The 57240-nt window shown below is 70.9% G+C and carries 52 protein-coding genes and 1 tRNA gene (1 of these 53 running past the window's edge); 33 read left to right on the top strand and 20 right to left on the bottom strand.

All coding sequences use genetic code 11. From position 1 onward, the window contains the following. Window positions 1-185 precede the first annotated feature (185 nt). Window positions 186-440 (top strand): hypothetical protein, encoded by a 255-nt coding sequence (locus tag OVA21_RS13975; RefSeq protein WP_069389498.1) that lies wholly within the window; start codon window positions 186-188, stop codon window positions 438-440. A 61-nt stretch (window positions 441-501) separates the two neighbouring features. Beyond that, window positions 502-572: transfer RNA gene (locus OVA21_RS13980), tRNA-Gly, on the top strand. A 53-nt stretch (window positions 573-625) separates the two neighbouring features. On the opposite strand, the gene OVA21_RS13985 is transcribed toward OVA21_RS13980, so the two are convergent. Beyond that, a complete protein-coding gene (locus OVA21_RS13985; RefSeq protein ID WP_268092671.1) occupies window positions 626-1642 on the bottom strand; it encodes a methyl-accepting chemotaxis protein in 1017 nt (338 codons plus the stop codon). A gap of 103 nt (window positions 1643-1745) precedes the next feature. Here OVA21_RS13985 and ppsA point away from each other — a divergent pair, with 103 nt between their 5' ends. Together ppsA and OVA21_RS13995 are read left to right on the top strand one after the other, a co-directional pair. Continuing rightward, window positions 1746-4076, top strand: a complete 2331-nt coding sequence (gene ppsA, locus OVA21_RS13990) for a phosphoenolpyruvate synthase (RefSeq protein ID WP_268092672.1) — start codon at window positions 1746-1748, stop codon at window positions 4074-4076. Between the two features lie 191 nt (window positions 4077-4267). Beyond that, the gene (locus OVA21_RS13995; RefSeq protein WP_268092673.1) at window positions 4268-6106 is read left to right on the top strand and encodes an acyl-CoA dehydrogenase; all 1839 of its coding nucleotides are present in this window, start codon (window positions 4268-4270) and stop codon (window positions 6104-6106) included. A gap of 180 nt (window positions 6107-6286) precedes the next feature. On the opposite strand, the gene OVA21_RS14000 is transcribed toward OVA21_RS13995, so the two are convergent. Continuing rightward, window positions 6287-8227: a VanW family protein gene (locus OVA21_RS14000; RefSeq protein ID WP_268092674.1), complete on the bottom strand. Its 1941-nt coding sequence runs from the start codon at window positions 8225-8227 to the stop codon at window positions 6287-6289. A gap of 195 nt (window positions 8228-8422) precedes the next feature. Continuing rightward, window positions 8423-9736: an acetyl-CoA C-acetyltransferase gene (locus OVA21_RS14005; protein ID WP_120286449.1), complete on the bottom strand. Its 1314-nt coding sequence runs from the start codon at window positions 9734-9736 to the stop codon at window positions 8423-8425. Window positions 9737-9859: 123 nt separating this feature from the next. Between OVA21_RS14005 and OVA21_RS14010 the strand changes: the two genes are divergently transcribed. The 4 genes from OVA21_RS14010 to OVA21_RS14025 all read left to right on the top strand — a co-directional run bounded on the left by OVA21_RS14010 (window position 9860) and on the right by OVA21_RS14025 (window position 14960). Further along, window positions 9860-11209 (top strand): 3-oxoacyl-ACP reductase, encoded by a 1350-nt coding sequence (locus OVA21_RS14010; RefSeq protein ID WP_442778956.1) that lies wholly within the window; start codon window positions 9860-9862, stop codon window positions 11207-11209. 6 nt (window positions 11210-11215) lie between these two features. After that, window positions 11216-12121 (top strand): MaoC family dehydratase, encoded by a 906-nt coding sequence (locus OVA21_RS14015; RefSeq protein ID WP_268092675.1) that lies wholly within the window; start codon window positions 11216-11218, stop codon window positions 12119-12121. A gap of 237 nt (window positions 12122-12358) precedes the next feature. Further along, complete coding sequence (locus tag OVA21_RS14020) at window positions 12359-13603, top strand: PQQ-dependent sugar dehydrogenase (RefSeq protein WP_268092676.1); 1245 nt, start codon at window positions 12359-12361, stop codon at window positions 13601-13603. A 100-nt stretch (window positions 13604-13703) separates the two neighbouring features. Beyond that, on the top strand, window positions 13704-14960 hold the full coding sequence (locus tag OVA21_RS14025; RefSeq protein WP_268092677.1) for a PQQ-dependent sugar dehydrogenase: 1257 nt from the start codon (window positions 13704-13706) through the stop codon (window positions 14958-14960). Window positions 14961-14965: 5 nt separating this feature from the next. Here the strand turns inward: OVA21_RS14025 and OVA21_RS14030 are convergent, their stop codons facing one another. Both OVA21_RS14030 and OVA21_RS14035 read right to left on the bottom strand, forming a co-directional pair. Next, window positions 14966-15772 (bottom strand): fructosamine kinase family protein, encoded by an 807-nt coding sequence (locus tag OVA21_RS14030; protein ID WP_268092678.1) that lies wholly within the window; start codon window positions 15770-15772, stop codon window positions 14966-14968. Further along, window positions 15765-17027 (bottom strand): MFS transporter, encoded by a 1263-nt coding sequence (locus OVA21_RS14035; RefSeq protein ID WP_268092679.1) that lies wholly within the window; start codon window positions 17025-17027, stop codon window positions 15765-15767. Before OVA21_RS14035 ends, OVA21_RS14030 begins: the two co-directional genes overlap by 8 nt. 78 nt (window positions 17028-17105) lie before the next feature. On the opposite strand from OVA21_RS14035, the gene OVA21_RS14040 reads away from it, so the two are divergent. The 4 genes from OVA21_RS14040 to OVA21_RS14055 all read left to right on the top strand — a co-directional run bounded on the left by OVA21_RS14040 (window position 17106) and on the right by OVA21_RS14055 (window position 21511). Continuing rightward, window positions 17106-18047 (top strand): SRPBCC family protein, encoded by a 942-nt coding sequence (locus tag OVA21_RS14040; RefSeq protein WP_206472993.1) that lies wholly within the window; start codon window positions 17106-17108, stop codon window positions 18045-18047. Window positions 18048-18207: 160 nt separating this feature from the next. Further along, on the top strand, window positions 18208-19260 hold the full coding sequence (locus tag OVA21_RS14045) for a beta-ketoacyl-ACP synthase III (protein ID WP_268092680.1): 1053 nt from the start codon (window positions 18208-18210) through the stop codon (window positions 19258-19260). A 431-nt stretch (window positions 19261-19691) separates the two neighbouring features. Further along, a complete protein-coding gene (locus OVA21_RS14050; protein WP_268092681.1) occupies window positions 19692-20441 on the top strand; it encodes an SGNH/GDSL hydrolase family protein in 750 nt (249 codons plus the stop codon). An 80-nt stretch (window positions 20442-20521) separates the two neighbouring features. Continuing rightward, window positions 20522-21511 carry an SGNH/GDSL hydrolase family protein gene (locus OVA21_RS14055; RefSeq protein WP_253002533.1) on the top strand — a complete coding sequence of 330 codons (990 nt, stop codon included), beginning with the start codon at window positions 20522-20524 and terminating at the stop codon, window positions 21509-21511. Window positions 21512-21622: 111 nt separating this feature from the next. On the opposite strand, the gene OVA21_RS14060 is transcribed toward OVA21_RS14055, so the two are convergent. The 5 genes from OVA21_RS14060 to OVA21_RS14080 form a co-directional block, all read right to left on the bottom strand. Further along, window positions 21623-22909, bottom strand: coding sequence for a Dyp-type peroxidase (locus tag OVA21_RS14060; RefSeq protein ID WP_268092682.1), 1287 nt, complete (start codon window positions 22907-22909; stop codon window positions 21623-21625). Then, on the bottom strand, window positions 22902-23564 hold the full coding sequence (locus tag OVA21_RS14065) for a copper chaperone PCu(A)C (RefSeq protein WP_268092683.1): 663 nt from the start codon (window positions 23562-23564) through the stop codon (window positions 22902-22904). The genes OVA21_RS14060 and OVA21_RS14065 overlap by 8 nt, the downstream gene beginning before the upstream one ends. Then, the gene (locus OVA21_RS14070; RefSeq protein WP_268092684.1) at window positions 23561-24196 is read right to left on the bottom strand and encodes a hypothetical protein; all 636 of its coding nucleotides are present in this window, start codon (window positions 24194-24196) and stop codon (window positions 23561-23563) included. Before OVA21_RS14070 ends, OVA21_RS14065 begins: the two co-directional genes overlap by 4 nt. Window positions 24197-24271: 75 nt before the next feature. After that, window positions 24272-24781 (bottom strand): NUDIX hydrolase, encoded by a 510-nt coding sequence (locus OVA21_RS14075; protein WP_268092685.1) that lies wholly within the window; start codon window positions 24779-24781, stop codon window positions 24272-24274. A gap of 118 nt (window positions 24782-24899) precedes the next feature. Continuing rightward, complete coding sequence (locus OVA21_RS14080) at window positions 24900-26288, bottom strand: hypothetical protein (RefSeq protein ID WP_268092686.1); 1389 nt, start codon at window positions 26286-26288, stop codon at window positions 24900-24902. A 424-nt stretch (window positions 26289-26712) separates the two neighbouring features. Here OVA21_RS14080 and OVA21_RS14085 point away from each other — a divergent pair, with 424 nt between their 5' ends. The 5 genes from OVA21_RS14085 (at window position 26713) to OVA21_RS14105 (ending at window position 32744) form a co-directional block, all read left to right on the top strand. Beyond that, complete coding sequence (locus tag OVA21_RS14085; protein WP_268092687.1) at window positions 26713-28164, top strand: hypothetical protein; 1452 nt, start codon at window positions 26713-26715, stop codon at window positions 28162-28164. Window positions 28165-28235: 71 nt separating this feature from the next. Then, on the top strand, window positions 28236-29174 hold the full coding sequence (locus OVA21_RS14090; RefSeq protein WP_119193528.1) for a PspA/IM30 family protein: 939 nt from the start codon (window positions 28236-28238) through the stop codon (window positions 29172-29174). Window positions 29175-29211: 37 nt separating this feature from the next. Then, on the top strand, window positions 29212-30423 hold the full coding sequence (locus OVA21_RS14095) for an alpha/beta hydrolase (RefSeq protein WP_268092688.1): 1212 nt from the start codon (window positions 29212-29214) through the stop codon (window positions 30421-30423). Window positions 30424-30455: 32 nt separating this feature from the next. Next, window positions 30456-30950: an SRPBCC domain-containing protein gene (locus tag OVA21_RS14100; protein WP_096906677.1), complete on the top strand. Its 495-nt coding sequence runs from the start codon at window positions 30456-30458 to the stop codon at window positions 30948-30950. Between the two features lie 153 nt (window positions 30951-31103). Next, window positions 31104-32744, top strand: a complete 1641-nt coding sequence (locus tag OVA21_RS14105) for an HNH endonuclease signature motif containing protein (RefSeq protein WP_268092689.1) — start codon at window positions 31104-31106, stop codon at window positions 32742-32744. Between the two features lie 25 nt (window positions 32745-32769). Here the strand turns inward: OVA21_RS14105 and OVA21_RS14110 are convergent, their stop codons facing one another. Beyond that, window positions 32770-34227: an NYN domain-containing protein gene (locus OVA21_RS14110; protein ID WP_268092690.1), complete on the bottom strand. Its 1458-nt coding sequence runs from the start codon at window positions 34225-34227 to the stop codon at window positions 32770-32772. Window positions 34228-34326: 99 nt separating this feature from the next. Here OVA21_RS14110 and OVA21_RS14115 point away from each other — a divergent pair, with 99 nt between their 5' ends. Further along, entirely contained in the window at window positions 34327-35187 is an 861-nt protein-coding gene (locus OVA21_RS14115; protein WP_268092691.1) for a mycofactocin-coupled SDR family oxidoreductase, read from the top strand. Window positions 35188-35317: 130 nt separating this feature from the next. Here the strand turns inward: OVA21_RS14115 and OVA21_RS14120 are convergent, their stop codons facing one another. Beyond that, window positions 35318-35458, bottom strand: coding sequence for a hypothetical protein (locus OVA21_RS14120; RefSeq protein ID WP_167457944.1), 141 nt, complete (start codon window positions 35456-35458; stop codon window positions 35318-35320). Between the two features lie 296 nt (window positions 35459-35754). On the opposite strand from OVA21_RS14120, the gene OVA21_RS14125 reads away from it, so the two are divergent. Next, complete coding sequence (locus OVA21_RS14125; protein ID WP_120286467.1) at window positions 35755-36996, top strand: fatty acid desaturase family protein; 1242 nt, start codon at window positions 35755-35757, stop codon at window positions 36994-36996. A gap of 185 nt (window positions 36997-37181) precedes the next feature. Next, window positions 37182-37781, top strand: coding sequence for a TetR/AcrR family transcriptional regulator (locus tag OVA21_RS14130; RefSeq protein WP_069390120.1), 600 nt, complete (start codon window positions 37182-37184; stop codon window positions 37779-37781). Between the two features lie 59 nt (window positions 37782-37840). Here OVA21_RS14130 and OVA21_RS14135 read toward each other — a convergent pair whose 3' ends face one another. Genes OVA21_RS14135 through OVA21_RS14145 form a run of 3 tightly spaced genes read right to left on the bottom strand, consistent with a single transcriptional unit; the run spans window position 37841 to window position 42246 of the window. Further along, window positions 37841-40450: an ABC transporter permease gene (locus OVA21_RS14135; protein WP_268092692.1), complete on the bottom strand. Its 2610-nt coding sequence runs from the start codon at window positions 40448-40450 to the stop codon at window positions 37841-37843. After that, complete coding sequence (locus tag OVA21_RS14140) at window positions 40450-41220, bottom strand: ABC transporter ATP-binding protein (RefSeq protein ID WP_067717202.1); 771 nt, start codon at window positions 41218-41220, stop codon at window positions 40450-40452. The genes OVA21_RS14135 and OVA21_RS14140 overlap by 1 nt, the downstream gene beginning before the upstream one ends. A 27-nt stretch (window positions 41221-41247) precedes the next feature. Beyond that, the gene (locus OVA21_RS14145) at window positions 41248-42246 is read right to left on the bottom strand and encodes a pseudouridine synthase (RefSeq protein WP_268092693.1); all 999 of its coding nucleotides are present in this window, start codon (window positions 42244-42246) and stop codon (window positions 41248-41250) included. A 256-nt stretch (window positions 42247-42502) separates the two neighbouring features. Between OVA21_RS14145 and OVA21_RS14150 the strand changes: the two genes are divergently transcribed. The 5 genes from OVA21_RS14150 to OVA21_RS14170 all read left to right on the top strand — a co-directional run bounded on the left by OVA21_RS14150 (window position 42503) and on the right by OVA21_RS14170 (window position 45202). Beyond that, window positions 42503-43399: a universal stress protein gene (locus OVA21_RS14150; RefSeq protein WP_256821530.1), complete on the top strand. Its 897-nt coding sequence runs from the start codon at window positions 42503-42505 to the stop codon at window positions 43397-43399. Then, window positions 43396-43686, top strand: a complete 291-nt coding sequence (locus OVA21_RS14155) for a GNAT family N-acetyltransferase (RefSeq protein WP_067717198.1) — start codon at window positions 43396-43398, stop codon at window positions 43684-43686. Before OVA21_RS14150 ends, OVA21_RS14155 begins: the two co-directional genes overlap by 4 nt. A gap of 159 nt (window positions 43687-43845) precedes the next feature. Next, on the top strand, window positions 43846-44127 hold the full coding sequence (locus OVA21_RS14160) for a GlsB/YeaQ/YmgE family stress response membrane protein (protein ID WP_206473030.1): 282 nt from the start codon (window positions 43846-43848) through the stop codon (window positions 44125-44127). A gap of 102 nt (window positions 44128-44229) precedes the next feature. After that, window positions 44230-44502 (top strand): antitoxin, encoded by a 273-nt coding sequence (locus tag OVA21_RS14165; RefSeq protein ID WP_069390123.1) that lies wholly within the window; start codon window positions 44230-44232, stop codon window positions 44500-44502. A gap of 97 nt (window positions 44503-44599) precedes the next feature. Continuing rightward, window positions 44600-45202 carry a TetR/AcrR family transcriptional regulator gene (locus OVA21_RS14170; protein ID WP_067717217.1) on the top strand — a complete coding sequence of 201 codons (603 nt, stop codon included), beginning with the start codon at window positions 44600-44602 and terminating at the stop codon, window positions 45200-45202. A gap of 47 nt (window positions 45203-45249) precedes the next feature. On the opposite strand, the gene OVA21_RS14175 is transcribed toward OVA21_RS14170, so the two are convergent. Further along, window positions 45250-45795: a DUF2020 domain-containing protein gene (locus OVA21_RS14175; protein ID WP_069390130.1), complete on the bottom strand. Its 546-nt coding sequence runs from the start codon at window positions 45793-45795 to the stop codon at window positions 45250-45252. A gap of 90 nt (window positions 45796-45885) precedes the next feature. Here OVA21_RS14175 and OVA21_RS14180 point away from each other — a divergent pair, with 90 nt between their 5' ends. Beyond that, a complete protein-coding gene (locus OVA21_RS14180; protein WP_182635642.1) occupies window positions 45886-46545 on the top strand; it encodes a TetR family transcriptional regulator in 660 nt (219 codons plus the stop codon). Here the strand turns inward: OVA21_RS14180 and OVA21_RS14185 are convergent. Further along, window positions 46542-47069: a DUF1990 family protein gene (locus tag OVA21_RS14185; RefSeq protein WP_268092694.1), complete on the bottom strand. Its 528-nt coding sequence runs from the start codon at window positions 47067-47069 to the stop codon at window positions 46542-46544. The genes OVA21_RS14180 and OVA21_RS14185 overlap by 4 nt on opposite strands. Window positions 47070-47168: 99 nt before the next feature. Between OVA21_RS14185 and OVA21_RS14190 the strand changes: the two genes are divergently transcribed. The 7 genes from OVA21_RS14190 to OVA21_RS14220 all read left to right on the top strand — a co-directional run bounded on the left by OVA21_RS14190 (window position 47169) and on the right by OVA21_RS14220 (window position 55158). Next, window positions 47169-48077: a hypothetical protein gene (locus tag OVA21_RS14190; RefSeq protein ID WP_268092695.1), complete on the top strand. Its 909-nt coding sequence runs from the start codon at window positions 47169-47171 to the stop codon at window positions 48075-48077. A gap of 553 nt (window positions 48078-48630) precedes the next feature. Further along, entirely contained in the window at window positions 48631-49548 is a 918-nt protein-coding gene (locus OVA21_RS14195) for a L,D-transpeptidase (protein WP_268092696.1), read from the top strand. 107 nt (window positions 49549-49655) lie between these two features. After that, on the top strand, window positions 49656-50597 hold the full coding sequence (locus tag OVA21_RS14200) for a L,D-transpeptidase (RefSeq protein WP_268092697.1): 942 nt from the start codon (window positions 49656-49658) through the stop codon (window positions 50595-50597). A 151-nt stretch (window positions 50598-50748) separates the two neighbouring features. Further along, window positions 50749-51705, top strand: coding sequence for a carbohydrate ABC transporter permease (locus OVA21_RS14205; RefSeq protein ID WP_442778957.1), 957 nt, complete (start codon window positions 50749-50751; stop codon window positions 51703-51705). After that, window positions 51702-52544, top strand: a complete 843-nt coding sequence (locus OVA21_RS14210; RefSeq protein ID WP_067717172.1) for a carbohydrate ABC transporter permease — start codon at window positions 51702-51704, stop codon at window positions 52542-52544. Before OVA21_RS14205 ends, OVA21_RS14210 begins: the two co-directional genes overlap by 4 nt. A gap of 73 nt (window positions 52545-52617) precedes the next feature. Beyond that, the gene (locus OVA21_RS14215; RefSeq protein ID WP_268092698.1) at window positions 52618-53943 is read left to right on the top strand and encodes an ABC transporter substrate-binding protein; all 1326 of its coding nucleotides are present in this window, start codon (window positions 52618-52620) and stop codon (window positions 53941-53943) included. 150 nt (window positions 53944-54093) lie between these two features. Beyond that, window positions 54094-55158 (top strand): ABC transporter ATP-binding protein, encoded by a 1065-nt coding sequence (locus OVA21_RS14220; protein WP_119193078.1) that lies wholly within the window; start codon window positions 54094-54096, stop codon window positions 55156-55158. Window positions 55159-55172: 14 nt separating this feature from the next. Here the strand turns inward: OVA21_RS14220 and OVA21_RS14225 are convergent, their stop codons facing one another. The 3 genes in view from OVA21_RS14225 to OVA21_RS14235 are tightly spaced (each overlapping or abutting the next) and all read right to left on the bottom strand, a layout consistent with a single transcriptional unit that may run on beyond the window. Continuing rightward, window positions 55173-56153 (bottom strand): esterase/lipase family protein, encoded by a 981-nt coding sequence (locus tag OVA21_RS14225; protein ID WP_268092699.1) that lies wholly within the window; start codon window positions 56151-56153, stop codon window positions 55173-55175. Continuing rightward, window positions 56150-57121, bottom strand: a complete 972-nt coding sequence (locus OVA21_RS14230) for an esterase/lipase family protein (RefSeq protein ID WP_268092700.1) — start codon at window positions 57119-57121, stop codon at window positions 56150-56152. The genes OVA21_RS14225 and OVA21_RS14230 overlap by 4 nt, the downstream gene beginning before the upstream one ends. Then, window positions 57118-57240 carry the 3' portion of an NAD(P)H-dependent amine dehydrogenase family protein gene (locus OVA21_RS14235; RefSeq protein ID WP_268092701.1) on the bottom strand. Its footprint extends 954 nt past the window's final position, so 123 of the gene's 1077 nt are visible here — the last part of the coding sequence; the start codon falls outside the window, past its right edge; its stop codon occupies window positions 57118-57120. Before OVA21_RS14235 ends, OVA21_RS14230 begins: the two co-directional genes overlap by 4 nt.

A 57240-nucleotide genomic window follows, 5' to 3' on the forward strand; every position in this document is an offset into this window, starting at 1 on the left:
CCGGCCACCCGGTCGCACAAATCGGACTGTCCTCCAGTTCAGCGCATGGCGCGCCCCTTTCGTTCCCGAACCGACCCGGAAACGACGTGAGACCTGCCACATCGCGGCGCCCTCCCGGCCCGGCGACCCCCCGGGAGCGCCTGGCGGATATGCACCGACCCCCGCTGACGTGGTGAAATGGGCGCATGGACGAGATCAGGGACGAGCCCTCGAAGTACTTCTGGCGCTGGACCCAGTGGTCGTGGGTGTGCGTCGGCGTCGCCGTACTCATCGTGCTGATGGGGATCACCGGCGGCGGGTCGGTCACGCCGTGGATCATCGGCGCGATCGCGGTGGCGGTGATCGGGGGCGTGGCGTTCGGATTCGTCCCCCGCGCGTCGCTCAACCAGCCCAAGCGGCCGATGACCACGGGCGCGAAGCGCAAGTCCGCCCGGAAGTGACCCCACCGCGCCTGCGGCCACCGGGGCTCGTGCTAATCTGAAGCCGCCTCCAGCAGGCACTGCCGATGTAGTTCAATGGTAGAACTTCTGCTTCCCAAGCAGACAGCGCGGGTTCGATTCCCGTCATCGGCTCCGCAAGACGAGAGGCCTTCCCAGATCGGGAGGGCCTCTCGTCATTCAGGAGATCACTCGGTCTTGCCGTTGTCCCCGCCGCGGCGGCGCAGGAGTTGGAATCCGGGGATGCCGGCGACCGCCTCGAGGCACTGTTGCGCCACCTCGAGGATCTGGTGGACCTCGGGCGCGACGGTGTCCAGGGAGGCCAGGACCGGCATGACATCGTTCTCGAGGGTGTCGCCCAGCGCCGGCAGGTGGTCGATGAACTGGATGACCGCCTTGACCTCGTCGGGGTCGACCGACTCGAGGACGTCGTCGGCGATCGGTTCGAGCAACCGGATCGTCTTGTCCGCCCACGCCAGGACCTCGGTCATCCGGGTCGCCACGACCCGGGCGGTCTCCACGTCCAGGTCGGCGTCCACGAGCAGTGCCTCGACGACCGGCTTGACCTGAGCGAAGGTGGAGTCCGCGAAGTCGACGAGGGGGACGACCCGTTCGATGAGCCCGCCTGCGTCGAGGACCAGATCGTCGGCGGTGTCCACCGTCGTCCGGACTCGAGCCACCACGCCCTCGGCGGACTCGACGGTGCTCCCCACCCGTACGACCACGCCCTCGGCGGAATCGATCGTGCCGTCCACGCGACGCACCACGCCCTCGGCGGAGTCGATCGTGCCGCCCACGCGACGCACCACCCCCTCGGCGGAGTCGATCGTGCCGTCCACGCGACGCACCACCCCCTCGGCCGAGTCGACGGTCGAGCCCACCCGCCCGACGATCCCCTCGGCGGCGGACACCGTGACGGCGACCTCGTCGACGACCCGGTTGGCCCTGGCCACCGTGGTGCGGACACCGTCGACCGTGTCGACGGCGGTGGCCACGATCCCGTCGATCTGGCGCACGGTGCGGCTGACCTCGTCGAGCAGGTCCTGGATCCGGACGACCACGTCCTCCACGTCCGCGAGCAGCACGAGGACGCGGGCGGGCAGCATCAGCAGTTCCCTGGCCATTCTCAACTCCCACTCCACGACACGGAACGCCGTTCCCACCACGGAGGAAGCGGAGGGAACGCGGAGCTGGATGTCTGCCATGCGCTGATTGTGCCTGAACCACCCACACCGGGCAGCCGGACTGCGCACCATGGAGACAGCGACGGTTCCGACCGGTCGGGCCGCGATCTCGAAGGAGCGAGCGATGGACGCACGATGGGTCGCCGATTTCGCCGAGCTACGGCTCGCGGACGCACCGGAGTACGGCGGGAAGTCCGCGAATCTCGGGGAGATGACGGGCGCGGGGTTCCCGGTGCCGCCGGGATTCTCGGTGGGCCAGTCCGCCTACCTCGCCGCGATGGAATCGGCCGGTGTCCGATCCCTTCTCCACGACGGGCGGGTCCCGGAGGAGGGAATGAGCGAGGCGGAACTGATGTCTCGCGCGGCGGAGTTGAGCAGCACCGTCGCCGGGGTGGAGATGCCGTCCCGACTGCGCGAGGAGGTCGTGGCGCACTACCGGTCGCTGGGGCCGGACGTCCCGGTGGCGGTCCGCAGCTCCGCGCCCGCGGAGGACGCCGGTGACACCTCCTTCGCGGGGATCCACGAGTCCTACACGGACGTCGTCGGCGAGGAGGCCGTGCTCGAGGCGATTCAGGACTGCTGGTGTTCGTTGTGGACGCCGCGCGCCATGACCTACCGGGCCGTGTCGGGGTACGACGACGAACCGTCGATCGCGGTCGTGGTGCAGAAGATGGTCCGTTCCGACACGTCGGGCGTGGCCTTCACCGCCGACCCTCGCACCTCCCAGGTCGACAGGGTGGTGATCGAGGCGGCGTTCGGGCTCGGCGAGGTGGTGGTGGGCGGCAAGGTCGAGCCGGACACCTACGTCGTCTCCAAGTCCGACCTCCGCCTCCTCACCGTGCACGTCGGCCGGAAGGTCGCACGGATCATCGCGGGCCGGACGGCGGACGGGCTCGTCCCCGTCCCGGAGGCCGAGCAGTTGGACCGGGTGCTCGATGACGACCAGGTGCGGCGGGTCGCCCGCCTCGCAGTGATGTCCGAGCAGCACTACGGCGTACCACAGGACACCGAGTTCGCGTTCGAGGACGGTGAGCTGTACATCGTGCAGACCCGCCCGATCACCACGCTGGACGCCGACGCCGGGCGTACGGGCGGTCCCGGGGCTGGGGAGGCAGGCGGGGCTGCCGGGGCCACGGGGGATGAGGTGGAGCCGATCGTCTCCGGCCTCGGCGCCGGGCCCGGCACCGCGATCGGGACCGCACGCGTCCTGACAGAGCTGTCGGACGGAGTGAACCTGGCGGCCGGCGAGATCCTGGTGGCCACGATGACCGACCCCGACTGGCTGCCGATCCTCCAGCGCGCCGCCGCGATCGTCACCGACGAGGGGGGCGTGACCTGTCACGCCGCCATCGTGGGGCGCGAACTGGGGCGTCCCGTGATCGTGGGCACGCGGTCGGCGACCGCCGACATCGCCGACGGGCAGACCATCACCGTCGACGGCACCGCCGGCGTCGTCTACCCGGGAGAGGTCCGCGCGGCCACGGCACCGCAGGCTCCCGCCGATGCCGGTGCGGCTCCCGAGGTGCGCACACGCGAGGTCACCGCCACAGCCGTCTACGTCAACCTCGCGACGCCCGACGCAGCGGCGCGGGTCGCGGCGATGGACGTCGACGGCGTCGGCCTGCTGCGGGCGGAGTTCCTCATCACCAGCGCTCTGCAGGGGTTGCACCCGCGCCGGCTCATCGCGGAGGGCAGGACGGAAGAGTACGTGGAGCGGATGGCCTCGGGGATCAGCACCATCGCCGCCGCCTTCGATCCGAGGCCCGTGGTGTACCGCGCCACCGACCTGCGGTCCAACGAGTTCCGGGGGCTGCTCGGAGGGGAGGTGGAGGCCGAGGAGCGCAATCCGATGATCGGCTACCGGGGCTGCTTCCGCTACACCCGGGAACCTGACCTGTTCCGGTTGGAACTGGACGCGCTCGAGCGGGTGCGGCGGCGGCACCGGAACCTGCACCTGATGATCCCGTTCGTCCGGACCGGGTGGGAACTGCGTGCCTGTCTGGACATCATCGACGCCCATCCGATCGGTCGGGACACGGGGCTCAAGCGCTGGATAATGGCCGAGGTGCCCTCGGTGGTGCACTGGATCCCCGAGTACGCCGCCATGGGAATAGACGGCGTCTCGATCGGTTCCAACGATCTCACCCAGTTGACGTTGGGGGTCGACCGCGACTCGGAGGTGTGTGCGGACCTGTTCGACTCGATGGACCCGGCGGTGCTCGCGTTCATCGACCAGATCATCGACCGCTGCCACGAGTCCGGCCTCACCGTGTCCCTGTGCGGACAGGCGGCGTCGACCGATCCCCGGATGGCCGAGCACCTCGTCCGGAAGGGGGTCACGTCGGTCTCCGTCACGCCGGACTACGCGGAGATGACCCGGCGGACCGTCGCCCGGGCCGAGCGGACGATCCTGCTCGACGCCGCCCGGGCCGCCGCCCGTCCCGGGCGTGACTGACCGCGCGGCGCGCCCTTGCAGGTCCGCGCCGAAATCAGAGCCTTCCCTCACCTTGGACTGTTTGCTGACAACGCACTAGCATCAGTTTTGTTACCGGTGAGTAGGTTCCGGTGTGCCCGCGGCACCCCGCACCGACCCTTCCGGGCACCACCATTGCCACGGCACCGCACTGTCGATCGGAGAAGACCGTCATGGGTCACTACAAGAGCAACGTCCGCGACCTCGAGTTCAACATGTTCGAGGTCTTGCGCATGAACGAGGCACTCGACGCCGGCGAGTTCGGCGACATGGACACCGAGACCGCCAAGGGAATCCTCTCCGAGGTCGCGACCCTGACCGAGGGCCCGGTCGCGGAGTCCTTCGCCTCCGCCGACCGCAACCCGCCGGTGTTCGACCCCGAGACCCACTCGGTCTCCATCCCGGAGGACTTCAAGAAGTCCTTCAAGGCCTGGTACGACGCCGGCTACTGGTCGATGGGACTGCCGGAGGAGCTCGGCGGGATGCCGGCCCCCCGCGCGTTGGTGTGGGCCACCGGCGAGATGATGCTCGGGGCCAACCCGGCGGCGTTCATGTACGGCGCCGGCCCCGCCTTCGCCGCCGTCCTCTACGAGAACGGCACCGAGGAGCAGAAGCAGTGGGCCGCCACCTGCGTCGAGCGCGGCTGGGGAGCGACCATGGTCCTCACCGAGCCCGACGCCGGCTCCGATGTCGGTTCCGGCCGCACGAAGGCGATCAAGCAGGACGACGGCTCCTGGCACATCGAGGGCGTCAAGCGCTTCATCACCTCGGCCGACTCCGACGACATGTTCGAGAACATCTTCCACCTGGTCCTGGCGCGCCCCGAGGGCGCCGGCCCCGGCACCAAGGGCCTGTCGCTGTTCTTCGTGCCGAAGTTCCACTTCGACTTCGAGAAGAACGAGATGGGCGAGCGCAACGGGGTGTTCGTCACCGGCGTCGAGCACAAGATGGGCCTCAAGGTCTCCACGACCTGCGAACTGACCTTCGGCGGTCACGGCGTGCCCGCCAAGGGCTGGATGGTCGGCGGCGACGAGCTCAACCAGGGCATCCGTCAGATGTTCGATGTCATCGAGCACGCGCGCATGATGGTCGGCACCAAGGCCATCTCCACCCTGTCGACCGGCTACCTCAACGCGCTCGAATTCGCCAAGGAGCGTGTCCAGGGCGGCGACATGACCGAGATGGCCGACAAGACCGCCCCGCGCGTCACCATCACCCACCACCCGGACGTGCGGCGTGCGCTGATCCGCCAGAAGGCGTTCGCCGAGGGTCTGCGCGCGGTGTACATGTACACGGCGGCCCACCAGGACGTCGAGACCGCTGCGCGCGTCTCCGGCGCCGACGGCGAGCTGGCCCATCGGGTCAACGATCTGCTGCTGCCGATCGTCAAGGGCGTCGGTTCCGAGCGCGCCTACGAGCTGCTCACCGAGTCGCTTCAGACGTTCGGCGGGTCGGGCTTCCTGCAGGACTACCCGATCGAGCAGTACATCCGCGACGCCAAGATCGACTCCCTCTACGAGGGCACCACCGCGATCCAGGCACAGGACTTCTTCTTCCGCAAGATCGCCCGTGACCGCGGCACCGCCGTGGGCCACGTGTCGGCGCAGATCAAGCAGTTCCTGGACAGCGACGCGTGCGGCGGCCGACTGGCGGCCGAGCGGGAGCTGCTCGCGACCGCTCTCGCGGACGTCGAGGCCATGATCGGCACGTGCTTCGATCACCTCATGGGTTCGCAGGACGACCCCAAGCGCCTGTACACGGTCGGGTTCGCCTCGGTGCGCGTCCTCATGGCGTTCGGTGACCTCATGATGGGCTGGCGTCTCCTGGTCGGCGCGGAGGTCGCCCTCGGCGCGCTGGACGGGGCGTCCGACGACGACAAGGACTTCTACAACGGCAAGATCGCCGCCGCCCGGTGGTTCGCCAAGAACGAGCTGCCCCTGATCAGCGCCACCCGCGCGATCGTCGCAGACCTCGACAACGAGCTGATGGCGCTGGACGAGTCCGCGTTCTGATCCCCACCTGACGGGCCCTTCCGGGTCCCCACCGTCGATCCGCCGCCCCTGCCCGGGCGGCGGATCGACTCGTTTCGCCGGATGCGGGCAGCCCACCCCCACGAATCGGCTACCCGGATTCCCGATCCGCTATGCCGATGGGAATAGCGGATCCGGAATCCGGGTAGCGGATTCGGCGCTCTAGTTGCCGGGTACGCCGGGAATGCGGAACTCCGGTAGGCCCGGGATCCGGATCGGGTCACCGGGTCCGGGGAGCGCGGGCGGCGGTGGTGGCGGTGACGAGGTGGGATCGTCGTCCTCGGGAGTCTCGGCCCGGCACACGATCCGGTCTCGCGGCGCGTAGCTCGACGAGACGGTGTCGGTGCTCACGGTGTCGCCGCCGCGCAGGACGACCCGGGTCACGCGGGCGGTGTACCCGTCCGCGCCCGGACTCGGGGTACACCCGGCCGTGCTGACGACCCGGGTCTGGGCCCGCCGGATGTCGGTCCGGGGGGCCGTCGAGACCCTCACCGTGTACTCGGGCGTCCCCCACAGCCGGACCGTCACCGAGTTGCCGCTACCCGAGGCATCGATCACCAGGCCGGTGTCCTGGGCGTTTCGGAATCCGACGTCGGCCGAGGCGGTGGCATCGCGGCCCGCCGGGAACGCGTCGCCGTCGACACCGCGGGAGCTGCGGACGAGGTCCTGTGCGCCGGATTCGAACGCCGCGTTGAACAGGGCAGTGGCGACGGCGTCGGCGGACACGTCTCCGGAGACCGTGCCGGCGACCTCCGCCATGGAGAAGCTCCCGCCCGCCGGGATGAAGTGCCCGGCCAGCGAGGCGATCATCGACTGGGCCTGTCCGCTCGCGCCGACGGCCACGGTGAACTGGCCGACGGGCTCGCGGATGCCGGCCCGCTCGGCCTCCGCGGTGGTCAGCTCGGGGTCGCGGCCCACGTAGCCGACGGGGAGCACGCGCGGGCCGTCGACGTCGGTGAGTTGCCCGGGCAGCCGACCGAGCAGCGGGCCCCATTCGACGGTGCGTCCCTGGACCGCGGGAACGATGGTGGCGCTCGACCCGCTGAACTCGAAACTCGCGTCCCTGCCCACCTGCTCGGTCTCCTCCAGGAGCGGGTCCAGGATCCCCTTGGCGGCGTCGGCGTCGAAGCGGGGCTCGAGCACGTCGCCCTCGCGGACGAAGCTGAGGTACTCCCCTATCCGGTCGCGGGGGAACAGCACCGGCACCGCGCCCGGGTCGTCCGGGTCGACCATCTCGATCTCCCGCTCGGCGGGCTCGGGCCGCTCGCGCCCGGGGGCCGGTGGCGGGGCGGGGAGCCTGGTGGTGACGGTGGTGGTCGCCGGCTCGGTGCCGTCGTCGCGCATCCGCGAGGCCAGCAGCGTCAGGTCCCGGGAGGCGGCGGGCTCGGCCACGTCCCGGATCAGCGCCCGCACCTGCTCGGCGTCGGTCTCGGTGGGCGTGTAGTCGACGGGCAGGTCCACGCCGTCGTCGTCGAGCCAGTGCTCGAGCACCGCGTCGCGGGAGTTCTCGATCTGTAGGCGCTGCCCGTCGAGCGGGATGGCCGAGCGGACCTGATCCCGGTCGAACCAGATGGCGCCCTCGCGGGGTTCGAAGTCCGCCTGGAGGGCGAGTCGCTCGAGGAAATCGGTCAGCCGTGCGTCCGGGATGACGCTGGCGATACCGACCTCGGTCGACCACACCACGCTGATCAGCCGCTTCAGCGGGTTCAGAGGCTGTTCACCGCCCCGGTCGAGCGTGCCCTGCCAGTCCACCGACAGGCCGACCGAGTCGGGGTCCAGCGTGGTCGACACGGCCCCGGCGCGCAGATCCACCTCGTCGTCGACCCGCGGTCCGAGCTCGGCGATCAGTCGCTGTTCGGCGTCGGCGGTCCGCATCCCGCCCACCTGGATGCCGGCGACCTCCGTCCCGCGCGGGACCCGGCCGATGCTGTGCACGAGATCGAAGCCGTACAGGACCGCGAGTGCCATGAACAGGCCCACACCGGTGTAGATCCACCGCGACCGCACCCGGTACCGATGTCGGTCGGACGCAGCCGGGTGCGGGCCCGCGCCCTCGATCGCGACGGGGCGTGCCGGGGTGTCGTCATCGTGGGACTCGACCACGCGCTATCCACCTCCTCCCGAGCGGGGGACGGCGGAACCCCGCGGGCCGCCGGCCGGGGACGTCCCCGCCCGAACCACTGTGAACACCACTATGACGGACCGATACCGATGAGTGCAGCCCCCGCGCCGGACGCGGGGGCTGCACTCATCGGACTCACGAGACGAGCCCGCGTCGAGTTTGACGCCGAGCGGGGGTCAGCGCTCCACGATCGCGGTGACGCCCTGGCCGCCGGCGGCGCAGACGGAGATGAGCGCCCGGCCGGAGCCCTTCTGCTCGAGCAGCTTGGCCGCGGCGGCCAGGATGCGGCCGCCGGTGGCGGCGAACGGGTGACCGGCCGCGAGCGACGAGCCGTTGACGTTGAGTTTGGAGCGGTCGATCGACCCCAGCGCCTTGTCCAGGCCCAGGCGCTCGGTGCAGTACTCCTCGGACTCCCACGCGGCCAGGGTGGCCAGCACCTGCGAGGCGAACGCCTCGTGGATCTCGTAGTAGTCGAAGTCCTGCAGGGTCAGGCCGTTGCGGGCCAGCAGCCGCGGCACCGCGTAGGTGGGGGCCATGAGCAGCCCGTCGGGCGTGCGACCGTCGTGGCCGTGCACGAAGTCCACCGAGGCGGTCTCGGAGTCCACCAGGTAGGCGCGGACCGGCAGCTTGTTCTCCTTCGCCCACTCCTCGCTGGCCAGCAGCACGGTGGACGCGCCGTCGGTCAGCGGGGTGGAGTTGCCGGCCGTCATGGTGGCCTCGGTGCCGTGGGCCTCGGCGTCGCGCTTGCCGAAGACCGGCTTGAGCTTGCCCAGCTTCTCCTCGGAGGAGTCGGGCCGCATGTTGTCGTCGCGGGCCACGCCGAGGTACGGCGTCACCAGGTCGTCCTGGAACCCGGAGTCGTAGGAGGCGGCGAGGTTGTGGTGGCTGGCGACGGCCAGCGCGTCCTGGTCTGCGCGCGTCACCCCCATCTCGCGGGCGGTGATGGCGGCGTGCTCACCCATCGACAGCCCGGTACGCGGCTCGGCGTTCTGCGGCTGCTCGGGCACGAGGCCCTGCGGGCGGATCTCACCGAGGAGCTTCAGGCGGTCGACGGTGGACTTGGCGGAGCTGACCTTGATGAGGGTCTTGCGCAGGTCGTCGTTCACCGAGAGCGGCGCATCCGAGGTGGTGTCGGTGCCTCCGGCGATGCCGGACTCGATACGCCCGAGGGCGATCGCGTCGGCCACCTGGATCGCGGCGGCCAGGCCGGTGCCGCAGGCCTGCTGGACGTCGTAGGCCGGGCTGGCCGAGTCGAGCACCGAGCCGATCACCGACTCGCGGGTGAGATTGAAGTCGCGGGAGTGCTTGAGCACGGCGCCGGCGACGACCGACCCGACGCGCTTGCCCTGGAGGTTGTAGCGGCTGGCCAGTCCGTCGATCGCGGCGGTGAGCATGTCCTGGTTGGAGGCGTCCGCGTACTTGCCGTTCGAGCGGGCGAAGGGAATTCGGTTGCCGCCGACGATGGCGACCTTGCGGGGGCTGGTGGTCACGTGTGTCACTCCCGTTGTGTTCTCGGTGTCCGGTGGCCCGAAACGCGGCCCTGCACGTATTGTTACTCAGCAGTAAGTTATTTGTCGACCCGTAGTACCGCACCTCTCCAGGAGATGATCGCCATGGCACAGGGCAACCTCGACCTCTACTCGCAGTTCGTGACCTCGGCCCCGGGGTCGTTCATCGCCGGCAAGGTCGGCCTCCCGCAGCCGGAGCAGCTGCGCCGGTACGAGGCCGGGCAGCCCGCCCTGCACGGTCCCGTCCTCATCGGCGGCGAGGGCCGCCTGGCCGAGCCCGTCCGGGAGATGCTGGCCGGCGACTACGAGCTGGCCGCCGCGGGCGCCGAGGGCAAGTTCGCCGGTCTCGTCTTCGACGCCACCTCGCTGCGTCGCCCGGAGGACCTCAAGGCCCTGTTCGAGTTCTTCAACCCGGTCGTCCGCAACGTCGCCGCCAGCGGCCGCATCGTCGTACTGGGCACCACCCCGGAGGAGACGGGCTCGGTCGAGGAGCGCATCGCCCAGCGCGCGCTCGAGGGCTTTACCCGCTCGCTCGGCAAGGAGATGAAGCGCGGCTCCACCGTCCAGCTCGTGTACGTCTCCCCCGACGCCGACGCGGGAGCCTCCGGACTCGAGTCCACCCTGCGGTTCATCCTGTCCGGCAAGTCGGCGTACGTCGACGCGCAGGTGTTCCGCGTGGGGGCCGGTTCGGCCGCCGCCCCGGCATCGTGGGACCGTCCGCTCGAGGGCAAGCTCGCCGTCGTCACCGGCGCCGCCCGCGGTATCGGCGCCGAGATCGCGGCCGTGCTCTCCCGCGACGGCGCGCACGTGATCTGTTGTGACATCCCGGCTGCCGGCGAGTCGCTGTCCGCCACCGCCAACAAGGTCGGCGGCACCTCGCTGCCGCTGGACGTCACCGCCGCCGACGCCGCCGAGGTCCTGGCCAAGCACGTGACAGAGCGTCACGACGGCCGCGTCGACGTGCTCGTCCACAACGCCGGCATCACCCGAGACAAGACGCTGGCCGGCATGGACAGCGCCCGCTGGGACTCCGTCATGGCCGTCAACCTCATCGCCCCCGAGCGCATCACCGCCGAGCTCGCCGAGAAGGGCGTGCTGGGCGAGGGCTCGCGCGTCGTGGGTGTGTCCTCGATGGCCGGCATCGCCGGTAACCGCGGCCAGACCAACTACGCGGCCTCGAAGGCCGGTGTCATCGGGTTCGTCAACGGCGCCTCGGCCGAGCTGGCCTCGAAGAACGTCACCGTCAACGCCGTGGCGCCGGGCTTCATCGAGACGCAGATGACGGCCGCCATCCCGTTCGCCACCCGCGAGGCCGGCCGTCGCATGAACTCCATGCAGCAGGGCGGTCTGCCGGTCGACGTGGCCGAGACGATCGCCTACTTCGCCAACCCCGCCTCGTCCACGGTCACCAACAACGTGATCCGCGTGTGCGGCCAGTCCCTGCTGGGTGCGTGATCTGACGTGGAGTACACCCGCCTTCCCGCCATCCCCAATCTGCTCGCCCAGTACGGCAAGGCCGCGGTGGGAGCCATGCCCGTCGTGGGCGGCTCCCGCGACGGTAAGTCCATGCCGTCGAGGGGCGTCGAGGTCGCCGGCGTGCGCGTGGACGTGGCCAACCTGGCCGCCTACGCCCGCGTCTGTGGCCTGCGGCTGACCGACGAACTGCCGCTGACCTACCCGTTCACCCTCGCGTTCCCGCTGAGCATGCAGCTCATGCTGGATCCGGACTACCCGGTGCCGGCGATGGGGTCGGTGCACCTGACCAATGAGATCTCCTCGCGCCGCGCGTTGCGCGTCGGCGACGAGCTGAACATCCGCGCGCACGCGGAGAACCTGCGGGAGCACCCCGCCGGGTTGCTGTTGGACGTGGTCACCGAGATCAGGACAGGCGACGACGACGAGCCCGCCTGGGTGCAACGGTCGGCCCTGCTCTCGAAGCGGCGGACCTCGCTGAGCCCCGCCAAGGACGCCCCGCGCCCGCCGAAGCCCGCGCCGCCGACCGCCGCCGAGATCGGCGACCCCACCGTGGTGAAGTCGGTGTCCGAGGCGCAGATCGCCGAGTACGCGGCCGTGTCCGGGGACCGCAACCCCATCCACGTGTCCAAGGTGGGTGCCAAGGCGTTCGGCTTCCCGAACGTCATCGCCCACGGCATGTGGACGGCCGCGACGCTGCTCGGCACGGTCGAGGGCGGCATCCCGGAGCGGGCCCGCTACTCGGTGGAGTTCGGCAAGCCCGTGATCCTGCCGGCCAAGCTGGGCATCTACGCCCGTCGCGGCGGCGCGGGTGATCCCGCCTGGTCGTTGACCGTGCGCAATCCCAAGAAGCTGGGCACCGTGCACGCGACCGCGAGCATCGAGGAGCTCTAGGCCCCACCCGGCGCGCGGCCCGACCGGGCCCCGGCGTCGAGAAGAGCGTCCCGCACACTTCGCCCGAGAGGCAGGTGTGCGGGACGCTCTTCTCGTTGGCTGGCCGGAGCCTCCGGGCCGGAGCCTCCGGGCCGGTACCGCCGGGACGAGATCCGGTGTCGCGCGGGCCGCGCGTCGAATAGGTTCGGCCGCACGGGGAGCCCTACCGCATCCCCTGATCCCGGCCCAGGAGTAGCCGTGCACCGCACCGAGTTCCCCCGTCCCCTCTCCCGGCTGGCCGCCCTCGTGGCAGTGGCCGTGGTCGTCACCCTCACCGGCTGCTCGACGACCGGCGATCCGGACGGCGGCGGTTCCGGTGGCGTGGGCTCCGGTGGCGTCGGCTCCGGTGGCGCCCCGGGCGCCGACCGACCCGGGTCGCAGCCGCCCGGGCGAGCGCTCCCGGCAGGCCCTGCCGTCGAGGTGGAGACGGTCGCCGACGGGCTGACGATCCCCTGGGACGTGGTCCGGGACCCCGAGGGCGTCATCGTCACCGGCGAGCGGGGTTCGGGCACCCTGTACGCGATCCGCGGGAACGGTGAGCGGACCGTTGTCGAGGCGGGCGTCGGCGATCTGTACGACCGGGGCGAGAGTGGCCTGATGGGAATGGCGCTGGCGGCCGACTTCGCCACCAGCCGCGAGGTGTACACCTGCCACTCCGACGCCGCGGAGAGTGACAACCGGGTCACCGCGTGGACCGCCGCCGAGGACTGGTCGGCCCTCGAGGCGCCTCGCGTCCTGGTGGACGGCATCCTCCTGGCCGAGCGGGGGTTGCACTCGGGCTGCCGCATCCTGGTCCACCCGGACGGCACTCTGTACATCGGCACCGGCGATGCGTTCACCGGCCCGGCGTCCCAGGACCTCGATAGGTTCTCGGGCAAGATCCTGCACATCACCCGCGACGGCGAGCCGGCCGGCGACACCATCGGCGACTCCCCCGTCCTGACGTACGGCCACCGCAACGTGCAGGGGCTGGCCCTGCGGCCGGACTCGGACCAGATCGTCGCCGCCGAGCACGGGCCGGACGTCGACGACGAGGTGAACCTCGTGATCCCCGGGTCCAATTACGGGTGGGACCCGGACTCCGGCGGCCGATACGACCAGGACGTGCCGATGACCGACACCCGCGACTTCCCCGACGCGGTGGAGGCGTCGTGGCGATCCGGGGACCCGACCCTCGCGCCGGGCGGGATCGCGTTCCTCGACGACCCCGCGTGGGGCGAGTGGGACGGCGCCCTGGCGGTCGCAATGCTCAAGACCAGCCAGATCGTCCTCATGACGCTGTCCGAGGAGGGCACCTCCGTCACCGCGACCGCAGCGATCCTGCGAGGAGAACACGGCCGCCTGCGCTCGATCACCGCGGAGCCCGGCGGGTCGCTGCTCGTCACCACCTCCAACGGTGGCGGCACGGACAAGGTCCTGCGCGTCCGGCCCGCAGCGGGCTGACACCCCGCCCTGGCCCCGGTCGCGGACCGGTACCGCTGCCCGCTCGTGGCCCCTAGCCTGTGGCTCGCATCACTTCTCACGCCACAGCAGGGAGCTCTCCGTGCACGACCGCCCCACGTCCCGTTCGTCCCGCACCCGCACCCGCTCCCTCGCAGGGGCCGCCGCCGCTGCCGCCGTCGTCGTCGCCATGCCCGCCGTGGCGTTCGCTCAGAGCAGCCTCCCCGGTGGCTCCTCGGGGTCGCTCGACACCAGTCTGATCCCGCCGGGCATCCTTTTCCCGCCCGAGGTGGGCAACGGTGCGGGGGACGGCGTCGAGGTGGTCGAGGGTCCGGCGGTCCGCGCCACCCCCGTCATGGAGGGGCTCAACATCCCCTGGGACGTGGTCCGCACACCGGACGGCACCCTCCTCACCGGCGAGCGCAGCGGCCGTATGGTCGTGCAGGAGCCCGGCGAGGAGCAGCGCACCGTGTCGATCGACCTGCCCGGCCTCGTCCGCCAGTCCGAGAGCGGCCTCATGGGCATGGCCGTGGACGCCGGTTTCGAGCAGAACCGTCAGATCCACGTCTGCTGGTCGCGATCGGTGGACGGTGAGAGCGACAACCGGATCACCACCTTCGAGGCCGCCGGGGACTGGTCCGCGCTGACCAAGGTCCGCGACACCCTGACCGGCATCCCGCTGGGCGAGGAGGGCATCCACAGCGGGTGCCGGCTGCTCACCGCCCCGGACGGCACGATCTATGTCGGCACCGGCGACACGTACACGGCCTCGGCCCCGCAGTCGCCCGACTCGCTGGCCGGGAAGACCCTGCACATCAATCCGGACGGTTCACCCGCGTCGGGCGATTCGGTTGTCCACACGATCGGTCACCGCAATGTCCAGGGGCTGGCCATCGACCCCGACAGCGACCGTCTCTACTCCGCGGAGCACGGGCCGGACGCCCACGACGAGGTCAACCTCCTCCGGCCGGGCGCGAACTACGGCTGGAACCCGAACGTCGACGGACGCTACAACCAGAACGTCCCCATGACCGACACCGAGGAGTTCCCGGACGCGGTCGAGGCCGTCTGGTCGTCCGGGGAGCAGACCCTGGCCCCGTCGGACATCGAGTTCCTGCGAGGATCCGAGTGGGGCGAGTGGGAGGGGGCGCTCGCGATGGCCAACCTCAGGAGCCAGAAGCTCGTCCTCCTCCGACTCAGTGAGGACGGGCGGTCCGTCGTCGACTCCGCGGTGCTCCTCGAGGGCGAGTTCGGTCGCCTGCGGTCCCTGGCGCCCGAGCCCGACGGCTCGCTGCTGGTGACGACCTCCGACGCCGACAATCGCGACTCCGTGTTCCGCATCAGCCCGGCGGCGGGCTGACCGGCCTAGAGCCGTAGGACCTGCCGGGCGGCGTCGGCCAGCACGATCGCGTAGCCGGCGCCGTGCCCGGCGGAGTGGGTGGCCAGCGGGTGCAGCTGATGCAGCGGGACCCTGTCGCGCCATCCCTCACGAAGCGGGTGCGCCTCGTCGTACCCGCGGAGGATCTCGTCCAGATGCGGGGCGCCGAAGAGGGCCAACATGGCCAGATCGGTCTCGCGGTGGCCGCCGTGCGCGGCGGGGTCGATGAGCACGGCCCCGACGTCGTTCTCTCCGCCGCCCTCCCCTCCGGCCCGCGCCGGGGTCCACAGCACGTTGCCGGTCCACAGGTCGCCGTGGATGCGGGCGGGGACGTCGCCGGGGTCGTCGAGTTCGCCGGACGCGACGCGGTCGCAGGCCCGCTCGACCACGGCGAGGTCGGCGCCGCCGAGGACACCGAGGTCCACCGCTATCCGGACGAACGGGCGGACCCGCTGCTCGGCGTAGAACTCGCCCCACGACGCGGTGGGCGCACACTCCTGGGGCCGGTTGCCGATGAAGCACCGGCCCGCCCAGCCGTCCGCGGGTGCGCCCCAGGCGGCCGCGCCCGCATCGTGCATCGCCGCCAGCGACCGACCGAACCGCAGAGCCGCCCGCGTCGTCGCGCGACCCGCGGGAATTCTCTCGAGGGTGATCTCGTCGTCGTCGACCTCCTCCACCCGGACCACCCTCGGCCCGCCGGGGGCCGCGGCGAGCCAGGCCAGACCCGCGGCCTCGTGGCGGAAGAAGTCGGGGCCGTGGCGGGAGCCCCTCTTGACGAACACCCGGTCATCCACGTCGATCTCCCCTCGTGTCGCGGCCGAGCAGCGGCCCGGCGAGCGCGGCGATGAGCACGCCGCCCACCAGCATCGGCACGACCGTCCAGCGCATCCCGACATGCTGCGCGACGAGACCGACGAGCGGCGGGGAGGCCAGGAAGCCCAGTCGCAGGACCCAGTTGAGCACCGCCAGGCCCGCGCCGGGAGCCAGGCCGGGCACGGAGTCGGCGGCGACCATCGCACCCGGGATCACGGTGGCGATGCCCCACCCGGCCAGCGCGAATCCCGCGAGCAGGACCATCAGCAGGGCGGGGCCGTCGAGCAGCGACGACGCGACCAGCGCAGCACCCGAGCCCAGCACCACGCACGCCCCGCCCATCCGGCCGACGTGCGCCGCGCCGAACCCCTCGACCAGGCGGTCACCGGTGACGCGTCCGACGAGCTGCGTGCCCTGCACCGCGACGAACCCGAGACCCGCCAGGCCGGCGCCCGCTGCCGCGACCTCGCGCAGGTAGAGCGCGGACCACGTCTGGGCGAAGTCCTCGACGAGGGTGGCGCATCCGGCGAGCACCCCCAGCGCGAGCAGGAGCAGCAGCGCGCGACCGACCGGTACGCGGCGGGAGACGTCCCGGTCGGCGGGAGACGGCGCGGCGGACGGGGGCATGGTGTCGAGGTCGCGCCCGGAGTCGTCCTCGGCGACCGGCGGACCCAGCCGGAGGGGAAGTGCGGCCAGCGCGGCGAGCGCACAGACGACTCCCGCCCCGATCATCTGCCCCACCACCGGCGTGCCGACGCCCGCGGCCACCGATCCCCCGACCGCGCCGAGCGCCGCACCGAGCGACCACACCGCGTGGAACCGGTTGATCAGCGACCTGCCGTGACGCGACTGCACGCGGATCCCGTGGGCGTTCATCGCCACGTCGGTGATCGCGTCGGTCAGCCCGAACAGCAGCAGCAATCCCGCGAACACGGCCACGACGGGCGAGAAGCCGACGAGTGCCGCGATACCCGACGCCACGACCATCGCCGCGACCGCGACCGCCCCGTCCGAACGCCGCCGCATCAACGCGGGGGTGAGCAGGCCACCGACGAGCGCGCCGGCCGGATAGCAGGCCATGGCCAGGCCGAATCCGGCCGGGCCCAGGTCGAGCGCGTTCTTCAGGTCGGGCAGGCGGGGCACGATGGCGCCGAAGATCGCACCGTTGGCGGCGAAGAGCAGGGCGGTCGCGGCGATCGGTCCGCGGGTGGTACCGGTCCGGGTCGTCGCACTCACGACCGCCACACTACGTCCGGCCGGCGCGCCGGTAGCGTTACGCGGCAAGAGCAGCGGACCGGTGAGGGGAGTACGCCCGTGTACGACGTGACGGCGGGGATCGAGACCGAGGACGGCGGTCGGCGCGTGGCGTGCCGGGTGCCGCTGCCCGTGGCGCCCGCGGTGGTGTGGGACGCGGTCGCCACCGGCGAGGGGATCTCCTCCTGGTTCGTGCCGTGCGCGATGGAACCGCAGGTCGGGGGCCGGATCGTGCAGTTCGCCGACCCCGGCGCCCCCGATCCCACGACCGGCCCGGAGGCCGCGGCCGAGGCGATGCTCACCGCGACGGTCGGCGAGATCACCGTCTACACGCCGCCCGCCGGGAGTGTGCCCGGACTGTTCTCCTACGCCGAGCGGGACTGGATGGGCGAGGGCGTCCCGGTTCCGCCGTGGGAGACGTCGTGTGAGGTGGTCGACGACGGCGAGGGCGGCAGCGTGCTCACCCTGCGGTCGGGGTTCGGCTCCGGCGGGCAACTGGCGGAGGAGTCTGTGGATGGCAGTCTCGACGGGTGGGTGCAGGCGCTGACGGTGCTGGCCCACCGGCTGACCCATCGCCCGGCCGACGGGGTGGTGACCGTGGACGCGGCCACCGATCCGGTCGAGGCCACGGTGCCGGAGCTGTGGGCCCGGGTCACGGCGGCGCTCATCGCCCCGGCGTCCGGTGTGGGCGGGAACCCGGGTGACGGCGGCGTGGTCGCCAGGTCCGGTGAGGTGGGCGGCATCGTGGCGACCGGGTCCGAGGCCTCGCGGACGCTCATCCTCTCGGCGCCGGCTGACGGCATGCTCGAGCTGTTCGCCTTCCCCGCCGGCGAGACCCACGAGGACGCCGTCGGCCGGGCCGCGCTGGCGGTGCGGGTGTTCGAGTACGTCGACGCCCCCGGTGGCGACGGCCGACCGCTCGGGGCCGCCGCGGTGGACGTCCCGCCTACCTGGGACGCGCCGCGCTGGCGGGAGTGGCTCGAGGGGCTCGCCCGCGGGTGAGCCGCGCACCGGAGGGGGTGGCCGCTGTCGGGGGCGAAACGTCACGGTCGTATGTGCCGATGTTCTCACCGACCGCAGTACTGTTGCGGAGAAGTATCGTGACGGGCCGCGCCAGCGGGACCCGATCGCGAACCGCACACCGACGAGGAGCTACATCCGTATGGCGGATTCCAACGAGACCGTGACCATCGCGACCGGCGAGGGCGCGCCCGGCTCCACCCTGCTGGGTATCGGCGCGTACCGCCCGGAGCGCGTCGTCAGCAACGAGGAGATCTGCGAGACGATCGACTCGACCAGCGAGTGGATCTACGAGCGGTCCGGGATTCTCAACCGTCGTTTCGCGAGCCCCGGCGAGTCGGTTGTCATGATGTCGACCGAGGCGGCCAGGAAGGCCGTGGCCTCGGCGGGGATCGACCCCGAGCTCGTCGACGCGGTCATCCTGTGCACGTCGACCAACTGGACGCAGGTGCCCCACGCCGCGCCCCAGGTCGCCACGAACCTCGGCCGCAACGGCATCGCCGCGTTCGACCTCACCGCGGGCTGCGCCGGGTTCGGCTACGGCCTGGCGGTCGCGACGAACATGATCCGCGGCGGTGCCTCCCGGTACGTCGTGGTGATCGGTGTGGAGAAGATGAGCGACGGCATCGACTTCACCGACCGCAACACCTCGTTCATCTTCGGCGACGGCGCCGGCGCGGTCGTGGTGGGCCCGGCAGAGACCAACGACATCAGCCCGGTGGTCTGGGGCTCCGACGGCGAGCAGGGCAGCGCCATCAGCCAGACCAAGGACTTCAAGGCGTACGTCGACGAGGTCGACTCCGGCGCCGAGGACGTCCGTCAGCCCTTCCTCACCATGAACGGGTCCAAGGTGTTCCGCTGGGCCGCCGTGCAGGTGTCGAAGGTGTGCGCCGAGACGCTGGAGACGGCCGGGGTGACCGCGGAGCAGATTCAGGCATTCGTCCCGCACCAGGCCAACGGCCGTATCAACTCGGCGATGGCCAAGCACCTCGGTCTGCCCGACACCGTGGCGATCGCGAACGACATCGAGCAGACCGGCAACACCTCGGCCGCCTCGATCCCGCTGGCCATGGAGACCATGCTGCGCGAGGGCCAGTCCAAGCAGGGCGACGTCGCACTGTGCATCGGGTTCGGCGCCGGCCTCTCCTACGCCGGCCAGGTCGTCCGACTCCCCGCGGCCCCGCCCGTCGACTGACGGCCCGGGCGTCCCTCCCGGGGCCTCCCCGCGTGCCCCGGAAGGCCTCGGGAGGGACGCCAACTAGACATGTGTTCATGAGACAGTGATCCCATGCACACGTCTCTTTCCCGGCGCGTCACGCGCCGCCTGGTCTCCGGTGCCGTCGCGGCCACCGCCGCCCTGCTGTCCCCGCTGCTGGCGGCCCCCGCCGGGGCCGCGCCCGCCATCCCCGGACCCGTCGCGCCGCAGGCCTCCCCACTCGAGCTCGTCAGCGGATCCGCGCAGACGCTGGGCGGCACCATCGCCGGACAGGTCACCGGCACCGGGATGGGCCCGACCGTCCTGTCGGGGGCGGGCACCGGCCCGTCCAAGTACGTGGCGCTGGGCGACTCCTACGCCGCCGTCGGCAGGATCGCGCCCGGCGCGTGGGGGCCGGTCCCGTCGCGTGCGTGCGCACCGACGACGCCTACCCCACCGTGGTGGCCCGCGAGCTGGGGGTGGGCACGTTCGTCAACGCCAGCTGCGGCGGCGCGGTGGCCGACGACTTCCTCGCGGTCGGCCGGACCGGGGCCCCGCCCCAGTTCGACGCCCTCGACGCCGATACCGACCTGGTGACCATGACGATCGGCGGTAATGACGTGGGCTTCGCCGCCGTGATCGTGGCATGCGCCCTGCGGCCCAACACCGCACCCGAGCTGTTGCCGATCGTCGACGGCGCGACGGCGAGCCTGTCGAAGGGCTTCGATCCCACCGCCGGGTGCTCGGACGTCATCGACAGGCAGGCCGCCCGCGCGCTCGAGACTCTCGACCAGCGCATGGACGCGGTGTACGCCGGGATCGCCGAGCGCGCACCGCAGGCCCGCGTGGTGACGGTCGGGTACCTGGCCGCGGTGCCCGCGGACGACCGGATCATCGAGCAATCCCCGGCCTGCGCTCCGTTCATGGCGATCAGCCGGGAGGAGCGGGCCAAGGTCCGCGGCTTCCAGGACAGCATCAACCGCGTCGTCCGCGACGCCGCCGAGCGCAACGGCGCCACCGTCGTGATCCCCGATGAACCGGGGCACTCGATGTGCACCCCGCCCGAGAACCGCTGGGTCGACTTCACGGGCCTCGAGACCGGCGCGGTGCCGGTCCATCCGACCACCGCCGGCCATGCGCACGTCGCGGATCGGGTGCTCGCCGCGCTGGGCGATGCCTGAGGCCGGTCACGTCATCTGACGGCTGTCCAGTTGGGCCCAATTCGGTAACGAAGCGGCGTCGATGAGAGAACATAGAGCTCATGCTCACCACTCCTCGGCGCCGCTTCGCCGGTTCCCGCACCCTCACCACCTCCCTCGCCCTGGCCGCGTCCGTCGTCCTCACGGCCGCACCCGTCGCTGGTGCCCAGTCCACCACCCAGGCGGACGGCACGATCGCTCTCGGCTCCCTGGGGTCGAGCGTCGGCACCCCTGTCAGTGCGTCGGGTTCGCTCGGCTCGCTCTCGACTCCGGCCTACGCCGACTACGTGGCGCTCGGCGACTCCTACGCCGCGCTCGGTGACAACACCACGCCCGCCGGTGGGCCCGAGGGCTGCGGCCAGAGCCTGGCGAACTATCCGAACCAGCTCGATGCCAACCACGCCGTGGGCGAGCTCACCGACGCCACGTGCGGCGGCGCCCAGACCGAGGACATCCTCGTCGACACGCAGTACCCTGAAGCCCCGCCGCAGATCGAGGCACTCGACGCGGACACCGACCTGGTGACGCTGTCCATCGGCGGCAACGACGTGGGCTTCGGCACGATCGTCGGGTGCATCACCGCGCATCTGCAGCCCGCCGGGCCGGATCAGCCGATCGACTGCCGCGAGGAGCTCGGTGGGGTCGTCGCTCAGGACATCGCCGACATCTTCGGGGAGGGCGGAGCGGTCGACGAGGTCTACGCCGCCATCGAGTCGGCGTCGCCCGACGCGACCGTTGTCGCTGCCCAGTACCTGCCGCTCATGCCAGCGTCGGACGAGGACGGGTGTCTCTTCACCACCCTGATCGGAGCCGACAATCTCGAGTGGGCCCGTGAGGTCACCGAGGCCATCAACGACGCAGTCGACGAGGCCGCTGAGCGCAACGGGCACATCTCGGTCCTGCCCTCCTCTGACACCGACCGCAGCGGCTGCGCTCCGGTGGACGAGCGGTGGGTCGTGTTCGCGGATGGTTCGGCGAACAACACGGCCGCCTTCCACCCCACTGCCCTGGGCCAGCAGGCCATGGCCGACGCGATCGCCGCGGCGATCTGACCGCCGCCACCCCGGTACGACCACAGCCGCCCCTGGGGAGGGCGTCTGGCGCGCACCGAAGCGTGCGCCAGACGCCACGCCCGGGGGCGGCTGCGTCGTTGGGGGCGCCCGTCAGCCCTCGAACAGCCCCTGCCCCACGTACCCGCCCTCCGGCGCGCCGGGCGGCAGCGCGAACACAGCCGACCCGATCGGGATGGTCCACGTGTTGAGCGCGTCCTGCTCGGCGAGCCGCCGCTGAACCGGCACGTAGGTGCGCACCGGGTCTGCCTGATAGGCGGTGAACAGCAGACCGGAGTTGCTGATCTCGCCGCCTTCCGGCGGGTCGTCGTAGTTGTACGGCCGCCGCAGCATGGCCTCGCTCCGGTCGAGCTGCCGCGCCCGCGCGATGTGGGACCCCGGCGGGATCACGGGCAGGCCCACCTCGTCGACCGCGTCGAAGTCGGCCGGGTCGTGCTCGTGCACCCCGGTCAGCGGGGCGCCGGTGTCGAGCCGCCGGCCGACGCTCAGCTCGCGTGAGGTGCGGTCGATCTCCTCCCACGTGTCCATCGTCATGCGGATCCGCCGAAGCACGAGCGAGGACCCACCCCGCATCCACCGCTGGACCTGCCCGTCAGACGAGGTGCCATCGGAGAACAGGACCTGATCGAAGTCCACATCCTGCTCGGTGGGGTTGACGGTGCCGTCGACCTGCCCGAACAGATTGCGCTGGGTCCGCCCGGTCGGGTCGGTGCCGACGGCTTTGCGGAAGCCCCGCTGCACCCACTTCTGTCGCGCGACCCCCCGCACGCCGGACGCCAACACCCGCGCGGCGTGGGACACGATCAGCGGATCGTCGGCGCAGATCTGCAGCAGCAGGTCCCCGCCGGACCAGCGGTCCTCGAGTCGGTCGATCTGCGGGAACGCCGGCAACTGAGCGAGCCACGAGGGCCGCTTGTCGGGCATCCCGATCGCCTCGAACAGCCCGGGGCCGAACCCGATCGTCACCGTGAGCCGCGCCGGGTCCTCGGCGAGCTCGGGTTCGAGGTCCGCGAGTCCGCCTCGCCCCCGGGTAAGCCGGGCGACGTCCTGGGACCACGCCCGCAGGACTCCCTGGATCTCCGTGCGGGTCGCCCCCGGGACGATCTCGAACGCCACGAACGCGGCATGCGATTGCGGTCGCGTGGTGATGCCGGCCTGGTGCGGGCCGTGGAACGGTTCGGTGGCCGTCCCGACGACCCGCGAGTCGGCGACCGCCTTCCAGTCTCGGATCACCTCGTCGTCGTCGACGACACCTCGCCCCACGTACCCCGCGGCACCGCCGACGACGGTGCCACCGACGACGCCGGCACCCACCGCCGCCGCGACGCCGCCGCCGAGCACCGACCGCCGGGACAGACCGCGACGGGCCTGCTCAGCCATCGTGGCTCGTGCCCCCGCTCATCTCGCCGTGACCGCCGCCGACGTACTCCTCTTCCCCGCCCTGGAAGTCGCGGGCGGAGACGGTGACGTCCTGCTCGGCGCCGTCGAACTCGAGGGTGAGGGTGATCTGCTGGCCGGTGGTGATGGGGCGCCCCAGCTCCATGAGCATGATGTGGTTGCCGCCGGGCTGCAGGACCAGCTCGCCGCCGGCGGGGATGACGAAGCCGTCCTCGCGTTCCTGCATCATCATCCCGCTGCCGCCGGGGACGGTCTCGTGCAGTTCGGCGCTGCCGCCGAGGTCACTCTCGACACCGATCAGGTGCAGGTCGGTGTCGCCGGGGTTGGTGATGGTGCCGAAGACGCCGGTCATCTCCGTGCCGGTGGCCTTGGCCCAGCCGTCGTCGAAGGTCACGGTCGTCGGGGCCGTTGAGTCGGCGGTTGAGTCGGCGGTGTCGGCCGCGGCGGCGGTCGTGGTGTCGGCGTTCGTGATGTCGGTGTCGTCGGTCGCGCAGGCCGTGACGGTGAGGGCGAGCGCGAGTGCGCAGGCCGCGGCGAAGGCGGCACGGGTGTGGGTACGCATGGTGTGGGTGTCCTCGGTGTGGTGTGTGTGATCGCCCGGCAGCGCGGGGCGCGTACCGGTGCGGGTGGTGGTCACACGGCCACGGGCGGCGCGCGGGTTCCCCCGCGGGCCAGGAGGAACCGTCCGCGGGGGGTGTCGGCGTCGTAGGAGGCCAGGAGTCGGGCGACGACGACGAGGTGGGCCGTCTCCACCATGGGCGGTATCCGAGCCGCCAACCAGGACAGTGTCCCGGAGAGGATCGCGACGAGCGCGAGCGTGGTGGCGATCGCTGCCACGTGGGCGCCCAGCATTCCCGGGGTGAGTAGTGCTGCCGCGGAGGATGCCGGGGCGGGGCCGACGCCGTCCATCGCGGCCCGGAGCGCTGCCGGGTCCGTGGCGTGGTGGCCGAGCACACCGGTCGTGCCGGTGGCGCCGTGGGTGTGGCCGGAGGCCAGTACGAGGTGGACGAGTCCCTGCCCCGCGATCAGGCCGGCCGCGGCGGCGAGGACGGGGGTCCGGCGGCGGGCGACGGATGCGGCGAGTGCACCGATTCCCGCGCTCGTGGCCGCGACGGCGAGGATCTGGCCAACCGTGGGCGGGCCCGCGAGCGCGCCGGCGGCCAGTCCGTGGGCGCTGATGCCGAACACGCCGCTGACCAGCGCCACCACGATGCCCACGACCGCGGTCACCGCGGGCGGGACCTCGGCGCGTAGGCGGTCGGCGGACATGGCTCGATTCTATGCCCCGGGGGGTGTGACCAGTATCCGGAGGTGGCGGGAGTCATATGGATCAGCCGTGGCCGTTCAGGCGGGGGAGTCTCCGGTGGCGTCGCCCTCGGTGGTGGTGACGATGCGGGCGCGTTCCTCGTCCGCCAGCCCGGCGTCGATCCGGGCGAGCATGTGGGGTCGCATCTCGGGCAGGTCGTCGACGTCGAACCAGCGGACGTCGGTGTTCTCGCCGTCGGCGGGGTGCGGGTCGCCGCTCAGGTAGGTGCAAGCGAAGGTGTGGTCGATGTACTGGGCGCGGTCGCCATTGTCGTAGGTGACCATGCGGGAGACGCCGATGGAGGCGACGCGGTCGACGCGGATGGTCACGGCGGCTTCTTCGTGGGCCTCGCGGACGGCGGCGTCGGCGGGGTGTTCGCCGGGGTCGACGATGCCGGTGACGGGGGTCCACCAGCCGTTGTCACTGCGCCGGACCAGGAGCACGCGGGCGCTCTCGGGGTCCCGGATGACCGCGGTAGCTCCGGCCAGCCACAGCGGGGCGGTGCCCACGTGCTTGCGGAGTTCGAGGACGAAGTCGGGGGTGGCCATGTCGGAGAGCGTATCCGGGGGCCGAAATGGCGGATCCCCCGCCGACCGTGTGGTCGACGGGGGATCGCCGGAGTGCTATCCGGTCGCTGACTCAGTCAGCGGTGGAGGGGGCAGAACCTCAGTTCTGCTCCTCCTCGGGCTCGCACTCATCCTGCTCCATGGAGCCGTTGTCCTTGAGGAAGTCGATAGCCGCCGGCGGCAGGTTGCAGACCAGGCCGACGTTGATCTCGGGGAGCGCCGGGATGTTGACGCCACCGGAGACGGCCAGGCCGACGCCGATGCTGACCGCGGCCAGCGAACCGAGGGCGAGCGCCTCCTCGCTGGAGCCGTTCGCGCCGGAGCCGCTCTCAGAACCCTCGAAGGCGGAACCCAGGTTAATGTCGCCGGAGCCGAGGTTCTCGGAGCCGCCGTTGAGCGAACCGGTCAGCTCGGGGAGGATGCTGTCAAGCGAGCCGGTGACCGAGCCCAGGTCGAGGTCCGAAGAACCCTCGGTGATCGAGCCCAGGTCCAGGTCGGAGGAACCCTCGGTGAGCGAGCCCAGGTCCAGGTCGGAGGAACCCTCGGTGACCGAGCCCAGGTCCAGGTCAGACGAACCCTCGGTGAGCGAGCCCAGGTCCAGGTCAGACGAACCCTCGGTGACCGAGCCCAGGTCCAGGTCAGACGAACCCTCGGTGAGCGAGCCCAGGTCCAGGTCAGACGAACCCTCGGTGACCGAGCCCAGGTCCAGGTCAGACGAACCCTCGGTGAGCGAGCCCAGGTCCAGGTCAGACGAACCCTCGGTGACCGAGCCCAGGTCCAGGTCAGACGAACCCTCGGTGACCGAGCCCAGGTCCAGGTCCGAAGAACCCTCGGTGATCGAGCCCAGGTCCAGGTCAGACGAACCCTCGGTGAGCGAGCCCAGGTCCAGGTCAGACGAACCCTCGGTGAGCGAGCCCAGGTCCAGGTCAGACGAACCCTCGGTGATCGAGCCCAGGTCCAGGTCGGTGAGCGAGCCGGTCAGGTTGGTCAGCGAGCCCAAGTCCAGGTCCGAAGAACCCTCGGTGATCGAGCCCAGGTCCAGGTCAGACGAACCCTCGGTGACCGAGCCCAGGTCCAGGTCAGACGAACCCTCGGTGACCGAGCCCAGGTCCAGGTCAGACGAACCCTCGGTGACCGAGCCCAGGTCCAGGTCAGACGAACCCTCGGTGACCGAGCCCAGGTCCAGGTCAGAGGAACCGCCCGAAGCAGATCCGGTGATGTCGTCAAGCGAACCGGTCAGCTCGGTCGAGCCACCCTCGAGCGAATCGGTACCGAGGCCGTCCAGCGAACCGGTGAGCTCGCTCGAGCCGGGAAGCTCGTTGTCGGAGCCGGCCTCGAGGCCGAGACCGAGACCCAGTGCGACGGAGCCAGCGGCTAGGCCGAGGCCCAGGCCCGCCTCGACGCTCTGAGCATTGGCGACACCCGGCATGGTGCCGAGCGCGAGTCCGGAGGCCGCGATGACGGCCAGCATCCGCTTCGAGTTCTTCATAGGAAATGCCTTCCTGTTGTCGTTGACGACGCGGCGATTCGGAATCTCCCCCTGCTCGCCGGCCCGGCACGTGGCCTTGACCACCCGCCGTTCGATCGTGTCATCACCATATCGAGGTAATACTCAGGGCTGTTACACCACGCTCTTCTATGACACAGCAACACGCCAACGATGGGCGGTTGGCCAACCTCGCAGCTAGACGCCAAATCGGGCCCCACACTGGCGTTCTCGGCCCACGACCTCGGCATATGTAAATATTAGGAAATAAACTCGCTTTAACTGATTACTGGCAATTGCCCGTTAGGTGAGTTTAATCACACATTCGGGTGGTGGCGCCGTCAAGGAGTCCAAGACTGGGCGGAGTTAAACCACGCCGACCGAAGTTGAGGTTAACCTCGCATCGTCCCCGATTATCAGGAGCGTCATGGCATCGAGCACCACCGGAGTCCTCTTCCCCACCGATTCCTCCGGGAACCGCTCGACCGGACGGCTGGCCAAGGACGTCGTCGCCGACGCACTCGCCACCGTGGACCCGGCCGCCTCCGAGCGTGTCCACCGGATCAAGGACTGGCGTAAGGGGTACATCGATCCCTTCACCGAGCTCGTGCGCATCGGTGTCTCCGACCCGGCGGTCTGGGACGGTGTCGCGCGGGCCGCCCTCGAGTCGCTGCAGTCCCGCATGGTCGGCGTGCACGACACAGCCGGGCAATCCGTGGAGACCCCGATGTCGGATTACCTCGCCGTCGTCGCCCCCACCACCACGCCGGCCACGGACACGATCCAGGGCACGGCGACCCCGGTCCGCGAGTTGTCCATCCCCTTCCGCGGCGAGGAACTGACCGGCGACCTCCTGCGCGCCCGGCTGGACACATGGGTCTCGGCGGGCGTGATCGAGCCGAGCTGCGCCGCCGCACTGAAGCTCGTGCAGGACAATCCCCAGTGGCTCTCCCTGCCCGGCCGCGCCATGCTCGTCCTGGGCCTCGGCTCGGAGATGGGACCTGCTCGCCGCCTCCTGCAGTGGGGTGCCGACGTGATGGGCGTCGACCTGCCGTCGAGCCCCGCGTGGGATCGCTTCCGCGGGGAGGCCTCGACGTTCGCGGGGCGCCTGCACGTCCCCACCGGGCCGGACGGCCGCCCCGGCATCGACCTGCTCACCCAGCTCCCCGAACTCGCGGCGTGGGCCAGGGCCGCGGCCCCCGCACCGCTCACCGTGGGCAGCTACTTCTACGCGGACGGCGGAACCCACGTCCAGCTCTCCTCCGCGGCGGACGCCCTCGTCGTCGACCTCCTCCGCGACAACACCGCCACCGCGCTCGCCTACCTCGCCACCCCGATGGACACCTTCGTCGTCCCCGCCGACGTGAGGGACGCCGCCAACGCGGCACTCGCGTCGCGCAAGATCACCGACGTCAAGCGACTCGTCGGCTCCGTCGCCCGCGGCAAGGTCTTCGCCCGCAACTACCCGGCCGGCCACGGCCCGGCGGTGCACGACGCCCTCGTACCCCAGCAGGGCCCCAACTACACCCTGGCCAAGCGGGTGCAGCGCTGGCGCGCCACCACCGCGTTCGCCGACGGACACACCGTCTCGATCAACGTCGCCCCCGCCACCGACACCCACTCGGTGACCAAGAACAAGATCCTCGCGGCCACCTACAAGGGCGCCTACGCCTTCGGCATCGAGATCTTCGCGCCCGACACCTCCGCCGCCCTGCTCGCCGCGCTGATGGTCCACGACCTCAACGTGGGCCGGCCGCAGGTGGACGTCCAGTGGCAGCACGAGTCGTCGGGAGCGGCATCCGGCGGACTGTGGCGTCAGCCGTACCTGCCGCGGACCGCCCTGCCGGTGGCCGCGCTGATCGGTACCGTCAAGAGGTAGGAACACGCACCGCACCGCCGTCGGGACACCTGACACCGACCCCTGACACCGAGACATCAAAGGACGCCGCCATGCCGAACCCCTTCGCCAAGGGCTGGAACTACCTCAAGGCCTCGCTGGACAAGTCGGTCGACGACAACGCGGACCCCAAGATCCTCGTTCATCAGGCGATGAACCACGCGCGCGACCAGCACAAGTCGGTGTCCGACCAGGCGGCCGCGGTGATCGGCAACGCCAAGCAGCTCGAGATCGCCATGGGCACCAAGTCGCGGCAGCTCGAGGAGGTGCAGGGACAGATCCGTCAGACGCTGCAGGTGGCCGAGCAGGCGCGCGCTGAGGGCGACACCGCCCGCGCCCAGCAGTTCGACACCCAGGCCGAGCAGCTCGCCGGGCGGCTGGTGGCACTGGAGCAGGACCTCGACCACACCAAGCAGCTGCACGGCCAGGCGGTGCAGGCCGCAGAGCAGGCCAAGCAGGCGGTGAAGGAGTCCGAACAGCGGCTGCGCGAGACACTGGCGCAGGAGGATCAGCTGCTCCTGCAGGCCACCCAGGCCGAGATGCAGCACCGGACCACCGAGTCCATGACCTCCCTGCAGGGCGCCGGCGGCGGCAACTCCCCGACCTTCGACGAGATCCGCGCCAAGATCGAGGGCCGCTACACCACCGCACTGGGCAAGCAGGAGCTCGCCGAGGCGACCGGCGCAACATCGACCGCACAGCTCGACGCCGCCGCGTTCACGCGCGAATCCGAGGGCAAGAGCAAGCTCGAGCAGATCCGCGCCTCGATGGGGCTCGACTCGGGTTCCGACTCCGGTGCCGACCGCCAGCTCACCGGAGGCGAGGGGCAGTCCGGGTCGTCGGCGGGGTCGCCGGCCGCGTCGTCCACCGGCCAGGCCGGGGCGCCCGGCCAGGCGGACCCGGAGGCCCCGAGGGATCCCGACGAGGCGACCGACCAGCCGAGCCCCGAGGACCTCTCCGGGCCCACGCTCCCCCGGGACACCAGGGAGTAGATTCCTGCTCGCAACGCGGGCGACATATCGTGTCACGGTGACCATTCACCGCACGCCCCGTGTCCTGCCGCTGCTCGCTTCCGCGTTGGCCGCGGCGCTGGTCGGCGGGACGGCGGCCCCGGCCCTCGCGCAGTCCCTGCCCGGCAGTTCCTCGCCGGGTATCGGATCACTGACGGCGGCCGGAGGGAGCGTCGACCCCTCGAGCGCGGCCGCGGGCGCGGCGACGATCGGTTCCACCGGATCCACCGGTACGGACTCGCTGACCGGCTCGGGCACCCTCCCGCCACTGGGCACCGGCTCGCAGAACACCGCCGCCACCCCGCCGATCGGCATGGAGTCCGAGCCCGTCGCCGTCAGCAAAGTGCGGCGCGTGGAGATCGGCGACCCCCTGGTGGCCGGCGGCGATCCCCGCTTCGAACGCTGGTGGGTGGCGTCGAAGTCGATGAACCGCGTCCTGCCGGTGGAGATCTGGCGCCCGGCCACCGACGCCCCGGCACCGATGCTGTACCTCCTCGACGGCGTGGACTCCCCCTCGCCGAGCGGGTGGCTCCTGCCCGGCGGGGTCGAGCGCACCTTCGCCGGTGAGCACGTCACGCTCGTCATGCCCGCCCGCGCGGACGGTTCCCTGCACGCCGACTGGCAGCGCGATGACCCGGTCCTGAGCCGCAACAAGTGGCAGACCTTCCTCACCGACGAGCTCCGACCGCTGCTCGAGGCCGGCGACATCCCCTTCAACGGCAAGCGCGGTATGGCGGGCCTGTCGATGGGCGCGGCGAGCGCCGTCACCATCGCCGAGCTGCGCCCCGACCTGTACGACGCAGTGGGCGCGATCGCCGGGTGCTACACGGCGCGCGACGATCTCGGGTTCATCCTCGCCAAGATCGTCACCGAGACCCGCGGCGGTGACATCGCCAACATGTGGGGCCCGCGCACCGACCCCGCCTACCGGGACAACGACGGGCTCCTCCACGCCGAGAAGCTCAGGGGCAAGGCCCTCTACTTCGCCACCGCCACCGGCCGACCCGATGCCGGCGAATGGGACCGCAATGGCCGCGACCTGCTGCGGTTCACCCAGGGTGCGGGGCTCGAGGTCGCCACACACGCCTGCACCGTGGAGATGGACCGGCGGCTCGATGAACTGGGCATCGACGCCCGGGTCGACTACCTCCCCACCGGCCTGCACAACTGGGATAACTTCGGGCGTTTCGTCGCCCCGATGCGCGATACGCTGATGCCAGCGCTGCGCTGACCACCGCGGCGTCCCTCACGTGAGGAGTCGCCATGGCCACCACACCCCGGGCCTCCGGATATCTCGCCCCCTCGGGTGCCGTTGTCTTCCCCCGCCGACTGCCACTGTCCCGGGAGGAGGCGTGGGCGGCCGTCACCGATCCGGCCCGCACCGCGCGCTGGATCGGGTCGTGGTCGGGCGACCCGGCGTCGGGAACCGTCGAGATGACGATGTCCGCCGAGGAGGGCTCGCCCGCCGAGACCGTCGGAGTACTGCGGTGTGAGGCGCCGAACCTCGTCGTCGTCAGGATCGGTCCCGACGGCTGGGTGGTCACCGTGCGCATCGAGGGTGACGACGACGAGGTCACCATCTCCCTGGAACAGGACATCGCGGACGCCGAGTCCGCGTCCGACATCGGTCCCGGGTGGGACTTTTATCTGGACCGGTTGGTCGAGGCCGAGGCGGGCCGCGATCCGGAGGCCCTGCGCTTCTCCCCCGACTACCACCCCGCGCTGGCCGACCACTACCGGGCGTTGCTGGGCGGCTGAGGCGGTTGGCTGCCGCTGCGGTCGTCGACTGCGCGCCCTCCACCTGTTTTCGCAGGTGAGAGACTCATGTCGGACCCCCTTGCTAGTGTTTCCCCAATCGAACACATAGGCGAAGCAGGGTCGTGGCGGGCAACCGCCGGCAAGGGGGTGCACATGCGGGAGGCGACTACCGGGGATGATGCCGGAGCGGTGGCCGGCAGTCCCGCCGTCACCGCCGCCAGCTCCGCAGCCCTGGCCGCGTTGCACGCCGAGAACCGCGCGGCCGCCGCCCGACTGCGCGCCTGCCACGACCTGTGGGCCACCTGCCGCGAGGAACAGGAACTGCGCGACATCGCCGCCGGCTACGGCCCCGGCCTGGACCAACGCCCCGAACACGCCGTCATCGACCCACTGACCATCGCCACAAGTGAGATCGTCGCCACCTACGGCGTCCACCACAACCGCGCCCGCAGCCTGCTCACCCTGGCCATCACCCTGGTCACCAAGTTCCCCTGTCTCGTCGAGGCCATGGACACCGGCCGCCTCGACGAAGCCACCGCCACGCTGCTCGCACGCCACATGCGCACCGTGGACTCCCTGCACCGCGACGCCGTCCACCGCGAGGTCATCGACTGGCTCCTGGCCGCTCTGGCCGCCGGCAGACGCCCCGGACGCGACGCGATCCTGGCCCACACCGACCGCATCATCGCCGCCCACGACCCCGACGGCGTACGCCAGCGCCGCACCGCCGCGGTCCGCGAACGCCGCATCACCCTGCGCCGCAGCCCGGACGGCATGGCCGACCTCACCGCCCACCTCACCGCCACCGAAGCCTTCGCCATCCACACCCTGCTGCAGACCAGGGCCACCGACCAACGCCACCGCGACACCCGCACCCGCGTCGAGACCACCCGCCGCCACGGCGCCGACACCCTCGACACCGACAACATCCGCAGCATGGACGAACTGCGCGCCGACGCCCTCGTCACCGCCATCCTCGGCCACCCCGGCACCGGCCCCGACAGCAGCACAGGCGAAGGCACGGGTACGAGCGCGGGTGCGGGTGCGGGTGCGGGTCACCGCCCGCCGGCCACCCAGATCCGCCCCACCATCACCGTGCTCGCACCCCCCGGCCCCGACGGCGAAACCGAGGTCTACCTCCCCCGAGGCGGCCCGGCCACCATCGACGCCCTCATCGAACTACTCACCCGCAGCACCGGCGCCACCATCACCGTGCCCGACACCGCACCCGGCGCCGCAGACAACCCCCACCACGCCCACCGCTACCGCATCAGCGACCGACTGGCCCACCGCATCCGCCTACGCGACGGCACCTGCCGCCACCCCGGCTGCTCCGTCCCCGCCGACGTCTGCGACATCGACCACGTCCGCCCCTTCAACCACACAGATCCCACCCGTGGCGGACTGACCCTCGAGAACAACCTCGCCGCCATGTGCCGCAACCACCACCGCTTCAAAACCTTCCACAACTGGCACTACCAACTCGCCCCCGACGGCACCCTGACCGTCACCACCGACACCGGACACACCCTCACCACCCACCCCGACGGGCCCCTCGCACGCTGGCGCCGCCACACCACCGACACCGGCACCGGGGCTGCGACCGACACCAGGGCCGACCCCGACGCCGACATCCCGCCCCCACGCCGCCCCTGGCTCAACCCCCGACCCCAGAGCACCCACTGGTACCGACGCGCCCTAACCCTGGCCGCCGAACGCAAAGCCAACACCATGGCCCCACCACCAGACACCCCACCCGACCACCACCACGACCCCGACCCACCGCCCTTCTGACCGGCGCGCGGCGGGCGGGAAGGAGTCAGCGGTGCTTGAGCAGGACTGCCCGGATCCCCTCGTGGAACCCGTCTCGCAGGCGAACCCGCTGGGCTTCCGTCAGGGTGAACTCGTTGAGCATCTGGCAGGCGAACTGCAACAACGGGCGGTCGATCCCCGGGGGAAGCACGCCGCCCGAGAGGAGATGCGCCTGGTCCCGCTGACTCTCTGTGGCGGCCCGCTCGTACCACCACGTGGCGTACTGCTGGCCCACGTCGAAGGGGGTCTGCTCACCGGACGAGGTCCAGACCTCGTCAGGGAGCGGCACGAACTTCGACCTCAGCGGCCGACGATGGGGAGCCATCATCGACGGGTTCGGCCGCGACGACCCGTTGGGCTCCGCGCCCGGGTCCGAGGGCTTCTGGACCGAGCCCGCGAACTGGGGAGCGACCCGGGAGGACTGCGCCGGCGGCTGGGGGCCCGGGTGCGCCTCGGCGGCCTCGGGGGACGCCTCGGCCGGGCCGGGCCGCTCGGGCTCGCCCACCTTGTCACGCTTCTCTGCCTTCTCGGGCTTGCCGCTCTGCTTGGCCAGCTGCGCGGGCGACGGCCCCGGGCCCTGTGCACTCTCGGGCTTAGACGGCGCGCCAGGCGTGGGGACCTTACCGGCCGTCGGCGATTCGGCTGGTTTCTGCGCGGAATCCCCGGCCTCCGGCGCGGGCGGCTCGGACTCGGCTCTCGCCGCGCATTCCTGCTCGTCCGCCGCCAACTCCTCCGCATCGGCCGCACGCTCCTCCTCGGCGGCCGTCAGGCGGGTCTCGTCGGCCACCGAGGTGGCCGAGGCGCGATCCGAGCGCAGGACGACGTCGGCCATCCCCACCGACTCCTCGGTCTCGTGGCCATCCTCCCCCGGATGCACCGGAGGCGCCGTCGGGGTCCTGACCTTCGGGGGGATGGGGCCCTCGAGGACCCTGATCTGCATGGCGTCGTGAAAGTCGGTGCGGGGATCGAGCACGGTCGTGGTGTCGCAGGCGTGTCGCAGCGCCGAGGAAATCGAATCCCAGCCGAAACCCACGAGGTGCATCCGGACACCGGCGTCGACCGCCACCCGCACGCCGGGGATCATGTCGGCGTCCCCGGTGACCAGGACCATGTCCGAACACTGGCCCTTGTAGGCGGCTTGGATCATGTCGGCGACGAGGAGGGTGTCGACCGCCTTCTGGGTTCGTCTCTCACCCCACTCGATCAACTGGCCGGCGCGCAGCTGCACGCCCTCGATCACGCGAAGAGTGCGCTGATACCGGTGCGGGCCGGAGTCCGGGATGCCGTCATACCAGTTCTGGCGCTGGACCGGCTGGTCCACCAGACCGTGGGCTACGTGGTCTAAACGGTGCACGACCGTGGCCAGGGATATCTCTAACTGGCCGCGCGCACCCTCCTCCCACGAGTTGTAGAAACTAGCCAGTAGATACGAGGTATCCACGAGGACCAGGGTCCGTTCAAGCATGATGATCACTACCTGTTCTGATTGTCTACGTTGACTTCCAGCATGCCGCAGGGCGGGCGACCCCGCAGGGTCCGCCGCCGAACCACGTCAGGAGCCCCGATGTCGCAAGCCGTCCCCACCCAGGCCGATCTGAGCGGAAGGGTCGTGCTGGTCACCGGCGCCGCACGCGGCCAGGGGCGCGCACATTGTGAGGCGTTCGCCGCCGCCGGATGTGACGTGATCGCTCTCGACCTGTGCCGGGACATCGAGACGGTCCCCTACCCGATGGCCAATCCGGAGGACCTCGAGGCCACCGCCGAGTCCGTTCGCGCGCTCGGCAGGCGCTGCATCACCGGGGAGGTCGACGTTCGGGACCTTCCCGGCATGCGTGCAGCCGTCGACGCCGCGGTGGCCGAGCTGGGCGGCCTGGACTTCGTCGTGGCCAATGCCGGGGTCTCGCCCCAGCCCGCCGCGTCCTGGGAGCGGAGCGAGGAGGAGTGGGACACGACGATCGACATCAATCTCAAGGGCACGTGGGTGACGACGACGGTGGCGATCCCCCACATCCTGACGACCGGGCGCGGCGGCTCAGTGGTCTTGATCAGCTCGATGGTGGGACTGCGGGGCGGCTCCTTCACCGCCAGTTACGGGACGTCCAAGTGGGCCGTGCGCGGACTCGCCAAGGCCCTCGCCGGTGAGCTCGGGTTCTCAGGCGTCCGGTGCAACTCGATCCACCCCGGCAACGTCCGTACGCCGATGATCGAGAACCCGTCGATGATCGCCATGATGTCGGGCGGGCAGGGCACCACGCTCGAGGACACCGCGGAGACCTTCAGCGGCATGAACCAGATGCCGCAGCCGTGGGTCGAGCCGTCGGCGATCGCGTCCATGGCCGTCTACCTGTGCAGCGACGCGGGCGCGGGTATCACCGGCGCCTCCATCCCGATCGACCTGGGTGGCAGCGAGAAGTTCGGCCTCTGAGCCGGCGGCACGGCCGCTGCCACCACCGCCACCCACCCGGCCGACCGGATGAAACGCGGCAGCCCGCCCCTCGAGCGAGGGGCGGGCTGCCGCGGAGATCACCGGGCGATGAACCCGGCGCTCGAGAGGATCAGACCGACTCGGGAGTGCCCGCGGGAGCGGTCGGACGGGGAACACTGATGGTCGAACCGGTGGCGGTCCACACCAGCGACCAGAAGATGTCGACGACCGGCTGGATGGCCTGCAGGAAGATGTCGTTGGCGTTGCTCATGATGTGTCCCCTCGTATTTACTGCTGCGTACTGAGTCGTACTGCGGTATCGGGCGTTCTGTCTGTACCCCACGTAACGCCATCTATGTCGTCACGAACCCGCTCGACGTTACACAACCGTGATGTCCGGCGTGACATCGTCGAACTCCCGCGCAGGCCACGCACGCTTCGGCGCCGGAAAAGAGTCCTCGGCCACACCCCGACTGGGCGGTGATCGATCAGCTCACCGCACACCGAAATTGTGACCCACGCAACCGAACGTACCTACGCGACCGTAAGTTACGGTACCGTAGCTTCATGGCCATCACCGACATCCCGGAATTCGCACACCTCTCCGAGTCCGACATCGAAGCCCTCGGCGCGGAGCTCGAGCAGATCCGTCAGGACATCATCGGCTCCCTCGGCGAGCGAGATGCCGCGTACATCCACAATACGATCCGTTTCCAGCGGGGACTCGAGATCGCGGCCCGTGCACTTCTCCTCGTGGGCTCGCGTAACCGCACGGCCTGGGCGATCGGCGCAGGCACCCTCGGTGTCGCCAAGATCGTCGAGAACATGGAACTCGGCCACAACATCATGCACGGGCAGTGGGACTGGATGAACGACCCCGAGATCCACTCCACCACCTGGGAGTGGGACATCGTGGGCACCGCCGAGCACTGGAAGCAGACCCACAACTACATCCACCACAAGTACACCAACATCGTCGGCCTGGACGACGACGTGGGGTACGGCGTTCTCCGGGTGACCCGCGACCAGCGTTGGCACCCCTTCTACTACGGGAACATCGCCTACAACGCGGCCCTCGCGCTGCTGTTCCAATGGGGCGTGGGGATCCAGCACCTCGAGCTGGGCAAGGTCGCCAAGGGTCGTGACGACCGTCGCGAGACCATGAGCAAGCTCTCGCTCTTCGCCAAGAAGGCCGGCCGTCAGCTCGCCAAGGACTACGTCTTCTACCCGCTGCTGTCCGGCAAGGGGTGGAAGTCCACCGCCACCGCCAACCTGGTCGCCAACGGGATCCGCAACGTCTGGACCAACGCGGTGATCTTCTGTGGCCACTTCCCCGACGGTGCCGAGAAGTTCACCAAGAAGGACGTGGAGAACGAGACGCAGGCGGAGTGGTACCTGCGCCAGATGCTCGGCTCCGCCAACATCACCGGCGGTCCGGTCGTCGACTTCATGTCCGGCAACCTGTCGTACCAGATCGAGCACCACATCTACCCGGACATGTCGTCCAACCGGCTCGCGGAGGCGTCCATCCGGGTACGTGAGGTGTGCCGCAAGTACGACCTGCCCTACGTGGCCGGTCCCCTGCCGGTGCAGTACTTCAAGACCTGGCGCACCATCGCCAAGCTGTCGCTGCCCAACCACATGCTGCGCGACACGACCGATGACGCGCCGGAGACCCACTCCGAGCGGATGTTCGCCGACCTACCGAAGCCGCTGCCCGCCGCGGAGGGTCAGCGGGCGGGCCTGAAGACCGCGTTGCAGCACCACCGCGCCACGCGGCGGGCCCGCAAGGTCGCCGCCGTGGCCTGACCAGCGGCCGCAGGATCGACGCCAGGGACGCCCCGGCACCGGAGACCGGTGCCGGGGCGTCCGTGATTCCGACGCCGACGGCCCCGTACGGCGATAGGCTGTCGCTCGAGTCGGCGGGACCCGTCGACGTCCGGCACTACACCGGTCGAGCTGAATGTCCGTGGAACACGACGACGGGAGCCCCCATGGAGGACCGGCGCATGCTCATCGCCGATTCCGCGATCGAGGTCGTGGCGAGGGACGGGGTCCGTGCCCTCACCCATCGCGCCGTGGACTCGGAGGCGGGATTGCCCTCGGGCTCCACCTCCTACTACTGCCGCACCCGCGCGCAGCTGCTCACCCTCACCGTCGACCGGCTCACCTCGCTGCTGAGGGGGTTCGTCGAGGTCTCGGGGATCCAGGAACTGGCGTCCTCCGACGCCGACGACGTGCTGGGGATGCTCACGCGCATGGTCGACGGACTGTTGGCCGACTACCGCGGTGAGCTGGCGGCCAGGTCGGCGTTGATCGTCGAACTCGCCGGCAAGGAGGACACCACGGACCTCGTGGCCGCACTGCTCGATCCGAGCGACCTCGTGGGCGCGCTCGACGCCGCCGGGCTACGCGACCCGGCCACCGCCGCCCTGGACCTGTTGACCGTGTACGAGGGCCTGCTGTGGGAGCGCACGGTCGGCAGGCTGGCCGGCGTCGAGGTCGACCACAAGCACGACGCCGAGGTGCTGGGCGCGGTGCTCGCCCGCCACGAGCACCGCGGTCCCCGCAACCTCTTCGGCCTCCGCCGCTAGCGCGGGCGCCACCCTCGCGGGCGTCACCCGCGCGCGGCACCCGCGCGCGGCACCCGCGGCTAGTCCGAGATCGCCTCGAGCGGGTCGGTCTTGGCGGCCCGGTGCGCGGGCCACAACGACGCGAGGACCCCGACGACCGCCGAGGCCGCCAGCACGACGCCGATGCTGCCCCACGGGATCGTCGTCTCCGTCAGGCCACTGTCCGCGAGCACGGTGACGAACGCCCAGCCGAGGTAGACGCCCACCGCCGCGCCGATCAACGCGCCGAACACGGCGATCTGCGTGGACTCGAGGTTGATCGTGCGGCGGACCTGCGAGCGCTGCATGCCCACCGCGCGGAGCATCCCGATCTCGGTGCGACGCTCGATCACCGACAGGGCGAGGGTGTTGACGATGCCCAGGACCGCGATGACCAGGGCCAGCCCCAGCAGCGCGTAAATGATCGTCAACAGCTGGTCGATCCCGCCGGTCTGGGTGTCGATGTACTGCTGCTTGCTCTGGACCATCGCGATCGGGATGTCGGTGAGCTCGTCGGTCACCGCCGCGAGGACCTCGTCCCCGCTCACCCCGTCGTCCGCCGCGACGAGCACGTTGAAGGTCGACCGCAGGTTCTCCGGCACCAGGCGTTCGTAGACGTCCATCCCGGTGTAGAACTGCCCGAGGATCTGGGAGTCCTCGTAGATCCCCGTGACCCGGAGGGTGCTCTCACTGCCGTCGGGCGCGACGAGCGGCACGGAGGCGCCCATCGTCCACCCCTTGTCCCTGGCGACGGTCCGGGACACGACGAGCGAGTCGGGGCCGGGGTCGAGCGAACCGTCGACCACGGTGGCGTCGATCATCTCGCCGACGGGCCCGCCGGCGGCGGACAGCGCCTGCGGTTCCCCGGCGAGCTGGGCGAACGCGAAGGCCAGCCAGGCCACGTCACCGACCTCGTCGACGTCGGCGATCTGCTGCTCGATGCCGCCGGGCAGCGGGGTCGGCGGGCCCTGGGACGCCACGCCCTGGACCACGACGTCGGCGTTGATGTCCTGGTCGATGACGCCGCTGACGCTCTCCTTCGTGGTGGCGCCGAGGGTTCCGAACGCCGCCACCAGGGTCAGTCCCAGCGTGAGCGCGAACGCGGTCGCGGCGGTCCGGCGGGTGTTGCGTCCGGCGTTGGTGGCGGCGAGCTTGCCGACCGCGCCGAACGGTGCGCCGATCACCCTGCCGATGCCACCGGCGATCGGTTTGGCGAGCGCGGGCATCACCAGGAAACTGCCGATGATCAGCGCGGCCGCACCGACACCGACCGTGATCGCACCGTCCCGCGTCGTCTCCTGCCAGGTACCTATCACCGCGAGCATGAGGCCGCTCACCACGGCGAACAGGCCGACTGAGGTGCGCCATCCGCCGCCGGCCTCGGTGGTGGCCGAGCCGACTCGCATGCCCTGTACCGGGGCGACGCGTCCGGCGCGTCGGGCGGGCGCCCAGGCGGAGAAGACGGTGACGACGAAGCCCAACACCAGCGGGGTGATGACCGACATCGGGGTGAGCGAGAGGGCTCCGGACGGGATGCCCAGGTCGAAGGCCTCGAGCGCCACGAAGATCAGCTGGGCCAGGCCGAAGCCCACCACCACGCCGATCCCGGAGCCGACGAGCCCGGTGACGGCGGCCTCGGCCATCACCGATCGGGTGAGCTGCCCGCGGGAGGCGCCGATCGCGCGCAGCAGGGCGAGCTCCCGCAGCCGCTGGGCGACGAGCATGGAGAAGGTGTTGTAGATGATGAACGTGCCGACCAGCAGCGCGATCAGCCCGAACGCGACGAAGAAATAGTTGATGAAGTCGAGGACGGTCGACAGTTGCTCGGACAGTCGCTCCTTGATCTCCTCGCCGGTCCGGACCTCGTAGTCGGGGAACTCGGCCGCGATCGTGTCGCGGACCTCCTCCTGACTCACGCCCGGTTCCGCGCGGACGGAGACGTTGGAGGCGTTCTCGCCGTCGGTGAACAGGGCGCGGGCGCGTTCCTCCGAGAACCCGACGCCCACGTACCCGCCGATGTCGGTCTCGTTGGCGTAGGCACCCACGACGGTCACGTCGAGGACGCCCTGCCCGGTGGTGTAGACCTCGGCGGTGTCGCCGACGGCGAGGCCGGCGGCGGTGAGCACGGTCTCGGGGAGGACGACCTCGTCGTCGGCGGCGGGGGCGCGACCGTCCGTGATCCAGCTGCTCTCGCCGACCGCGTCGTCGGGATCGATCCAGGCCAGCCCCTCGGACGGCGCGCCGCCGGACTGGTACGGGGTGCCGTCGGCGTTGAACAGCACCACGGTGCCGGACACGCCGGGCATGGCCGCCTCGACGCCCGGCAGCTCGAGCACCTGCTCGGCCACCTCGAAAGGCACGCCCGCCCCGCGGGGGTCCTCGGGTTCGATCATCGCGGCGAGGTCCGCGGTGCCCTGGTCGAGCAGCCCGTCGAAGGTGCTCTTGAGGGTGGACGTGAAGACCAGCGAACCGGTGACGAACGCGGTGCCCAGGACCACCGCCAGCACGGACAGCACCAGGCGGAGTTTGTGGGCGGCGATGTTGCGCAGCGACACGCGCAGCATCGGGCGCGTGTGGCGCGGGGCGTGGGCGGACTCGTGTCGCCCCCCGCCGGCGGGTCCGGCGTGCCCGGAGGCGTGCCTGGCCGCCATCACCGCTCCTCGAGGGCGCCCATGGCCGCCAGGATCTCGTCGGCGGTGGGGTGGGCGAGCTCGCGGACGACCCGGCCGTCGGCGAGCAGCAGGACGCGGTCGGCGTAGGTGGCGGCGCGCGGGTCGTGGGTGACGATCACGACGGTCTGACCGAAGTCGTCTGCGGCGCTGCGCAGGATGGCCAGGACCTCGGCCGAGGAGGTGGAGTCGAGGTTGCCGGTGGGCTCGTCACCGAACAGGATGTCCGGGCGTCCGACCAGGGCGCGGGCGCACGCCACGCGCTGCTGCTGGCCGCCGGACAGTTCGGACGGCCGGTGCGAGAGCCGGTCGGCGATCCCCAGCCGGCCGATCACCTCGTCGAACCAGGCCCGGTCGATGCCGTGGCCGGCGATGTCCTGGGGCAGGGTGATGTTCTCCTCGGCCGTCAGGGTGGGGACGAGGTTGAAGGACTGGAACACGAATCCGATGCGGTCGCGCCGCAGCGCCGTCAGTTCCTTGTCCGCCAGCCCCACGATCTCGGTATCGCCGATCCGCACCGACCCGGAGGTCGGCCGGTCCAGTCCCGCCATGCAGTGCATGAGGGTCGACTTGCCCGAGCCGGAGGGGCCCATGATCGCCGTGAACCGCCCCCGTTCGAAGGTCGCGCTGACGTGGTCGAGTGCACGGACCTCGGTCTCGCCCTCCCCGTAGGTCATGACGAGGTCGGTGGCGACGGCGGCCGCGGAGTGCGGCTCGCCGTCGTGCTGGTGGGTCTCGGCCTGGGTGGTCATGTGCTCCCTCGGATCATGGTGGTCGATCTAAAGCTTGCAGGAATTCGGAGCGGAAGCCGATGGGGGATTGCCCGGGTGTCCACCCTGATCCTGCTCGCGGGTCCAGGCGTCGAGGGTCCGCCGGGTGGCGAACTCGCGTTTCTCGCCCGAGACGGGGTCGGTGAAGGCGATCGACTCGGCCAGCAACTGGAGTGGTGACGAGAAGTCGCCGGGGGCCACGTCGAGCACACGGGGGTAGAGGTCGTCGCCGAGGATCGGGGTCCCGAGCGCGTTCATGTGCACACGCAGCTGGTGGGTGCGGCCGGTGGTGGGTTCGAGCCGGTAGAGCCCGATCCGCCCGGCCCCGTCCCCCCGGGTGCCCAGGAGGGTGATGCGGGTGTGGGCGTCGGGCTCGCCGTCGACCTCGGCAGCCTGCAGGACGCCGCGGGTCTTGACGATCCGGCTGGACCGCTGCCGTTCGGCGGGAACCCCGTCGGGGGCGGTCGCGACCGCCAGGTAGGTCTTGGTGACCCGGCGGGCGGCGAAGAGTTCCTGGTAGGCGCCGCGGTGCGCGGGATCGACGGTGAAGACCAGGACGCCGGCGGTGAGCCGGTCGAGGCGGTGGGCGGGCGCGAGGTCGTCCAGCGCGAGATCGCGCCGGAGCCGGACGAGTGCGGTCTCGGTGACGTGCCCCGCGCGGGGGGTCGTGGCGAGGTGGTGGGGTTTGTCGACGACGACGAGGCGGTCGTCCGCGTGCAGGACCTCGACCTCAAACGGGACCGGGATCTCGGGCTCCGGCGTCCGGTACATCCACACGTCCATCCCCCGGTGCCGCCGGGTGGCGGCGGTGACCGGTGCCCCGTCGGCGGTGACGACCTGCCCCGCCTCGAGGGCCACGGTGAGCTCGGCGAGCCGGTCGGGGAAGCGTCGGCGCAACTCCTCGGGGATGCTGCGGGGCCCCTGTCCGGGGTCGGCCAGCCGGATCCGGACCGGGTCGACACCGTTCCGCAGCGGGAGGGGCCGCCCACGGCGTCTCGAGCTGGACATGTCCACGAGCCTAGTCGGTGGGCTACACTCACTCGAGCACCATCTGTCCCTCGCACCACTCTGAACACTCGGGAGCGCCCATGATCGACGTCGTCGTCGACTTCTTCCTCTTCGGCCCGGGCCGCGTCGTCCTCCCGGCGTTCCAGGGGAGTTTCAACATGGCCTACCCGGCCAACGCCCCGTTCCCCGACCAGCTCTAGACGGCCCACTCCCAAACCGCGATCCGGTGTCGTATCCCGGCGGTAGGGTCGGGGCCATGGCTTCCCTCGAGAACACCGTCGTCGTCGGCGTCGACGGCTCCGCCGCCTCCACCGGTGCAGTCGCGTACGCCGCCAACACCGCCGCCACCCGCCGCATCCCGCTGCTCCTCGTGACCAGCTACACGATGCCGGCCGCGATGTTCGCCGAGGGGATGATCCCTCCGCAGCCCGTCTACGACGAGCTGGAGCGGGAGTGCACGCCCATCATCGAGAAGGCCCGTGAGACCGCGGCCAAGGTGGCGCCCGGCATCGAGGTGTCGCACGCGATCGTCGAGGGCAACCCCGCGCAGGTGCTCATCGACTACTCGCGCAAGGCCAAGCTCATCGTCCTGGGTTCCCGCGGCCTGGGCGGGATCAAGGGCATGGTGCTCGGCTCGGTGTCGGCGGCGGTGGCCAGCCACGCGTTCTGCCCGGTCGTGGTGACCCGGGAGGACACGGACGACCTGAACCGCAGCGGCCCGGTCGTCGTGGGGATCGACGGCTCCGAGGTCAGCGCCAAGGCCACCGAGTGGGCGTTCGCCGAGGCCTCCGCGCGGTCCGCCCCCCTCGTCGCCGTGCACACCTGGATGGATCCGCAGGTGCAGGCCGCGGCGGCCGGCATCTCCCTCACAGAGGATGACTGGAAGGAACTCGAAGAGCAGCAGCTCCAGACGCTGTCGGAGCGGCTGGCGGGATTCTCGGACCGGTACCCCGACGTCGAGGTGCAGCGGTTCGTCACGCGCGATCGCGCGGTCCGGGCACTCGTCGAGCAGGCCGAGAACGCCCAGCTCGTCGTCGTCGGCTCCCACGGGCGGGGCGGGTTCACGGGCATGGTCCTCGGCTCCACCTCCCGGGCGCTCCTGCAGGCGGCCCCGTGCCCGGTGATGGTCGTCCGCCCGGAATCGCACTCATGAGCAGCGAGGACAACGTTCAGGTTCGGCGTGACACCGCCGCCGGGCGATTCGAGATCCTCGTGGACGACGTGGTGGCGGGTTTCGCTGACTATTCCGACGGCACGGACGGCGTCCGGGAGTTCCCCCACACGGTGGTCGCGTCCGAATTCGGTGGGCGCGGTCTCGCCGGGACGCTGGTCGGTGAGGCGCTGCAGGTGACCCGGGAGGAGGGACTGCGGGTGCGTCCGTCGTGTTCGTTCGTCGCGGGATACATCCAGAAGCACCCGGAGGCCGCGGAGATCGCCTGAGGCCGCGGGCGGGTGGCCCGGCGGACACGGACCGGTAACGAGTGAGCGACGTTTAACGCCACCGTGCGCCCTACCGGAAGCTTTCGTGTCGGTGTCGTGTTCTCCTGAGAGAGCGGCCCGTCCCGGGCCGAGTACGACTCTCGGGAAAGGACAACCACAATGGGCACCATCATTGCGTGGATCATCATCGGCGGCCTTGCCGGTTGGATCGCCTCCAAGATCATGAAGCGAGATGCCGAGATGGGCATCGTCGCGAACATCCTGGCCGGAGTCATCGGGGCTTTCGTCGTCGGTTGGATCGTCTCGTTCTTCACGAACAGTGGGGGCGGCGCGATGCCGGATGCATTCTCCATCCCCGGCGTCCTTGCCGCCATTGTCGGCGCATGCCTCCTGATCTGGATCGTCTCGGCGATTCGCGGCCGCGGACGCACCAGGGTCTGACCCGGGCGCGAGACGCCAGAGACACCGCTACATCCGGACGGCCCGGCCCCTCGTCGAGGCCGGGCCGTCCGTCTGCATCACCCCGAATGGAAGGAGTCCGACATGGGACTGTTCGACAAGGCCAAGGACCTCGCCCGCAAGAACCCGGGCAAGGTGGAGTCGGCGCTTCAGAAGGCGGGCGACGCGTTCGACAAGCGCACCGGCGGCAAGCACGCCCAGCACGTCGACACCGCCCAGCAGAAGGCTGGCGAGTTCCTCACCGGACGCACTGCGGACGCGCCCGAGGTCCCGGACGCCCCGGACGGCACGCCGACCCCGGACCCGGATCCGTCGCAGCACAGCCGCCCGCCGGCCGACGGTCGACCCCCGGCCTGACCGTCATCGACCGCACCGTCAGGCGATGGGGCCGGTGTCCGCCGCGCGCGGCACCGGCCCCGTGGTGTCGGCGGTCACTGCCGATAGTGTGTACCCCGTGACGAGCACACGGTCGACCAAGCCCGGGCCGCGGGAGCGGCTCCTGGCGACGGCGACCCGTCTGTTCTCCACCGACGGGATCCGTGCGGTCGGGATCGACCGGATCCTGCGGGAGGCCGGGGTGGCCAAGGCCAGCCTGTACAACACCTACGGGTCCAAGGACGAGCTCGTCGTGGCCTACCTGCGGTCGGTCGCCGAACGGGACCGTGACCTGTGGCGGCGTCGCGCCGACCTCGCCCCGGATGCCCGGGGCCGCATCCTGGCACTGTTCGACATCGTCCGCGAGCAGGTCGAACCCGCCATGCCCGGGTCCTGCCACCTCGCGGCGGCGATCGAGTTCCCCAGCCCGGCGACGGACGGCGAGCGCGCCATCCGCGCCGCCGTGGCCGATCAGCGACAGTGGGTCGCCGAGACCCTGCGCTCCGAGCTCGCCGGCATGGGCCTCGAGGACCCGGACAACATCACCGACCTGGCCGACCGGTTGGCGCTCCTCCACGACGGCTCGGTGACCGCCGCGATGCTCGGTGAGGTCCGGACCACCGCGATGACCGCCCGCAGCATGGCCGAGCTCATCCTGGGGATGGTCACCGACCCGACGTGATCCCCACTGCACGTGATCCCCATTGCACGTGATCCCCGCGCGGCGGGTCAGCCCGCCACCCGCGGCGCGGTGACGTCAGCGATCCGCTGGGCCGTCGTCGGGTCGTCCTGCGTGGACTGCACGGCCAGCACCCGGGCGTCGCGGGACAGGACCACCAGCGCACCGCCCAGCCCCACCGTACGGCCGCCGCTCCAGCCTCCCTCCGCCTGCGAGGGTTCGGCCTCGTCGGAGGGCGCCGACTCCTCCACCAGCTCCGCCGCCCGCTCCGGGGACGCGACCGAATACACGGTGGTGGTGAGCTGCACCTCGCCGTCTGAGTCGTAGAAGAAGCAGGCCGCGGGCTCCACGCCGTCGTCGATCCGCACGTCGGTGACCGGCTGGCCGCTGAGTCGTGTGACCTCGTCGGCGGACAGGTACGGGCACTCGGCATCCGCGACCGGTTCGACCGGCGGCAGTTCCGGCTCGGTCGTCTCGGGAGGGGCGGTCCGGATGGTGCCCATCTCCGGGGCCGGCTCGGAGCCGCCGCACCCGGCGAGGGCACCGAGCAGGACCGCGGACACCGCGACGAGGGCTGGGGAGGCGGGTGTGCGCATACCATCAGGATAGATGCCGGGTCGGTCAGTACTGTTGACCGTGGCGGTGCGGCTGACCGCCGACACGGCGACGGCACCGGGAGGTGGCAGATGAGCGACTCCACGAGCATCGCTGCGGGCGCCGACCGTGCGGAGGACCGCCGCCGCGACCTGCGCGGTGCGATCTCCGCCGCCGCGGTCGATCTGGTGATCGAGCGGGGACTCGACGCGGTGACGGTCGACGAGATCGCCAGAGCCGCCAACGTGTCGCGGCGGACGTTCTTCAACTACTTCCCGTCCAAGGCCGCCGCCTGCATCCCCGACACTCCCCCCGCCGGTCGCGACGCGGTGAGGGAGTTCCTCACCGACCGCAGCGTGTCCACCATGACCGCCCTCTCGCGGCTCATGTGGCACCAGGTGTCCAACGCACGGCGGCAGAGCCGGGCCTTCGACCGATTCCACGACATGTGGCGCCGGGAGGCGAGCGTCCGGACCCAGGTCTACGAGATCCTGGCGGGCAACGAGAAGGAGCTGGCGTCCCTGGTGGCGCGCCGGGAGGGGCGGGAACCGGACTCGGTGGAGGCCGCGACGGTGGCGGCCGCGTCGATCGCGATCCTCCGCATCGCCGTGGAACGGTGGCGCACCGACGAGCCCGGATCACTGCTGGAATACCGCATCCGGGAATCGTTCGATGCCATCCGGGGCTCGGTGACCGAGCCGACCGACGTCGCCAGAGGCCCGGCTGCCCCCGACGGCGCCGTGCCCGGTTAGAAAGCCCCGCCGAGCGTCCGGACCAGGCGGTCGCCCATGCGTTCGTAGGCGCGCGCCTCGCGGCCCGCGGCACCGGGCAGCACCGAGAAGGTGCGCGGCCGCCACACCGTCCGGACGGTGACGGTGACCTCGTCCGTCCCGGGGTGCAGGTCGAGGTGGCAGCGGTGCTCGGCCACCGCGGTGTTGCCCTCGAGGGTGCCGACGACGACGCCCTGCCGGAGCGACTCGTCGATCAGGGCGACGAGTCGGCAGGGTCCACGCATCGGCCCGTCGAGCACGACGAGGTCCGATGCCAGAGGCGGATCCGCCGGGGCCGTCCTGATCCCCGCGCGGGCGTGGGCGGTCAGACTCAGCAGATCGTCCGCGGCCCCGTCGAACAGGGCGACGCCCTCGCCGAGCACGGCGTGGGCGATGACCTCCCTCCACCCCCCGGGAGGTCTCCCGTGTTCGTGCAGGTCCGAACGCCGGTAGCCGAGTGCGGGCCCCGGCAGCGGCTGCGCGTCCCGCCCGCGTCTCGCTTCCACACCCGGCAGTGTCGCCGAGCGAGATGAGCGGGCCGCGCACGCGCGGTGAACGCCGGACGTCGGGGTCATGGCCGTGGGGCCGACCCGTAGGATCGGGCCATGCGATCGCAGCGACCCCGTCCGGCGCGCGGACGCCGTCTCGCCGGAGGGTTCGCCGCTCTGGCGGCCACGGTGGCTGTCGCCGGATGCACTGCCACCGGCCCCGGTTCGGGTGACGCGGGCCCGCCGAGACTCACCCCGAATCCCCGGCACGACGTCGCCGCCGAGATGGTCGAGGGTCGGCCCGCGCCCGAGGAACGACTCAACGCCTGCGAGCTCCTCGACCTGACCACCGAGGAGATCATCGACCTCACCGGTGCCGACATGCCGGTGGTCGATCCGACCGGCTCCGGCGACCTGGGGCTGCTGTGCACCTACGGCGGCCCGGGGTCACCCGAGAGGTACGAAGCCGGGCTGGCGGGCACCAGCACGACCGCTGCCGAGGCGACGGACACCGACGCCGCCGAGGTCCCGGATACGGGATCGGCGGACACGGAAGGTGCGGAGACCACGGCTGCGGGGGCCACGACCGACGCGTCGATGACGACCTCGGCGACCACGGCGACGACCACCCCGCCGGCCTTCGATCCGGACGTCGTCCCCGACACCGTTGCCGCCGGGGTCGTCACGCCCCGCGACGGTGCCCGGGCCGCGCTCGCGGGTCAGGCCACACTGCTGGGCGCCAGGTACGCCTGCTCGGAGATCCGCGGACCGGGTGCCGCGGAGGCCGGCCTGACGGCCCCGGGCGAGCCCGGGGCACCCGCCGCGGTCGGCCCACGGCCCGCCACGTTGTACATCGACTGCGTGGCGGCGCCCACCGGCGGCGGCGTCGAGGTCCACACGATCCTCGTCTCCGCCGACGAGCTGTGGCACATCACCATGCTCAGACCCGAGACGCCGAGGTCACCACAGGCCGAGTCGTCGGCGCTGGCCGGCCTGCACCGCGTGGCACAGGAGATCATCGGCTAGAGGTGGGCCGAAATGACGGGAACGGCGCCGGAGCCCCTCAGCATCCGACGCCGTCCCACCATCTGGCAGATCGCGTACGATCCGGCCTCCACGCTGCCTTCCGGCTGCGGGTCGGCACCCCCCCAGGTGCCCCGGTCGGCAAGACCGGCCCCTCGTTACGTGAAGTCGCAGCCCCTCAGCAACCACTTCACTTCGCCACCCACCCCTCGGCGGTGACTGAGATGACCCTATGTTGCAGCTTCCGTTCGATCAAGCCCATGATCAGGCGTTTTTCCGTTGACTTTAGCTCAACGACGGAAGCCGCATGGATCTACCAGCGGTTCTCCCCGCGGCGATACCAACGAACATTGGAAAGGTGCCCGGCCGGGTCGGTGCGCGTCCCCGACGGAACGGGCACCCACCGTGATCACCGCCCGCGGTCGGAGATGTACAGGCCGGGCACCCGATATGTATTGTTACTGGTGTTACTTGTGTGACGCGTGGGGTTGGCTGTCCGTCTTCACGCGACCCCCGCTGTCGCCGCCCGCCGCGGTACCCGCTTTCGAGGAGAACGATGTCTCGCCGCACCCGGTCCTTCGCAACGCTTCTGGCCACGGCCTGCCTCGTCGTCGTCGGCCTCTCCCCCGCCGCCTCCGCGCAGTCACTCCTCGGTCCCACCGGATCCACCGGCTCGGTCGGCGCGCTCGGACTCGAGTCCGCACCACTGCCCGCGGTCGGCGGATCGACCGGCGTGCTCACCCTGCCCGTCCCCGCCGTCGGACGGACCACGGCCGAGACCGGGGTGGCCTCGGTCTACCCCACCTCGGGCGAGACGGTGGGCGTCGCGCAACCGGTGATGATCCGGTTCGACCAGCCCGTCGCCGACCGTGCCCGCGCCGAGGCGTCGGTGGGAATCCGCACGGCGCCCGCCGTGGACGGCAAGTTCTACTGGGTCGGCGACTCGGAACTGCGCTGGCGACCACACGAGTTCTGGCCCGCGGGCACCTCCGTCACCGTGTGGGCCGGAGGGCGTGAGACCGTCTTCCGCACCGGCGACGCGGTGATCTCGACCTATGACGACGCCACCCACACCGTCACCGTCACCCGCAACGGCCAGGTGGTGCGCACCATGAAGGCTTCCGCCGGCCGCGACGCCTACGCCACCCACAACGGCGTCTACTACAACGGCTGGCGGGCCCGCGAGGTGCGCATGGACTCGGAGACCTGGGGACTGTCCCGGACCGCCGGCGGGTACGACACGATCGTGGAGAACGGAGTGCGGCTGAGCTACGACGGCATCTTCATCCATTCGGCGCCGTGGTCGGTCGCCGACCAGGGTGTCCGGAACGTCTCGCACGGCTGCATCAACGTCAGCCCCGAGGACGCGGCCTGGTACTTCGACAACACCCGCAACGGTGACCCGTTCATCGTCGTGAACGGTCCCGGCCGCCCGTTCGGTGCCTTCGACGGGCAGGGCGACTGGAACTACTGATCGCCGACGGCCGGTGGGAAACACTTCGGTTGTGACGCACGATATATCCGGGTAGAAGTTTGTAGTAACGCTTAGAGAATCCCTCGCCGTCCTCAGGAGCCCCTCACATGACCCGTTCCTCCCGCCCCTCGGTGGCCGCCGCGGTCCTCGCCGCGATCGCGCTCCTCATGGGGGTGTCGGTCGGCGCGGGCACCGCCCCGACCGCCGAGGCCCAGTCCGTCATGCCGCTGAGCCCGCCCGGGGTGCCGCAGCTCGAGAACGCGCCCCTGTACACGCCGGCCATCCCGGGCGTCGCCGCGATGCCCGTACTGACCTACCCGGTCATCGGGCCCGCGCGGCCGACACCCGAGTACGGCAACGTCGACATCTTCCCCACCCCGAACGAGATCGTGGGCGTGGCACAGCCGGTCATGTTCTTCTTCGACCGCCCCATCCGCGACCGGGCGCGGGCCGAGGCCACGATCGGCATCCGCACCGAGCCGGCGGTCCCGGGCAAGTTCTATTGGGTGAACGACCGCGAGGTGCGCTGGCGGCCCCACGAGTTCTGGCCGGTCAACACCTCCGTGACCGTGTGGGCCGGTGGCAAGCGTCAGCAGTCGTTCCGGACCGGCGACGCCGTGATCGCCGTGTTCGACGACCGCACCAAGCTCGTCACCGTCACCCGCAACGGCCAGCACATCCGCACCATGCGAGCCTCCGCCGGACGGCCCGGCTGGGAGACCTACAACGGCACCTACTACACCGGCCAGCGCGGCCGTGAGGTCCGCATGAACTCGGAGACGTTCGGTCTGCGCATCGAGGACGGCGGGTACAACTCGATCATCAACGACGCCGTCCGGCTCTCCTACGACGGCATCTACATCCACTCCGCACCGTGGTCGGTCGCCGACCAGGGGGTCCGGAACGTTTCCTACGGCTGCATCAACGTCAGCCCCGCCGACGCCCGCTGGTACTACGACACCAGCCGCAACGGCGACCCGTTCATCGTCAAGAACGGCCCCGGCCGCCCGTTCGGCGCGTTCGACGGCCAGGGCGACTGGAACTACTGACGCCCGGCGGCCCGGCCGTCCGGAATGAAAAGCGTGGGGACATCATGCTTTTCAACACCTGTACCGGTTAGACCTCGCCGGGCCACCGGCGGTCAATCGTCCGGAAAGGACCCGTTCACCTCTCCCGGCCAGGCTGCACAGCGTGCAGACTCTGTCCTCCCCGGTCGCCGGGCACCCGGCGACCGCGCCCCCTGACCCGGCCGAACACGGGCCGAGACGACGCCGACCCCGGGCGGGCGGCCAGTTCCGCGAGAAGGCACTCTTCGTCGCCCTGGTGCTGCCCAACCTGGCACTGCTCGGCGTGTTCACCTACCGACCGTTGCTGGACAACTTCCGGCTCAGCTTCTTCGACTGGAACATCTCCTCGCCCACCTCGACATTCGTCGGGGTCGCCAACTATGTCGAGTGGTTCGGGCGGGACGACAGCTGGCTGATCCTGCGAAACACCGGCGTGTTCACCGTCTCGGCCGTCGTGGGGTCCATGGTGCTCGGGCTGGCCCTGGCCCTGCTGCTCGACCAGCAGCTCATCGGTCGCGGCATCGTGCGCTCGGCGGTGTTCGCGCCGTTCGTCATCGCCGGGGCGGCCATCGGCGTGGCGTTCCAGTTCATCTTCGATCCCCGGTTCGGCATGGTCTCGGCACTGCTCACAATGGTCGGACTCCCGGTGCCGGACTTCTACCAGGACCCCGACTGGGCGCTGGCGATGATCACCATCACCTACATCTGGAAGAACCTGGGCTACTCGTTCGTCATCTATCTGGCGGCGCTCCAAGCCAAACCCGCAGAGCTCTACGAGGCCGCCGAGATCGACGGCGCCGGCCGGTGGACCACCTTCCGCTCGGTGACACTGCCCATGCTGCGCCCCACGACGTTCTTCCTGTCGATCACCGTGATGCTCAACTCGCTCCAGGTCTTCGACATCATCTACGTGATGACCCGCGGTGGGCCCCAGGGCAACGCCACCACGACCATGGTCTTCCAGGTCTATCAGGAGACATTCCAGAACTTCCGGGCCGGCTACGGAGCCACGGTCGCGACGATCATGTTCCTCATCCTGCTGGTCATCACCTACCTCCAGGTCCGCGTCATGGACAGGAACGCCCGATGAGCACGGTCCGCGCAGGCTCCACGCCGACCAGGATCATCGGGTACGCCGTGATGATCCTCGTCCTGCTGGTCATCGGCCTCCCGCTGTTCTGGGTGGTCGTCACCTCCCTCAAACCGGACAACCAGGTCTACGTCCAGCCGCCGGTGTGGTGGCCTTCCCCGCTGACCGGTGACGCGTACCCGCAGGTGCTCTCCGAGGTCCCGTTCCTCCGGTACTTCACCAACTCGGTGGTCATCACCGGCCTGCTCAGCATCGTGAAGATCACGCTGGGGGTCCTCAGCGCCTACGCGTTCGTCTTCCTTCGCTTCCCAGGTCGGTCCGTCCTGTTCATGGTCGTGCTCGCGGCCCTGATGGTGCCCAACCAGATCACGGTGATCTCCAACTACGCACTGGTGGCACAGCTCGGGTGGATCAACACCTTCCAGGGCATCATCATCCCGCTGGCGGGGGTCGCGTTCGGCACCTTCCTCATGCGCAACCACTTCCTGACCCTGCCGTACGAGATCATCGAGGCCGCGCGCATGGACGGGTGCGGGCACCTCAAGCTGCTGTTCCGGGTCGTACTGCCGATGAGTTGGCCCACCCTGGTCGCCTTCGCGCTCATCACCGTGGTCAACGAGTGGAACGAGTACCTCTGGCCATTCCTCATCGCCTCCGACGACCGCGTCGCCCCGCTCCAGGTCGGGCTGGCCCGCCTCGTCAACACCGACGGCGGTTACACCGACTGGCCGATGGTCATGGCCGCCACGGTGCTCACCATCACCCCGATCCTCGTCGTGTTCCTCATCCTCCAGCGCCACATGATCAAGGGCCTGACCTCCGGCGCGGTGAAGGGATGACCCACTCCGCGCGATCCCACCTCCAATCCCGTCGGGCCGAACCGGTCCGGCAGCAACGAAAGGTCCGACACGAATGAACCCCATGAACCGTCGCGGATTCCTCGGCGTCCTCGGCGCCACCGCGGCCGCCACCACCCTCACCGCCTGCGCGGGCGCGGGCGGCGACACATCCGGTGAGTCGGGCGGAACCGCCTCCGGCGGCGACACCGGCACCATCACGTTCTGGTCCAACCACCCCGGTAACTCCAAGTCACTCGAGACCGACATCATCGCGGCGTTCGAGTCGGAGAATCCGGGCCTCAAGGTCAACCTCGTCGACGGCGGGAAGAACTACGAGGAGGTCGCCCAGAAGTTCAACGCGGCACTCACCGGCGGCGAGCTGCCCGACGTCGTCGTGGTCTCCGACGTCACCTGGTTCAACTTCGCGCTCAACCGGCAGATCACCCCGCTGAACGACCTGTTCACCGAGGCCGGCGTCGATACCGCTGACTACGTCGACGCCCTGCTGGGCGACTACGTCCTCGAGGGCGACAACTTCGGCGTGCCCTTCGCGCGGTCGACGCCGCTGTTCTACTACAACAAGGAGGTGTGGCGGGCCGCCGGGCTGCCCGACCGCGGCCCGGAGAACTGGACCGAGTTCGCGGAGTGGGCACCCCGCCTACAGGACGCCATCGGGGACGGCAAGCACGCCATCGCGATGTACGACGGCTCCAACTACATGGACTGGACCGGGCAGAACATCATCTGGGACTTCGACGGCGCCTTCTCCCGCGACTGGACCCCGACCTTCACCGACGACGGCACCATCCGCGGCATGGAGTACATCAAGAAGCTCGACGACGACGGTTTCCTGGTGGTCTCCGCCGACTCGATCGTCGAGTTCGGTTCCGGTCTCGCCGCGTGTGCACTGGCCTCCACCGGCTCGCTCGCCACCGCCAAGACCAACGCCGGTTTCGAGTTCGGCACGGCCTTCCTGCCCGGGGCGGCCGAGAAGAACTCCTGCCCGACCGGCGGCGCGGGCGTCGCGATCCCGGCCGGTATCTCCGACGAGCGCAAGCTCAACGCCATGAAGTTCATCGACTTCCTCACCAACACGCAGTCGACGGCGACCTTCGCGCAGGGAACCGGGTACATGCCGGTCCGTAAGTCCGCCCGCGAGGCGCAGGAGATCAAGGCCTACCTGTCCGAGACCCCGCAGGCGGTCACCGCGATCGACCAGCTCGCGCACACCCGGCCTCAGGACAACGCCCGTGTCCTGGTACCCAACGGTGGTAGGCGCATCGGTGGCGCGTTCGACCGTGTCCTCGGTGGCGCCGACATCCGCGAGACCATGCAGCAGGTGCAGGACGAGACCGCGCAGATCATCGAGACCCAGATCCAGCCGAAGCTCAACGGCTGACCGGTCACCGCCGGCGATCGCCTACGCCCGGGGCCGGGCACCTCGTATCCGGCCCCGGCGTCGGCGTCGTTCGGCGGCCCCGGCCCCACCCCTGACCCCACAGCCGCGTCACCTCCCCCGAACATTCACGCACGAGGAGCCCCCCACCCGATGGCCACCGTCCGCTTCGACCACGCGACCCGCCGGTTCGACAAGGGATCGGCGCCCGCCGTCGACGCCCTCGACATCAACATCACCGACGGCGAGTTCCTCGTCCTGGTCGGCCCCTCCGGCTGCGGCAAGTCCACCAGCCTGAGGATGCTCGCAGGTCTGGAACCCGTCGACGCCGGCCGCGTGTTCATCGACGAGCTCGACGTGTCCGGCGTCGCTCCCCGCGACCGAGACGTGGCCATGGTGTTCCAGAACTACGCGCTGTATCCCAACATGACGGTCGCCCAGAACATGGGGTTCGCACTGCGCAACGCCGGCGTCAACAAGTCCGACACCCGCAAGCAGGTCGAGGAGGCCGCGCGGATCCTGCAGCTGGATCCCCTCCTCCACCGCAAACCCTCCCAACTGTCCGGCGGCCAGCGCCAGCGGGTCGCCATGGGTCGGGCGATCGTTCGTCGGCCCAAGGTGTTCTGTATGGACGAGCCACTGTCGAACCTCGACGCCAAGCTGCGGGTCTCCACCCGCGGGGAGATCGCCGGGCTGCAGCGACGGCTGGGCGTGACCACGGTGTACGTCACCCACGACCAGGTCGAGGCCATGACGATGGGTACGCGCGTCGCGGTGCTCAGAGACGGCGTCCTCCAACAGGTCGCGGCCCCCCGCGAGCTGTATGACCGGCCGGTCAACGCGTTCGTCGCCGGCTTCATCGGCACGCCGGCCATGAACCTCCTCGAGGTGGCGGTCGAGGGCTCCCGGGCCCACGTCGGTGACGCCGAGGTGGCCATCCCCGCCTCACTCGAGGGCCGCGACCGCGTCACCCTCGGTGCCCGACCGGAGTCACTGCGGGTTGTGGGCGAGGACGAACCCGGCCTGGATCTGGTGGTGGACCTGGTCGAGGAGCTGGGCGCGGAGTCCTTCGCGTACGGCCACACCGACGCCGGCGACCGGATCGCCGTGCGCCTGGACCGGGCACACGGGACCGCGGTCGGCGAGCGCCTCCGCGTCCGGCACGTCGACTCCGAGGTCCACGCGTTCGACCCCGAGACCGGCCTCCGCTTGAACTGATCCGGCGCGCCTGGTCACCGGGGCGGAACGGGCGCGAGCACGCCCAGCAGCTGATCCGCGGGAACGCAGCGCGGCGGCGGGCCGGCCGGCTCGACACCACCCGGGCCCCGCGGCCCGCCGAGGGCGTCGATCACCAGGTCCACCGCTCGAGGCGACGCCAGCACGGTCAGGTGCCCCGAGCGGTCGACCTCGCAGCCGTCCTGCAGCCGCACCACGTCGAGGTCCACGAAGTCCGGAACCTCCGGTGCGACGACCGGCCCGGTGAGCTCGTCGTAGTCCGAGGACACCGCCACGTAGCGCACGCCGCGCGCGAACGGGACGCCGTCCTCGCCCAGCCACGCCAGCGTCGCCTCGGCGTCCTGCCGCGCCGTGTCGGGCGACAGCACGCCGAGGACGTCGGTGACGAACCCGGGTGGCCCGTCGCCCGACCGCGCGGGGTCGGCGCCCAGCGTGACGACGGTCCGCACGGCGTCCGCCCGGGCGGTCGCGGTGACGAACGAGGCGATGATCGCGCCTTGTGAGTGCCCCACGAGGTCGACCTCGGCCGCCCCGGTGAGCGCGCGCACGCGGTCGATCTCGGCGGCGAGCTGCGGCGCGGAGACCCCGGTGAGCGAGTCGACGCCGCCGACGGATCCGGGCTCGCCGCCGGGCCCGGGTGGCGCGCCCACGGTGGGGGCCCACACGCAGTAGCCCTCGGCGGCCAGTGCGGCGCCGAGGGTGGCCCACGAGTTCCCGCCGTTGAGCCCGGTGCCGTGCACGAGGATCACCGGCGCGGGGCGCTGCGCGGTCGGCCGGCAGTCGTCCCGGTTGATGCCGGGCGGATCGGCCAGGCCGTGGGTGAGTTGGTACGCCGCGCCGTCCCACCAGCGCCACGGGACCTGGTCCGTGGTGGGGGTGGGAGCGGCCGCCGCCCTGGGCGCGGGAGCCGCGGGGACGGGGGCGACGACGACGAGGGCTGCCGCCGCGAGCAGTCCCGCGATCCCGGTCCGGGTCACGATCCCGGCGGCGGGGGAATCGGGCCCAGGTACGGGGCGACCGCCTCACACCGCGGTTCACGCGGGTCGGCGGGGTCGAGGGCGTTGAGCACGAAGTCCACGGTCCGGGGATCCGAGGCGATGGCCAGGTGCTCGGCCCGGTTCTGCTCACACCCGTCCTGGATGGTGATGTTGGTGGCCCGCGGGCCCTCGACCACACCGGAGGTGTACGGCCGGACCAGCTGGTCGTACCGGGTCACGAGGTTGAGGTAGGTCACGCCCGGCGCATAGGGGGTGCCACCCGACCACAGGAGTTCGAGCGTCTCCGACCCGGCGGCCATCTGGCCGAGGGACGGAGCGATCTCGACCGCACGTCCGCGGTCCCCGCTGGCCAGGGCGGTGCCGATCGCCCCGGACCCGGTCCCGCGGGAGCCGTGCCACAGCGGGGCTATCGCGGCGACGGTGTTCACCTTGCCGGGTCGGCCGACCTTGGCGACCAGGCCGGAGACGAGCGTCCCCTGCGAGTGCCCGATGAGGTCCACCTGCTCGGCCCCGGTCGAGGCGAGGACGCGGTCGACGAACTCGCCGACCTGCGGCACCGAGACCTCCGTGATGTCCGACAAGCCGCCCAGGAGACTGACCGGCCACGGCTGACCGGGCAACGCCCCGTAGGTGAGCGTGTAGACGCAGTAGCCCTCGTTGTGCAGCAGCGGCCCGTAGGTGGCCCAGTTGGTGACCGCGCCACCGGAGGTGCCGTGGACCAACACGACCGGGCGCGGCTTGTCGGCGGTGGGGCGGCACGACCAGTCGTTGGCCCCCGGCAGCTCCGCCCCCGGGGCCGTGAGCGCCTGGGCGGCCCCGGCGAAGAAGGAGTACGGCACCGGCAGCGGTGCCCGCGTCGACGGGTCGGTGGCGTTCGCGGCGCCCGCGCCCGTCACCGCGAGGAGGGCGGCGGCGGTGACGGCCAGGGCGGCCCGCAGGGTTCTCATGTGCTCATTAAGCCACGCCCGGTGATCATCGGGAGGTCCTTCGCGTACACGAGTCCCGGCGCCGCCGCCACGACCGCCTCCGCCGAGTTGACCAGCCGCATCGCGGTGACGAGCATGCC

This window comes from Dietzia sp. SL131 (genome assembly GCF_026672565.1).
Lineage (GTDB): Bacteria > Actinomycetota > Actinomycetes > Mycobacteriales > Mycobacteriaceae > Dietzia > Dietzia kunjamensis.

Excerpts from the sequence above, each read along its gene's own strand:
- OVA21_RS14115 (WP_268092691.1), top strand. The coding sequence starts at position 34,327 with ATGTCGCAAGCCGTCCCCACCCAGGCCGATCTGAGCGGAAGGGTCGTG.
- OVA21_RS14150 (WP_256821530.1), top strand. The coding sequence starts at position 42,503 with ATGGCTTCCCTCGAGAACACCGTCGTCGTCGGCGTCGACGGCTCCGCC.
- OVA21_RS14215 (WP_268092698.1), top strand. The coding sequence starts at position 52,618 with ATGAACCCCATGAACCGTCGCGGATTCCTCGGCGTCCTCGGCGCCACC.
- OVA21_RS14165 (WP_069390123.1), top strand. The coding sequence starts at position 44,230 with ATGGGACTGTTCGACAAGGCCAAGGACCTCGCCCGCAAGAACCCGGGC.
- OVA21_RS14010 (WP_442778956.1), top strand. The coding sequence starts at position 9,860 with ATGGCACAGGGCAACCTCGACCTCTACTCGCAGTTCGTGACCTCGGCC.
- OVA21_RS14160 (WP_206473030.1), top strand. The coding sequence starts at position 43,846 with ATGGGCACCATCATTGCGTGGATCATCATCGGCGGCCTTGCCGGTTGG.
- OVA21_RS14230 (WP_268092700.1), bottom strand. The coding sequence starts at position 57,121 with ATGAGAACCCTGCGGGCCGCCCTGGCCGTCACCGCCGCCGCCCTCCTC.
- OVA21_RS14105 (WP_268092689.1), top strand. The coding sequence starts at position 31,104 with ATGCGGGAGGCGACTACCGGGGATGATGCCGGAGCGGTGGCCGGCAGT.
- OVA21_RS14125 (WP_120286467.1), top strand. The coding sequence starts at position 35,755 with ATGGCCATCACCGACATCCCGGAATTCGCACACCTCTCCGAGTCCGAC.
- OVA21_RS14110 (WP_268092690.1), bottom strand. The coding sequence starts at position 34,227 with ATGCTTGAACGGACCCTGGTCCTCGTGGATACCTCGTATCTACTGGCT.
- OVA21_RS13995 (WP_268092673.1), top strand. The coding sequence starts at position 4,268 with ATGGGTCACTACAAGAGCAACGTCCGCGACCTCGAGTTCAACATGTTC.
- OVA21_RS14100 (WP_096906677.1), top strand. The coding sequence starts at position 30,456 with ATGGCCACCACACCCCGGGCCTCCGGATATCTCGCCCCCTCGGGTGCC.
- OVA21_RS14145 (WP_268092693.1), bottom strand. The coding sequence starts at position 42,246 with ATGTCCAGCTCGAGACGCCGTGGGCGGCCCCTCCCGCTGCGGAACGGT.
- OVA21_RS14175 (WP_069390130.1), bottom strand. The coding sequence starts at position 45,795 with ATGCGCACACCCGCCTCCCCAGCCCTCGTCGCGGTGTCCGCGGTCCTG.
- OVA21_RS13975 (WP_069389498.1), top strand. The coding sequence starts at position 186 with ATGGACGAGATCAGGGACGAGCCCTCGAAGTACTTCTGGCGCTGGACC.
- OVA21_RS14180 (WP_182635642.1), top strand. The coding sequence starts at position 45,886 with ATGAGCGACTCCACGAGCATCGCTGCGGGCGCCGACCGTGCGGAGGAC.
- OVA21_RS14210 (WP_067717172.1), top strand. The coding sequence starts at position 51,702 with ATGAGCACGGTCCGCGCAGGCTCCACGCCGACCAGGATCATCGGGTAC.
- OVA21_RS14200 (WP_268092697.1), top strand. The coding sequence starts at position 49,656 with ATGACCCGTTCCTCCCGCCCCTCGGTGGCCGCCGCGGTCCTCGCCGCG.
- OVA21_RS14140 (WP_067717202.1), bottom strand. The coding sequence starts at position 41,220 with ATGACCACCCAGGCCGAGACCCACCAGCACGACGGCGAGCCGCACTCC.
- OVA21_RS14135 (WP_268092692.1), bottom strand. The coding sequence starts at position 40,450 with ATGGCGGCCAGGCACGCCTCCGGGCACGCCGGACCCGCCGGCGGGGGG.
- OVA21_RS14220 (WP_119193078.1), top strand. The coding sequence starts at position 54,094 with ATGGCCACCGTCCGCTTCGACCACGCGACCCGCCGGTTCGACAAGGGA.
- OVA21_RS14075 (WP_268092685.1), bottom strand. The coding sequence starts at position 24,781 with ATGGCCACCCCCGACTTCGTCCTCGAACTCCGCAAGCACGTGGGCACC.
- OVA21_RS14080 (WP_268092686.1), bottom strand. The coding sequence starts at position 26,288 with ATGAAGAACTCGAAGCGGATGCTGGCCGTCATCGCGGCCTCCGGACTC.
- OVA21_RS14190 (WP_268092695.1), top strand. The coding sequence starts at position 47,169 with ATGCGATCGCAGCGACCCCGTCCGGCGCGCGGACGCCGTCTCGCCGGA.
- OVA21_RS14130 (WP_069390120.1), top strand. The coding sequence starts at position 37,182 with ATGGAGGACCGGCGCATGCTCATCGCCGATTCCGCGATCGAGGTCGTG.
- OVA21_RS14070 (WP_268092684.1), bottom strand. The coding sequence starts at position 24,196 with ATGTCCGCCGACCGCCTACGCGCCGAGGTCCCGCCCGCGGTGACCGCG.
- OVA21_RS13985 (WP_268092671.1), bottom strand. The coding sequence starts at position 1,642 with ATGGCAGACATCCAGCTCCGCGTTCCCTCCGCTTCCTCCGTGGTGGGA.
- OVA21_RS14195 (WP_268092696.1), top strand. The coding sequence starts at position 48,631 with ATGTCTCGCCGCACCCGGTCCTTCGCAACGCTTCTGGCCACGGCCTGC.
- OVA21_RS14060 (WP_268092682.1), bottom strand. The coding sequence starts at position 22,909 with ATGGCTGAGCAGGCCCGTCGCGGTCTGTCCCGGCGGTCGGTGCTCGGC.
- OVA21_RS14055 (WP_253002533.1), top strand. The coding sequence starts at position 20,522 with ATGCTCACCACTCCTCGGCGCCGCTTCGCCGGTTCCCGCACCCTCACC.
- OVA21_RS14090 (WP_119193528.1), top strand. The coding sequence starts at position 28,236 with ATGCCGAACCCCTTCGCCAAGGGCTGGAACTACCTCAAGGCCTCGCTG.
- OVA21_RS14085 (WP_268092687.1), top strand. The coding sequence starts at position 26,713 with ATGGCATCGAGCACCACCGGAGTCCTCTTCCCCACCGATTCCTCCGGG.
- ppsA (WP_268092672.1), top strand. The coding sequence starts at position 1,746 with ATGGACGCACGATGGGTCGCCGATTTCGCCGAGCTACGGCTCGCGGAC.
- OVA21_RS14155 (WP_067717198.1), top strand. The coding sequence starts at position 43,396 with ATGAGCAGCGAGGACAACGTTCAGGTTCGGCGTGACACCGCCGCCGGG.
- OVA21_RS14045 (WP_268092680.1), top strand. The coding sequence starts at position 18,208 with ATGGCGGATTCCAACGAGACCGTGACCATCGCGACCGGCGAGGGCGCG.
- OVA21_RS14120 (WP_167457944.1), bottom strand. The coding sequence starts at position 35,458 with ATGAGCAACGCCAACGACATCTTCCTGCAGGCCATCCAGCCGGTCGTC.